The sequence below is a fragment of the Stenotrophomonas sp. AGC87 genome, assembly GCF_057333975.1.
In genome coordinates, this window is sequence record NZ_JBHFHW010000043.1 from 113123 (window position 1) to 155490 (window position 42368).

At 67.5% G+C, this 42368-nt stretch carries 36 protein-coding genes; 28 read left to right on the forward strand and 8 right to left on the reverse strand.

Annotation, left to right across the window (positions count from 1 at the left end; genetic code table 11):
• Nucleotides 1-218: 218 nt before the first annotated feature.
• From ACE026_RS19600 to ACE026_RS19620, 5 genes are all read left to right on the forward strand, one after another.
• Complete coding sequence (locus ACE026_RS19600; protein ID WP_121039448.1) at nt 219-611, forward strand: RidA family protein; 393 nt, start codon at nt 219-221, stop codon at nt 609-611.
• Nucleotide 612: 1 nt separating this feature from the next.
• Nucleotides 613-2724 carry an ATP-dependent DNA helicase RecG gene (recG, locus tag ACE026_RS19605; protein WP_486040503.1) on the forward strand — a complete coding sequence of 704 codons (2112 nt, stop codon included), beginning with the start codon at nt 613-615 and terminating at the stop codon, nt 2722-2724.
• A 312-nt stretch (nt 2725-3036) separates the two neighbouring features.
• Nucleotides 3037-3972 (forward strand): nucleoside hydrolase, encoded by a 936-nt coding sequence (locus ACE026_RS19610; RefSeq protein WP_088432679.1) that lies wholly within the window; start codon nt 3037-3039, stop codon nt 3970-3972.
• 112 nt (nt 3973-4084) lie between these two features.
• On the forward strand, nt 4085-4345 hold the full coding sequence (locus ACE026_RS19615) for a type B 50S ribosomal protein L31 (RefSeq protein ID WP_019183873.1): 261 nt from the start codon (nt 4085-4087) through the stop codon (nt 4343-4345).
• 226 nt (nt 4346-4571) lie between these two features.
• Nucleotides 4572-5939 (forward strand): citrate synthase, encoded by a 1368-nt coding sequence (locus ACE026_RS19620; RefSeq protein WP_486040504.1) that lies wholly within the window; start codon nt 4572-4574, stop codon nt 5937-5939.
• 67 nt (nt 5940-6006) lie between these two features.
• Here ACE026_RS19620 and ACE026_RS19625 read toward each other — a convergent pair whose 3' ends face one another.
• Entirely contained in the window at nt 6007-6792 is a 786-nt protein-coding gene (locus ACE026_RS19625) for an AraC family transcriptional regulator (protein WP_486040505.1), read from the reverse strand.
• A 95-nt stretch (nt 6793-6887) separates the two neighbouring features.
• On the opposite strand from ACE026_RS19625, the gene ACE026_RS19630 reads away from it, so the two are divergent.
• Nucleotides 6888-7652: an alpha/beta fold hydrolase gene (locus tag ACE026_RS19630; protein ID WP_486040506.1), complete on the forward strand. Its 765-nt coding sequence runs from the start codon at nt 6888-6890 to the stop codon at nt 7650-7652.
• Between the two features lie 18 nt (nt 7653-7670).
• Here ACE026_RS19630 and ACE026_RS19635 read toward each other — a convergent pair whose 3' ends face one another.
• Both ACE026_RS19635 and ACE026_RS19640 read right to left on the reverse strand, forming a co-directional pair.
• Nucleotides 7671-8318, reverse strand: coding sequence for a hypothetical protein (locus ACE026_RS19635; RefSeq protein ID WP_486040507.1), 648 nt, complete (start codon nt 8316-8318; stop codon nt 7671-7673).
• 182 nt (nt 8319-8500) lie between these two features.
• Nucleotides 8501-10930, reverse strand: a complete 2430-nt coding sequence (locus ACE026_RS19640; RefSeq protein WP_486040508.1) for a penicillin-binding protein 1A — start codon at nt 10928-10930, stop codon at nt 8501-8503.
• Between the two features lie 223 nt (nt 10931-11153).
• Here ACE026_RS19640 and ACE026_RS19645 point away from each other — a divergent pair, with 223 nt between their 5' ends.
• From ACE026_RS19645 to tkt, 13 genes are all read left to right on the forward strand, one after another.
• Nucleotides 11154-12212, forward strand: a complete 1059-nt coding sequence (locus ACE026_RS19645) for a pilus assembly protein PilM (protein ID WP_019183880.1) — start codon at nt 11154-11156, stop codon at nt 12210-12212.
• On the forward strand, nt 12212-13069 hold the full coding sequence (locus tag ACE026_RS19650) for a PilN domain-containing protein (RefSeq protein WP_486040509.1): 858 nt from the start codon (nt 12212-12214) through the stop codon (nt 13067-13069). The genes ACE026_RS19645 and ACE026_RS19650 overlap by 1 nt, the downstream gene beginning before the upstream one ends.
• The gene (locus ACE026_RS19655; protein WP_486040510.1) at nt 13066-13740 is read left to right on the forward strand and encodes a type IV pilus inner membrane component PilO; all 675 of its coding nucleotides are present in this window, start codon (nt 13066-13068) and stop codon (nt 13738-13740) included. The genes ACE026_RS19650 and ACE026_RS19655 overlap by 4 nt, the downstream gene beginning before the upstream one ends.
• A gap of 38 nt (nt 13741-13778) precedes the next feature.
• Nucleotides 13779-14273, forward strand: coding sequence for a pilus assembly protein PilP (locus tag ACE026_RS19660; RefSeq protein WP_226956626.1), 495 nt, complete (start codon nt 13779-13781; stop codon nt 14271-14273).
• A 20-nt stretch (nt 14274-14293) separates the two neighbouring features.
• Nucleotides 14294-16270, forward strand: coding sequence for a type IV pilus secretin PilQ (locus ACE026_RS19665; RefSeq protein ID WP_486040511.1), 1977 nt, complete (start codon nt 14294-14296; stop codon nt 16268-16270).
• Nucleotides 16271-16409: 139 nt separating this feature from the next.
• Nucleotides 16410-17432: an AAA family ATPase gene (locus ACE026_RS19670; RefSeq protein ID WP_121041204.1), complete on the forward strand. Its 1023-nt coding sequence runs from the start codon at nt 16410-16412 to the stop codon at nt 17430-17432.
• 5 nt (nt 17433-17437) lie between these two features.
• A complete protein-coding gene (locus tag ACE026_RS19675) occupies nt 17438-18361 on the forward strand; it encodes a DUF58 domain-containing protein (protein WP_486040512.1) in 924 nt (307 codons plus the stop codon).
• Nucleotides 18358-18819, forward strand: a complete 462-nt coding sequence (locus tag ACE026_RS19680) for a DUF4381 domain-containing protein (protein ID WP_486040513.1) — start codon at nt 18358-18360, stop codon at nt 18817-18819. The genes ACE026_RS19675 and ACE026_RS19680 overlap by 4 nt, the downstream gene beginning before the upstream one ends.
• A gap of 5 nt (nt 18820-18824) precedes the next feature.
• The gene (locus ACE026_RS19685) at nt 18825-19823 is read left to right on the forward strand and encodes a vWA domain-containing protein (protein WP_486040615.1); all 999 of its coding nucleotides are present in this window, start codon (nt 18825-18827) and stop codon (nt 19821-19823) included.
• The gene (locus ACE026_RS19690) at nt 19820-21568 is read left to right on the forward strand and encodes a VWA domain-containing protein (protein WP_486040515.1); all 1749 of its coding nucleotides are present in this window, start codon (nt 19820-19822) and stop codon (nt 21566-21568) included. The genes ACE026_RS19685 and ACE026_RS19690 overlap by 4 nt, the downstream gene beginning before the upstream one ends.
• On the forward strand, nt 21565-23268 hold the full coding sequence (locus ACE026_RS19695; RefSeq protein WP_486040516.1) for a BatD family protein: 1704 nt from the start codon (nt 21565-21567) through the stop codon (nt 23266-23268). Before ACE026_RS19690 ends, ACE026_RS19695 begins: the two co-directional genes overlap by 4 nt.
• Before the next feature lie 67 nt (nt 23269-23335).
• Entirely contained in the window at nt 23336-24679 is a 1344-nt protein-coding gene (locus ACE026_RS19700) for a dicarboxylate/amino acid:cation symporter (RefSeq protein ID WP_486040517.1), read from the forward strand.
• A 151-nt stretch (nt 24680-24830) separates the two neighbouring features.
• On the forward strand, nt 24831-26840 hold the full coding sequence (gene tkt / locus ACE026_RS19705; protein ID WP_486040518.1) for a transketolase: 2010 nt from the start codon (nt 24831-24833) through the stop codon (nt 26838-26840).
• Nucleotides 26841-27007: 167 nt separating this feature from the next.
• Here tkt and ACE026_RS19710 read toward each other — a convergent pair whose 3' ends face one another.
• Both ACE026_RS19710 and ACE026_RS19715 read right to left on the reverse strand, forming a co-directional pair.
• Complete coding sequence (locus ACE026_RS19710) at nt 27008-28954, reverse strand: acetyl-CoA hydrolase/transferase C-terminal domain-containing protein (protein WP_486040520.1); 1947 nt, start codon at nt 28952-28954, stop codon at nt 27008-27010.
• Nucleotides 28955-28985: 31 nt separating this feature from the next.
• The gene (locus tag ACE026_RS19715) at nt 28986-29543 is read right to left on the reverse strand and encodes a flavin reductase family protein (RefSeq protein ID WP_486040521.1); all 558 of its coding nucleotides are present in this window, start codon (nt 29541-29543) and stop codon (nt 28986-28988) included.
• 117 nt (nt 29544-29660) lie between these two features.
• Between ACE026_RS19715 and ACE026_RS19720 the strand changes: the two genes are divergently transcribed.
• The 3 genes from ACE026_RS19720 to ACE026_RS19730 are packed head-to-tail and all read left to right on the forward strand — an operon-like array spanning nt 29661 to nt 31787.
• Entirely contained in the window at nt 29661-30026 is a 366-nt protein-coding gene (locus tag ACE026_RS19720) for a BlaI/MecI/CopY family transcriptional regulator (protein ID WP_486040522.1), read from the forward strand.
• A complete protein-coding gene (locus ACE026_RS19725) occupies nt 30019-31221 on the forward strand; it encodes a M56 family metallopeptidase (RefSeq protein WP_486040523.1) in 1203 nt (400 codons plus the stop codon). The genes ACE026_RS19720 and ACE026_RS19725 overlap by 8 nt, the downstream gene beginning before the upstream one ends.
• On the forward strand, nt 31218-31787 hold the full coding sequence (locus ACE026_RS19730) for a hypothetical protein (protein ID WP_486040524.1): 570 nt from the start codon (nt 31218-31220) through the stop codon (nt 31785-31787). Before ACE026_RS19725 ends, ACE026_RS19730 begins: the two co-directional genes overlap by 4 nt.
• A 57-nt stretch (nt 31788-31844) precedes the next feature.
• Here the strand turns inward: ACE026_RS19730 and ACE026_RS19735 are convergent, their stop codons facing one another.
• A complete protein-coding gene (locus ACE026_RS19735; RefSeq protein WP_486040525.1) occupies nt 31845-32651 on the reverse strand; it encodes an MBL fold metallo-hydrolase in 807 nt (268 codons plus the stop codon).
• Nucleotides 32652-32661: 10 nt separating this feature from the next.
• Nucleotides 32662-33486, reverse strand: a complete 825-nt coding sequence (locus ACE026_RS19740; protein WP_486040526.1) for a S1/P1 nuclease — start codon at nt 33484-33486, stop codon at nt 32662-32664.
• A gap of 111 nt (nt 33487-33597) precedes the next feature.
• Here ACE026_RS19740 and ACE026_RS19745 point away from each other — a divergent pair, with 111 nt between their 5' ends.
• Nucleotides 33598-34296, forward strand: a complete 699-nt coding sequence (locus ACE026_RS19745) for an aspartate/glutamate racemase family protein (RefSeq protein WP_486040527.1) — start codon at nt 33598-33600, stop codon at nt 34294-34296.
• Nucleotides 34297-34375: 79 nt separating this feature from the next.
• Here ACE026_RS19745 and ACE026_RS19750 read toward each other — a convergent pair whose 3' ends face one another.
• Nucleotides 34376-35005: an OmpW/AlkL family protein gene (locus ACE026_RS19750; RefSeq protein ID WP_265309077.1), complete on the reverse strand. Its 630-nt coding sequence runs from the start codon at nt 35003-35005 to the stop codon at nt 34376-34378.
• A 200-nt stretch (nt 35006-35205) separates the two neighbouring features.
• Between ACE026_RS19750 and gap the strand changes: the two genes are divergently transcribed.
• The 5 genes from gap (at nt 35206) to ACE026_RS19775 (ending at nt 42344) form a co-directional block, all read left to right on the forward strand.
• Nucleotides 35206-36207, forward strand: a complete 1002-nt coding sequence (gap, locus tag ACE026_RS19755; protein WP_019183902.1) for a type I glyceraldehyde-3-phosphate dehydrogenase — start codon at nt 35206-35208, stop codon at nt 36205-36207.
• 177 nt (nt 36208-36384) lie between these two features.
• Nucleotides 36385-39006, forward strand: coding sequence for a DUF2339 domain-containing protein (locus ACE026_RS19760; protein ID WP_486040529.1), 2622 nt, complete (start codon nt 36385-36387; stop codon nt 39004-39006).
• Nucleotides 39006-40382: a DUF3999 domain-containing protein gene (locus tag ACE026_RS19765; protein WP_486040531.1), complete on the forward strand. Its 1377-nt coding sequence runs from the start codon at nt 39006-39008 to the stop codon at nt 40380-40382. Before ACE026_RS19760 ends, ACE026_RS19765 begins: the two co-directional genes overlap by 1 nt.
• A gap of 148 nt (nt 40383-40530) precedes the next feature.
• The gene (locus ACE026_RS19770; protein ID WP_486040532.1) at nt 40531-41706 is read left to right on the forward strand and encodes a phosphoglycerate kinase; all 1176 of its coding nucleotides are present in this window, start codon (nt 40531-40533) and stop codon (nt 41704-41706) included.
• Nucleotides 41703-42344, forward strand: a complete 642-nt coding sequence (locus ACE026_RS19775) for an HAD-IA family hydrolase (RefSeq protein WP_486040534.1) — start codon at nt 41703-41705, stop codon at nt 42342-42344. Before ACE026_RS19770 ends, ACE026_RS19775 begins: the two co-directional genes overlap by 4 nt.
• Nucleotides 42345-42368 lie beyond the last annotated feature (24 nt).

The window sequence follows — 42368 nt, forward strand, 5'->3', positions numbered from 1 at the left end:
CTGTAAGCTCGTGTGTTGCCATCCATGGCAACACACGGTCCCGCCCCGGCCCACCCGTCACCTCCCTGCCAAGGAGTACTGCGAGGCGGTAAGTGGGAGACGTACCCGGGTTTCGGCCAGGACGGTTAATCGCGGCTGTGACGAGGGCGGTGGCTGGCGCCTGCCCGGGGCGCGTGACCGGTACAATCGCGTTCCCCCTTTTGAATCGTGGAGCTTCCATGTCCCGTCAGATCATTACCAGTGCCAAGGCCCCGGCGGCCATCGGTCCGTATTCGCAGGCTGTGCGTGCGGGCAATACCGTGTATTTCTCGGGCCAGATTCCGCTGGATCCGGCCACCGGTGACATCGTGGGTGTGGGCGATATCGAGGCGCAGGCCCGCCGTGCGTTCGACAACCTGAAGGCCGTGGCCGAAGAGGCCGGTGGTTCGCTGGATCAGATCGTGCGTCTGGGCCTGTACCTGACCGATCTGGGCGAGTTCGCCAAGGTCAATGCGGTCATGCAGGATTACTTCAAGGCGCCGTTCCCGGCACGTTCGACCATCGAAGTGGCGGGTCTGCCGAAGGCCGCCAACTTCGAAGTCGATGCGGTGATGGTGCTCGACCAGGCCTGACGTGGCGCGGTCACGGGCTCCTGCACCGGCGCTGGCCGCAGCCGGGGAGGCATCGTTGTCGATGCTCTCCGGTATCGGGCCGGCGGTGGCGATCAAGCTGGCCGCCCGTGGCCTGTCGTCGCTGCAGGATCTGTGGCTGCATCTGCCGCTGCGCTATGAAGACCGTACCCGGCTGACCACCATTGCCCAGTTGCAGCCGGGTGTGGCGGCGCAGGTGGAGGGGCGGGTGAGTGCGGTCGAGCGCGGGTTCCGCTATCGGCCGGTGCTCAAGGTCGCGATCGAGGATGATTCGTACGGCACGCTGGTGCTGCGTTTCTTCCACTTCCGCGCCCAGCAGGTCGCGCAGTTTGCCGTGGGCACGCGCGTCCGCTGCTACGGCACCGCCAAGCCCGGCCATCACGGGCTGGAGATCGTCCACCCCAGTTACCGGGTAATGGGCGGCAATGAAGAGGATGCGCTGGGCGACAGCCTCGATCCGGTCTATCCGGCGGTCGAGGGAGTCGGGCCGGCGACGATGCGTAAATTCATCGGGCTGGCGCTGGACAAGTTGCCGGAAGAATCCACGCTGGAACTGCTGCCAGCCGGTTGGTTGTCGGGGCTGGGGTTGCCCTCGCTGCGCAGTGCGCTGCTGACCGTGCACCGCCCACCGCCGGACGCCGATATGGTGGCGCTGGCCGCGGGCCGGCATCCGGCCCAACGCCGGTTGGCCATCGAAGAACTGCTGGCACACCACCTGAGTCTGCGCCGGCAGCGCATGGCGTTGCAGGCGCATCACGCGCCATCGCTGCGCGGGCAGGGTGCGTTGGTGGCGCAGCTGCGCGACAGCCTGCCGTTCCAGCTGACCGGTGCGCAGCAGCGCGTGTTCGAGCAGATCCGCAAGGACCTCGCCAAGGCGCATCCGATGTTGCGGCTGGTGCAGGGCGATGTCGGCTCGGGCAAGACCGTGGTGGCCGCGTTGGCGGCGATGCTGGCGGTGGAGCGGGGCAAGCAGGTCGCCTTGGCCGCACCCACCGAACTGCTGGCCGAGCAGCATATGAACAATCTGCGCGCCTGGCTGGAGCCGCTGGGCGTGCGCACCGCATGGCTGGCCGGCAAGGTCACCGGCAAGGCGCGCACCAAGGTATTGGCTGAGGTCGCCTCGGGCGAGGCGCAGGTGGTGGTCGGTACACATGCGCTGATGCAGGACAGTGTGGTCTTCAAGGATCTCGCGCTGGCGATCGTCGATGAGCAGCACCGTTTCGGCGTACACCAGCGGCTGGCGCTGCGCGACAAGGGCGCGGACGGGCGCAGCGTGCCGCACCAGCTGGTGATGACCGCGACACCGATTCCGCGCACCCTGGCGATGTCCGAGTACGCCGATCTGGATGTCTCGGCGATCGACGAACTGCCGCCCGGGCGTACGCCGGTGCAGACCGTGGCGCTCAACAATGATCGCCGGCCGGAGCTGATCGAACGCATCGCGGTCGCCTGCCGCGAAGGCCAGCAGGTGTACTGGGTCTGCACGCTGATCGAAGAAAGCGAAGAGCTCGATGCGACCCCCGCCCAGGCCACGTTCGAATCGTTGCAGGCGCTGCTGCCGGGCGTGCGCGTGGGGCTGGTGCACGGGCGGCTGAAGGCGAGTGAGAAGCTCGCCACGATGGTTGCCTTCAAGGCCGGTGAGATCGATCTGCTGGTGGCCACCACGGTGATCGAAGTGGGCGTGGACGTGCCCAATGCCTCGTTGATGATCATCGAGAACGCCGAGCGTCTCGGCCTGGCCCAGTTGCACCAGCTGCGCGGCCGGGTAGGGCGTGGCTCGGCCGTGTCGCGTTGCGTGCTGCTCTACCAGGCGCCGTTGTCGAACATGGCGCGCGAGCGGCTGGAAACGATGCGGCAGACCAACGATGGCTTCCTGATCGCCGAGAAGGATCTGGAGCTGCGTGGCCCGGGCGAATTGCTGGGCACACGACAGACCGGCCTGGCCGGCTTCAGGATGGCCGATCTGGCCCGCGACGCGGATCTGCTGCCGGGCGTGCACGACCTTGCCGAGCGGCTGCTGACCGAAGCGCCTGACGTGGCCGATCAGGTGGTGCGGCGCTGGATCGGCACGGCCGTGCGGTACGCATCGGCGTAGAGCGCGGGCGGTCGGCAGGGGAGCGAGGGCGGGCACACGTCCCTCCACGATCAGAGCCGTTTCGCGGCTGGTAGGCCTGTCGGCAAAATCAAGGAGGAGGTAGCCGCCGCCAGGCGGATACCGGGGGACATTTGCAGACAGGCCTGCCGGCCGCGAAGTGGCCCATCCGATTGCGGTCGAGTAATCGAAGCAGGAGCCACGCACATTCAAGGCCAGTCGGCTTTGTGGCCAACGTGAGGTGTGGGCGGGCACCGCCTTGTATTTGTCATGACGGGGTGCGAAAGTCCCTTGCCGATTATCAAGACGGCAACGATGAGCAAGAAGATTCCGCTGTTGATCGACACCGACCCCGGTGTCGATGATGCCCTGGCCCTGTTGATGGCCTTCGCCGATGAGCGCCACGATATCGTTGGCCTGACCATCGCCGCCGGCAACGTAGGCCTGGACCACACGGTCCGCAATGCCCTGAAACTGTGCGAAGTGGCTGGCCGCGACGATGTGCCGGTCTACGCCGGTACCGCCGACCCGCTGCTGCACCCGTCCGTCGATGCCGCCCATGTGCACGGCGCCGATGGCTTTGGCGATGTGAACCTGCCGGCCGCCAAGCGCCAGGCCGAGGCCGAGCACGCCGCGCTGGCGATCCTGCGCCTGTCGCACGAATACGCCGGTGAGCTGTTCCTGGTCGCACTCGGCCCGCTGACCAACCTGGCTCTGGCCCTCAAGCTCGACCCGACCCTGCCGCAGCGCGTGAAGCGCTTCCTGGTCATGGGCGGGGCGGTGACCTGCCACGGCAACATCACCCCGGCCGCCGAGTTCAACATCGCCTTCGATCCGGAGGCGGCGCACATCGTGTTCACCGGCTTCCCGCATATCGAAGTGGCCGATTGGGAGGCCACCGTCGCCCACGGCCTGCTGCATGCGGACGTCGAGCAGTGGCTGGCGGCCGATAGCGACAAGGCCCGTTTCTACGAGCTGATCTCGCGCCAGACCCGCCTGTGGTCCGAAGACAGCCGTGGCGAGCGCTGGTACGCCGCCGATGCCCTGGCGATGGCCTGGGCGCTGCAGCCGGAAGGCGCGCTGCGGGTCGAATCGCGTCCGCTGAACGTGGAACTGGCCGGTGTGCACAGCCGGGGTGCTACCATTGTCGACTGGAACCGCCAGACCGGGCAGCCTGACAACACTCAGCTGCTGATGGCCTACGACCAGGGTCGCTTCGAGGCCCAGGTGAGGGCGGCACTCGGCGTCTGATGACGCCGCTGCGGCGGACCTTTCGCACGGTTGATGGACCCGGCTTGCCCTTTGCGGCGGCCGGGACTATAATGCCGCTCTTGACCACCAGCCCTTATTACGGTGCGCGCCCATGAAGGCCGATATTCATCCTGCTTACCGCGACGTGGTTTTCCACGACGTTACCTCTGATTTCAAGATCCTGACCCGTTCGACCATGTCCACCAAGGACACGATCAAGTGGGAAGACGGCAACGAGTATCCGCTCGTCAAGGTTGAAATCTCCTCGGCTTCGCATCCGTTCTACACGGGCAAGCACAAGGTGATCGACACCAGCGGCCGTATCGACAAGTTCCAGAAGCGTTTCGGCAAGCCGGCGCCGACCGCGGCCTGATCTGTCGACGCAGCTGCTTGAAAACAACGGTCGCCTTGGCGGCCGTTGTTTTTTGTTGTTTCCGCTTTGCTGAACGCCAGGTGAGGCCTGCATGCCCCGCCGACGGAACGCTGTGTCCGTGCGTTGGCGCGAGCCCTTGTGCGCGCTGGGATAGCGCCTGCGGCGAGGTCTGGAACCTGCGTCTACGACTTCCGTCCTAGGGCGTCGAAAATGTTGCTGTGCGATAATGGCGGGATCCACGATAACGATCGTGGACTTCCTTCACGTGCCTGACCCATGCGCTTGGGCGGGCGCCTTCCCTCGAGGAGCGCACACAGTGTCCGATCTTGATCAGGTCACGCTCAACGCCGGCGAAAAGTCGGTTGTTCTGCCCGTCATCAAACCTACGCTCGGCAACGATTGCGTCGATATCTCGAAGCTGACCAAGGAAACCGGTCTCTTCACGTACGACTCCGGCTTCACCGCCACCGCCAGCTGCAAGTCCGCCATCACCTATATCGACGGTGACAAGGGCGTGCTGCTGTATCGCGGCTATCCCATCGAGCAGCTCTCGGAAAAGTCGAGCTACGTCGAAGTGGCCTACCTGCTGATCAACGGCGAGCGTCCGAGCGCCGAGCAGCTGAAGGCCTTCACCGACGAGCTGGCCGCCGAAGCCGATGTGGATCCGTCGATCAACACGCTGATCGGCAGCTTCGCCAAGGATGCCCATCCGATGGCCATCCTGACCGCCGCCATCGCGCAGCTGTCGGGCATCTACCACGCCTCGCTGGACCTGTCCGACGCCGAACAGCGTCGCCACGCCGCGGTGCGCCTGATTGCCAAGGTGCCGACCCTGTCGGCCCTGATCTACCGCCACGGCAAGGGCCTGCCGGCCAACAAGCCGGACACCTCGCTGGATTACGTCAGCCGCTTCCTGAAGCAGACCTTCGAGTCGGCCGATGGCCAGTACGAGCTGAACCAGGACGTGGTCAAGGCGCTGGATCTGCTGTTCATCCTGCACGCCGATCATGAGCAGAACGCCTCGACCTCGACCGTGCGTCTGGTCGGTTCGACCGGTGCCAACCCGTACGCGTCGGTCGCCGCTGGCGTCACCGCGCTGTGGGGTCCGGCCCACGGCGGTGCCAACGAAGCCGTGCTGAAGATGCTGGAAGAGATCGGTTCGGCCGACAACGTCGAATCGGCCGTGCTCAAGGCCAAGGACAAGACCTCCGGCTTCCGCCTGATGGGCTTCGGCCACCGCGTGTACAAGAACTTCGACCCGCGCGCCAAGGTCATCGGTGTGATGACCGGCAAGGTGCTGGAACAGCTGGGCGTGCAGGATCCGCTGCTGGACGTGGCCGTCAAGCTGGAGCAGGCCGCGCTGCAGGACGACTACTTCGTCGCCCGCAAGCTGTACCCGAACGTCGATTTCTACAGCGGCATCATCTACAAGGCGCTGCAGATCCCGACCGAAATGTTCACCGTCATGTTCGCCCTGGGCCGTACCTCCGGCTGGGTCGCACATTGGCTGGAACAGCAGGTCGATCCGGAAATGAAGATCGGCCGTCCGCGCCAGGTCTACACCGGTAGCGACGTGCGCGACTACCAGGGCTGATCGCTCCGGCAGGTTGTGTTGAAAGCGCCCCGCATTGCGGGGCGTTTTTTTGTCTGTGCGGCTGTGGCTACGTCGTCCGGCGCGTCTCCACATACCGGCTGGGTGCTTCGCCGAGCACGCGGCGGAATGCCGAGGTGAACGCACTTGGGCTGGCGTATCCCAGATCCAGTGCGATCCGGGTGACCGGCTGCCCGGCACCCAGGCGTTCGATGGCGGCGAGCAGGCAGACCTGCTGGCGCCATTCGGCAAACCCCACCCCGGTGTCCGCGCGGAACTGGCGGGTGAACGTGCGTCGGCTCATACCCGCTTCGGCGGCAACCTCATCGAGCGAGGCGGCGATCGAGGGCGCATCGAACAGCGGCTGGCAGGCGCGCACAAGGCGCGGGTCGCGGGGCAGCGGTGCATGCAGTGACAGGCGTGGCATCGCTGCGATCTCGGCGACCAGCAACTGCATCAGCCGGCCGGCACGCCCCTCCAGGTCGTACAGTGCCGGCAGGTCGACCGCATCGTCCATCAGGTGCCGCAGCAGCGCCGATACGGCATACACGCCGCAGCGCGTCGGCAACCGGACCGTTGCCACTTCTTCCGCTGCCACGAACACGTTGAGCATCGTGACCGGACCACGCATCGCCATCGCGTGCGCAACGCCTGCCGGCACCCAGCACGCGCGCTGTGGTGGCACCAGCCAGTGTCCTTCGGGTGTGGTGAGGCTGATGGTGCCGCGCGAGGCAAACGCGAACTGACCGCGCCGATGCGCGTGATCGGGGAAGACGGATCCGGCGGCGTAGTCATTGGCGGTGACCACCACGGCGCGCGGTAGATCTTCAAAGGGATCGAGCAGGGTATTGCGCATGGCCCGGATTCTATAGGTATTGACCTGGTATCGAAGGTGGGCCGCGCGCCGACGCCCTACGATCATCGCCCAGCCTTTTTCCTGACGATGCCGCCATGCCCCCCACCTTTCATCGCGTCGGCACTGGCGCCCATCCTGTCCTGGTCCTGCACGGCTGGTTTGGCGACGCGCACGCGTTCGAACCGATCGAGCCGTGGCTGTCCGGTGAGGAGTTCACCTATGTGTTCATGGACTGCCGCGGCTACGGCGGGATGCGCGATGTGCGTGGCAACTACACCATCGACGAGATCGCCAACGACGCGCTGACCTTGGCCGACACGCTGGGCATCGAGACCTTCAGCCTGATCGGGCATTCGATGGGCGGCATGGCCATCGAGCGCATCGCGGTGCTCGCCCCGGATCGCGTGCGCGCGCTGGTCGCCGTGGCGCCCGTGCCGTGCGGCGGCATCGCCTACGATTCACCCACGCGGCAGTTGCTCGAAGCGGCCGCGGGCAGCGTGAGCATCCGCCGGGGCATCATCGACCGCAGCACCGGTGGACGGTTGCCCGCCGCGTGGCTGGACTGGAAGGCGCAGTACTCAATGGCGCACGCGTCGCCGGAGGCATTCGCGGCGTACTTCCCGGCCTGGGCGGACACGGACTTCCGCACGGAGATCATCGGCCGACATCCGGTGAAGGTGCTGATCGGTGAGCACGATCCGGTGTTCAACGCGGCATTGATGGACAGGACCTACCTGCGCCGCTATCGGCAGGCAACCCTGGAGGTGCTGGAAAATGCGGGTCACTACCCGATGAATGAGACGCCGCTTGCCCTGGTTGCGGCGATCGAGCGCTTTCTGGTCCCGTTCGCCGAGGCCTGAAGGAGGTCGCGCGTAGTCTCACCCACGGCCCAGGTAACCCTCGATCTCGCCGTCGGCCAGCAGCTCACGCAGCTGCGTGGCCCCCCCGCGCCGCATCGGCTTCTCATCGATGGCCGACAGCGGCGGTTGGCGCAGGCCATCGTAAGGCAGCACGGCGATGTCGAAGGTCAGATCCTCGGCACTGAATACCCAGACCGGTGCATCCAGGCTGCGTTCGCGGTCCAGCCGCAGCCGGCGCGTGCGCGATTCGGCCGGGATGCCATGCTCATCGAGGTAGCGTTGCACGGCATCGGCATCATCGCTGTGTACCTGCAACTGCACGGGGCTGTTGGCATCGGCGGTGCCGTCCAGCACCGGGCCGCACAGGCGCGGTGAGAAGGCGTGCAGGAAGTCCATCGCGCGCAGGGCGGCCTCGCGGCGCTGGCGCAGCTGCGCGCCATGGTCGGCACCGGCGAACAGGCGCTGGTACTCGCGCAGGGCGTCTTCGATCTCGGTGTTGCGGGGCAGGGAGGCATCGTCATGGATGCCGAGCCGGGTGGCGGCCTTGAGCTTGGCCTGGTGATAGTCGCGGATGCCGCCCTCGGCCATCAGACGGGCGGCTTCATGCGCCAGTTGGTGGCGACGCTCACGGGTCTGGGTGGCTGCATGCTGACGGGCTCGATGCATGACCGGTACTCCTTGGCGACCTGCACGGCAATGTACACCGGCGATGTGACAGGCAGGTAGAGCCACCCCATGGGTGGCTGTGCCTGCGTTCAAGGATTACGTGCAGCCACCCATGGGGTGGCTCTACCGCGGCGATGGGGCGGACGATACGCGGGGGCGCCGGGCGTACCCGGCGCATGCGGTCAGAAGATATCGAACGCCGCGTCGTCGGCCTGCGGGGTGTGGCTGTTGAAGTCGTACTCCTCCAGCTTCTCCATGTCCTCCACCTTGACCCACTCGGTCGCACCGTTGAGCGTGGCCTGGACCATGCCCGAGGGCGGCTCGTTCTGCGCGATCGGGGTGTCCTTCAGTGCAACGCGCATGTACTCGATCCAGATCGGCAGGGCGGCGCGGCCGCCGTACTCGCGGTAGCCGAGCGAGCGGAAGTCGTCGCGGCCGACCCACACGGTGGTCGCGTAGGGGCCACCGAAACCGGAGAACCACGCATCGCGGTGATCGTTGGTCGAGCCGGTCTTGCCGCCCACGTCTTCGCGGCCGAGCACCTTGGCCGCGGTGCCGGTGCCGCGCTGGACCACGTCGCGCATCATCGAGTTGAGCTGGTATGCGGTACGCGCATCGATCGCGCGCGGGGCGACCTTGGCATCCGGGTTCACCGGCACCGGCGTTTCGGCGGCGGCGGCGGACGTGGCCTGCTGCGGCTTGGCCGGCGCGGCATTGGCCGCCGGTGCGGAGCCGAAGTTGAAGCCATCCACCACCTGGCTGACCGGCACCCCGCTGGTGCCGGCGCAGTCGCGGCAGGCGATGGCCGGGTTTTCCTTGAAGACTTCCACGCCGTCGCGGTCGGTGACGCGGTCGATCAGCCAGGTGTCCACGCGCGAGCCGCCGTTGGCGAACACCGCGTAACCACGTGCCACCGAGAGCGGGGTCAGCGAGGCGGTGCCCAGCGACATCGACAGGTTCGGCGGCAGCTCGGCCTCGGCGAAGCCGAACTCGCTGATGTACTTGCGCGCGTAATCCACGCCCATGCCGTCAAGCAGGCGCACCGAGACCAGGTTGCGCGACTGCACCAGCGCTTCACGCAGGCGCATCGGGCCGCGGAAACCGCCGCCGTCGTTCTGCGGCGACCAGGTCTTGCCGCGGCGGTCGCGGAACACGACCGGGGCATCGAGCACGATCGAGGCCGGGTTGAAGCCCTTGTCGAAGGCGGCCGCGTAGATGAAGGGCTTGAAGCTCGAGCCCGGCTGGCGCCGCGCCTGGGTGGCACGGTTGAACTTGTTGCCGGAGAAGCTGAAGCCGCCCACCAGTGCCTTCAGTGCGCCGTTTTCAGCGTCCAGCGAGACCAGCGCGGCCTGGCCGCGCGGGATCTGGTCGAGCAGCCACTCGCCTTCCTTCTCGCCGGCGCGCACGCGCACGATGTCGCCGCGGGTGACCAGCTTGGCCGGGGTCTTGTTGGTCCAGCGGGCGGCGCTGGCCGGCAGCACCACTTCGCTGCGGTTGCCCAGCACCACGGTCGCGCTGCCATCGGCGGCGGTGGCTGCCACGATCGCCGGCAGCAGGCCGGTCTGCGCCGGAATGCCGGACAGCTTGGTGGCCAGCGCGGCGGCATCGGCGTCGGCCGGCACCTCCACGTGCTGCTCCACGCCATGCCAGCCGTGGCGGTGGTCGTAGGCCAGCAGGCCATCGCGCACCGACAGATTGGCCGCGGTCTGCAGCTCGGCGTTGATCGTGGTGGTCACGTGGTAACCCTTGTTGACCACGTCGCCGCCGAAGCGGGCGATCATTTCCTGGCGCACCAGCTCGGCCACGTAAGGCGCTTCGACCTGCACCGGCGGCTCGTGCGCGGTGGCATGCATCGGCACGGCCTTGGCCGCGTCGGCCTCGGCCTGGGAGACGAAGCCCAGGCTGGCCATGCGCTGCAGCACATAGAAGTCGCGGCGCTCGCGGGCACGCTCGGGGTTGCTGATCGGGTTGCCCGAGGAGGGGAACTTGGGGATGCCGGCCAGCGAGGCCATCTCATCCAGATCCAGCTCGCCCAGCTTCTTGCCGTAATAGAACTCGGCCGCGGCGGCCACGCCATACGCGCGGTTACCGAAGAAGCTCTTGTTGAGGTACAGCTCGAAGATCTCGTCCTTGCTCAGCTCGCTCTCGATCTTGCGTGCCAGCAGGATCTCGGCCAGCTTGCGGGTGTAGCTGTATTCCGAGCTCAGGAAGAACTGGCGGGCGACCTGCTGGGTGATGGTCGAGCCACCGGGCACGCGCCTGTCATTGGTGGTGGCCAGCAGCCAGACCGCGCGGCCGATGCCCTTGTAGTCCACGCCGCCATGCTCGTAGAAGCGGGCATCCTCGGTGGCGAGGAAAGCCTGCTTGAGGCGCTCGGGGACGTCCTTCATGGTGATGGGAGTGCGCCGGGTTTCCCCGAACACCGCCATCAGCTTGCCATCGCTGGCATAGACGTACATGGGCTCCTGCATCTCCACGTCGCGCAGGGTCTGCACGTCCGGGAGCTTGGAGGAGACGGCGTAATACAGGCCACCGGCAACCGCGGCGCCGATCAATGCCAGGACCAGGAACGCGACCAGCATCCAGCGCAGCCAACGGCGAAGACGTGTCATCAGTGACAGATTCCGATTGCGAATTTCGTGGTCGCAGAGTATAGATTACGCAAGGGAACGGCTGGGGGTGTTCCCGGGGAGAGCAGTCGATCACCGTCTGGGGACGCGTGAAATGAGCCGTAGCGCTCGTTTTACAGCTTGACGGTTGCGATTTGCAAAAAAAACGTTATTAATGCGCGGTCGCAGGTTCTGCGTCCAAGTGCCCATCGGCAGGGGAGAAACCGTGGGGCTTATCCCAAAAAGCCAGTCGCCTCTTATCGGCGTCGATATCAGCTCGACTGCAGTAAAGCTGTTGCAGTTATCCCGCAGCGGCAATCGTTTCCGCGTGGAACATTACGCTGTGGAACCACTTCCGCCGAATGCGGTCGTGGAAAAGAACATCGTGGAGGTCGAAGCGGTCGGGGAGGCCATTCGACGTGCCGTGAACCGCTCTGGAACCAAGGCACGGCACGCCGCCGCGGCCGTGGCCGGCTCGGCCGTGATCACCAAGCTGATCCCGATGCCCGCCGATCTGGACGAGAACGACATGGAAGCCCAGGTCGAGCTCGAAGCGGTCAACTACATCCCGTACCCGATCGAGGAAGTGAACCTCGATTTCGAAGTGCTGGGTGCGATTCCGAACAACCCGGAAATGGTCCAGGTGCTGTTGGCCGCCTCGCGTTCAGAGAACGTCGAGCTGCGCCAGTCGGCGCTGGAACTGGGCGGGCTGGTGGCACGGGTCATGGACGTGGAGGCCTTCGCGGTCGAGAACGCCTTTGCCCTGGTCGCCAGCGAGCTGCCGGTGGCCAGTGATGGCGTGGTCGCGCTGGTGGACATCGGCGCCACCATGACCACCCTGAACGTCCTGCGCGGTGGCCGCAGCCTGTACAGCCGCGAGCAGGTATTCGGCGGCAAGCAGCTGACCGACGAAGTGATGCGCCGGTATGGGCTGACCTACGAAGAAGCCGGGCTGGCCAAGCGCCAGGGCGGGTTGCCGGAAAGCTACGAGATGGAAGTGCTCGAGCCGTTCAAGGAAGCCACGGTCCAGCAGATCAGCCGTCTGCTGCAGTTCTTCTATGCGGGCAGCGAGTTCAACCGGGTCGATCACATCGTGCTCGCCGGCGGTTGCGCGGCCCTGACCGGCCTGCCGGACATGGTGGAAGAGCAGCTGGGCGTGGCCACCGTGGTGGCCAACCCGCTGGCACAGATGACGCTCGGCCCGAAGGTACAGGCACACGCCCTGGCCCAGGATGCCCCGGCGCTGATGATCGCCACCGGTCTGGCGCTGAGGAGCTTTGACTGATGGCGCGCATCAATTTATTGCCCTGGCGCGCCGAGCGGCGCAAGCAACGCCAGCGCGACTTCTACGCCATGCTCGGTGCCGCCGCCATCGGTGGGTTGCTGCTCTCGCTGTTGATCTGGTTCTACTACGACCGTCAGGTCAGCGGGCAGAGCGATCGCAACACCTTCCTGCAGGCCGAGATCGAGAAGGTCAAGGAGCAGAACAAGGAGATCGAGCGCCTGGACCGCCAGAAGGACCGCCTGCTGGCGCGCAAGGCCGTGATCGAGGAACTGCAGGCCAAGCGCTCGCAGATGGTGCATCTGTTCGATGCGCTGGTCCGGACCATCCCCGACGGGGTGGTGCTGACCACGCTCAAGCAGGAGGGCGACGTGCTGACCCTGGAAGGCCGCACCCAGTCCAATGCCCGTGTCAGTGCTTACATGCGCAACCTGGAAAGCTCGGGCTGGATGACCAATCCGGAGCTGTCGATCATCGAGGCCAAGGCGCCGGAGCGTGACAAGGCCGGTGCCGCCAGCAGCCCGGTGGCGGACATCAAGTCGCTGCCGTACATGTTCGTGGTCAAGGTGAATCTGCCGGCCCAGAGCAGCGTTACCGAGCTGGCCGCCGATGGCAGCGTGATCGAGCCGACCGCCGATCCGGCACCGCCGGGCGCTACCCCGGTTCCGCCGGTGGCCCCGTTGTCGCCGGCCCCGGCGCCCAACGCACCGGCCTCGCCCGATGCCGCTGATCCGGCCCCGCCGGCCGGCAACAGCCGCATCGTGCCGCCCACGCCCACGCCCACCCCCACGCCCACGCCCTCCGCGCAACCTGCCCAACCGGCGGCGCCGGCCCCGGCCCAGAAGGGGGCCGCCGCATGAGCCAGAAGATCAACCTCAAAGAGCTGGACTTCAACAACATCGGCAATTGGCCGCAGAAGGCCAAGGTGGTGTTCTGCGTGCTGCTGGCGCTGTTCATCATGATCATGGCCTGGTTCCTGCTGATCAGCGGCAAGCGCGATGAGCTCGCGTCGCTGGAAAGCACCGAGACCCAGCTGCGCACCGAGTTCGAGAAAGAGCAGGGCCGCGCGGTCAATCTGGAGCCGCTCAAGCAGCAGCTGACCCAGATGGAGCAGGTGCTGCAGCAGATGCTGCGCCAGCTGCCCAGCAAGACCGAGATGCCCGATCTGATCATCGACATCTCCCAGACCGCGTTGTCCAGTGGCCTGTCCAACGAGTTGTTCCAGCCCGGTGCGGAGCAGCCCAAGGAGTTCTACGCCGAAAAGCCGATCGCCCTGCGCATGGTGGGCAGTTACCACCAGTTCGGCGCGTTCGTCAGCGGTGTGGCCTCGTTGCCGCGCGTGGTCATCCTGACCATGCACGACATCAACCTGAAGCCGAAGGATCCCAAGACCGGCATCACCGCCCGCAGCGGTGCGCTGGAGCTGTCCGGAACGGTCAAGACCTACCGTTACCTGGATGATGTGGAGATGGAAGCCCAGGAGAAGGCCGCCGCCGAGAAAGAAAAGGCTGCGAAGGGAGGCCGGAAATGAGCCCTCTGACGTCGACCGCACGGGTAGGTGGCCTGTTGATGGTCGTGCTGCTGGCCGGCTGCGCACGCGGCGTGACCAGTACGCCCGGCGATGCACCGAACCTGGAGAAGTGGGTGGCCGACGTGCGTGCACGTCCGGCACCGCCGCTTGAGCCGCTGCCGGTGATGCAGCAGTTCGAGACGTTTGAATATTCCGCGCAGGGGATGCGCGACCCGTTCACCGACGCCTGGACCAATCCGCAAGGGGGATCGGGGCTGCGTCCGGATCCGAACCGCCGCAAGGAGCCGCTGGAAGATTTCCCGCTGGACAGCCTGGACATGGTGGGTTCGATCGGCCGTGGGGGCGGACTCGTCGTACTGGTGATGGCACCGGACAAGGTCACCTATCGGGTGCGTCCGGGCGTCTATCTGGGGCAGAGCGACGGGCGGGTGACCGGGGTCTTCGAGGACCGGATTGAGCTGATTGAACTGGTGCCGGATGGCGCGGGTGGCTGGCTGGAACGGCCGGCAACGCTCGCGCTTGAAGATCAATGAATGATTATGGGGATAGCACGATGACCTTTTCCAACGCCATGCGGCTGCGTTCCGTCCGGCGCCAGAAGTTGCTCCACCTGTGCGCGCTGGGAGTCGCGCTCATGGTGGCCAACGGCACGCTGATGGCGGCCACGCCCAGCGGCGCAGTGCCCAAACCGGCGGCCACCACCGCGCCGGCGACCGCGCCGGCCTCGCTGTCGGTGTCCAAGATCGACTTCAAGCGCGGCGACGATGGCGCCGGCCGGCTGATCCTGCAGTTCGATGGCCAGGGCGCGAGCCCGGATCTGCGCAGCCAGGGCAACAGCGTCGTCATCGACGTCGGCAACGCACGCCTGCCGGAAAACCTGCAGAAGTCGATCAACGTGACCGACTTCGCCACGCCCGTGCAGCGCATCGATCCCAAGCCGTATGGCGGCGGCACGCAGCTGGTGCTCAACACCAACACCGCGTTCGAGTCGCTGGCCTACCAGAGCGGCAACGAATACGTGGTCGAGATCAGCCCGCGCCAGGCCGCCCCGGCGACGGGCGCGGTCACCGCCACCTCGGTCAGCCAGGCCGCGGCGGCCCTGGGCCAGCGCGGCTACAGCGGCAAGCCGGTCACCTTCAACTTCCAGGACGTGCCGGTACGTACCGTGCTGCAGCTGGTCGCGGAGGAATCCAACCTCAACGTGGTCGCCTCCGACAGCGTGCAGGGCAACGTAACCCTGCGCCTGATCAACGTGCCGTGGGACCAGGCGCTGGACATCGTGCTGCGGGCCAAGGGTCTGGACAAGCGTCGCGATGGCGGCGTGATCTGGGTGGCACCGCAGCCGGAACTGGCCAAGTTCGAGCAGGACAAGGAAGACGCGCGCATCGCGATCGAGAACCGCGAGGATCTGGTCACCGATTACGTGCAGATCAACTACCACAACGCCGGGGCGATCTTCAAAGCGCTGACCGAAGCCAAGGGGATCGGCGGCAGCAGCGGTGGCAGTGGTGGCAGCTCGCAGGAAGACAGCGGGTTCCTGTCCTCGCGCGGCCGTATCGTGGCCGACGAGCGCACCAACACCCTGATGATCAGCGACATTCCGAAGAAGATCGCGCGCATGCGTGAGCTGATCAGCGTGATCGACCGTCCGGTCGACCAGGTGCTGATCGAGAGCCGGATCGTGATCGCCACCGATACCTTCGCACGTGAACTCGGCGCCAAGTTCGGCATCAGTGGCAGCCGCCAGGACGTGTTCTTCGGGGCCAACACCGATCAGAACCACAACAACATCAACGATCGCGGCACCAAGGACACCGAGTACCAGAAGGCGATCAACGAGTGGGTGGCCGGTGGCCGTACCGGCGCGATCCCGGTGCGTGGTGCGACCAAGTTCGCCGAAGGCCTGAACTGGAACCTGCCGGTGGCGGCGATCAACAACCCCGGTTCGCTGGCGCTGTCGATCCTCAATGCCGGTTACCTGCTGGATGTGGAGCTCTCGGCGATGCAGGCCGAATCGCGCGGCGAAGTCATCTCCAACCCGCGCGTGGTGACCACCAACCAGCGCGAAGCGGTGATCAAGCAGGGTAAGGAAATCGGCTACGTCACCATCAGCGGTGGTGGTGCGGCCGGCGCCGCGGCCCAACCCAACGTCCAGTTCAAGGAAGTGGTGCTGGAGCTGAAGGTCACCCCGACCATCACCAACGACAACCGTGTGTTCCTCAACATGGCGGTCAAGAAGGATGAAGTGGAGAGCTACATCCTGCTGGCAGGCTACGGCCAGGTCCCGACCATCAACCGCCGCGAAGTGAACACCGCGGTGCTGGTGGACGACGGCCAGACCGTGGTGATCGGTGGCGTGTACGAGTTCACCGACCGCACCAGCATCAACAAGGTGCCGTTCCTGGGCGACGTGCCGTTCCTGGGCAATCTGTTCAAGAAGCGCAGCCGCAACAAGGACAAGGCCGAACTGCTGGTGTTCGTGACCCCGAAGGTACTGCGCGTGGCCAAGGCCAATCCGGCCGTCAACTGAGCCGCACCGCTGCTGCAATGACGAAAGGGCCGCCACGTGCGGCCCTTTCTGCGTTCAGCCAATCTTGATGTCGTAACCGGCGCTGTCCTGCCATCATGGCGATGGAACCTCTGCCCACCGTGGAGGTCACATGGATGCCATGAATCTGCCGCCCCCCATGCCCGATACCCCCACGCCCGCTCCGGTGGAGCACGACCGCCTGCATGAGGCCTTCCGCGCGCTGCGCGACGGCCTGTCCTCCGAGATCGTCGGCCAGAGTGCGCTCGTCGAGCGCCTGCTGACTGCCTTGCTGGCCGATGGCCACCTGCTGGTCGAAGGTGCTCCCGGCCTGGCCAAGACCACGGCGATCCGTGCGCTGGCCGCCCGGCTGGATGCGGATTTTTCACGCGTGCAGTTCACCCCGGATCTGCTCCCGGCCGATCTGACCGGTACCGAGATCTGGCGCCCGCAGGAAGGTCGCTTCGAATTCGTGCCCGGCCCGATCTTCCATCCGATCCTGCTTGCCGACGAAATCAACCGTGCCCCGGCCAAAGTGCAGTCCGCGCTGCTTGAAGCGATGGGCGAACGCCAGGTCACCGTCGGCCGCCATACCTATCCGCTGCCGTCGCTGTTCCTGGTGATGGCCACGCAGAACCCGATCGAGCAGGAGGGCACCTTCCCGCTGCCCGAAGCCCAGCTCGACCGTTTCCTGATGCATGTAAGGATCGGATATCCGGATTCGGAGGCGGAAACCGAAATCCTGCGCCTGGCCCGCGAGCGTGCGCGCGAAGCGCTGTCCACCCCGGCCGCCGCGCCCGCCCGCATGCCGTTGAGCGATGTGTTCGCCGCACGCAAGGCCGTGCTGTCGCTGCATGTCGCGCCCGCGCTGGAGCGCTATCTCATCGAGATCGTGCTGGCCTCGCGCGATGCCGCGCGTTACGACCCGGCGCTGGCCCGGCGCATCGCGTGGGGCGCGAGCCCCCGTGGCTCGATCGCGCTGGAGCGCTGCGCCCGCGCCCGGGCCTGGCTGGCCGGCCGCGACTTCGTTACCCCGGAAGATGTGCGCAACGTCGCGCCCGACGTGCTGCGGCACCGCGTGCTGCCCAGCTATGAAGCCACCGCCGAAGGCTGGGATGGCGAGCGCCTGGTCGCCGAGCTGCTGGCCCGCGTGCCGGCGCCCTGAGCGCGATGGATACGCCCGTGCATACGGCTACGCCGCTGGAAGGCGATGGCCTGCGGCCGAGTCTGGCCGAACTGGTGGCGCTGCGCCGCAGCGCGCACCGCGCGCCGCCGGCACGGCGTGGCCGGCTGGGTCACGCCGGCAGTGCGCCGTCGCCCGCGCGCGGGCGGGGGATGGAATACGCCGAGTCCCGCGACTATGTACCGGGCGATGACGCGCGGCATATCGACTGGCGCGTCACCGCGCGTACCGGGCGTGCGCATACCAAACTCTTCCAGGCCGAGCGCGAACGCTTGACGCTGCTGGTCGCCGATACCGATCCGGTGCTGTATTTCGGCACCCGGGTCCGCTTCAAATCCGTGCAGGCCGCGCGCGTCGGTGCGGTTGCGGCGTGGTTGGCGCAGCGCCAGGGAGACCGCCTGGCTGCGGTGCGTGGCAGCACCCAGGAGCCGCCGATCGCACCGGCCGGGGGCACCCGCGGTGTATTGCGCGTGCTTGACGCCCTGACCCGCTGGTATGCCGAACCGCCTGCCGAGGACGCCGGCCTGGATCGTGCGCTGGAGCAGGCGGCACGTCTGCTGCGCCCCGGTGCCCGTGTGGTGGTACTGGCCGATCCAGCGCGTGCCGCCACCATCAGCAGCGCACGCTGGGCGGCATTGGCGATGCACCACGAGGTGGTGGTGATGCTGATGGTCGATCCGCTGGAGCTGGCACCGCCGGCCGATGCGCTGCCATTTCTTTCGCAGGGCCGTCGCGTGCTGCTCGATCTGGGCAGTGCCGCGGTGCGGGAGCACTGGCGCGAACGCTTCGTCGCGCCCCTGGAAGCGTTGCAGACGGCCCTGGCCGCCCGCCGCATCCAGGCGCACGTGGTGGCCACCGACGATGCCAGCGACAGCTGGCTCAGCCCGCTGCCGACCGCGGTGGTGGCATGAGCGCCGCCGCATCGCTGCCGCTGCGCGATGTGCAACTGCCGCCGTCACCGCCGTGGTGGCCGCCCGCGCCGGGCTGGTGGCTGGTGTTCGGCGTGATCGTGCTGGTGGTGGCGGGAATCTGGGTCTGGCACTGGCGCCGGCGACGTGCACGCCAGCGCTGGCTGGATCTGTTCGATGCCCAGGTCGCGCAGGCCGGTTCGCCGGTGCTGGAAGTGGCGGCGATCGCCGAGCTGCTGCGCCGCGCGGCACGTCAGTACCAGCCCGGTGCGGAACGTCTGCAGGGCAACGCGTGGCTGGCGTTCCTGGATGAGAAGAACAGCCGGGCCTTTTCCGAGGGCGATGGTGCGCTGCTGCTCGAGGGTGGCTATCGACCGAGCGTGGATGCCGAGGCGGTACGGCGGCTGCGCGTGCTGGCCCGCCGCCGTTATCTGTCGCTGCTGACGGAGCGGCGCCGATGATCGCGATGACATTGCCGGCGTGGTTGAGCTGGGTGGACAGCCTGGCGTGGCCGTGGATGTTGTGGGGGCTGCCGGTGCCGATCCTGATGCGCTGGTGGCCATCGCGGCCCGGCGCGGGGGCCGCGTTGCGGGTGCCGTATGCGGCCGATCAGCTGCAGTCGCTCGGGGCTGCCTCGGGCGGCACCGGGCCACGACTGGGGCGCGCGCTGTTGTGGCTGGCGTGGGCCTGCCTGTGCGTGGCCGCCGCGCGACCGCAGCAGCTGGGTGAAGCGGTGACGCCGCCACAGCAGGGCCGGCAGATGATGCTGGCGGTGGACGTCTCCGGCAGCATGAGCGAAGCGGACATGATGCTCGGCAATCAGGTGGTCGAGCGGCTGACTGCAGCCAAGGCCGTGCTCGCCGACTTCCTCGACCGCCGCGTCGGCGACCGCGTCGGCCTGCTGATCTTCGGTGAGCGTGCCTATACGCTGACCCCGTTGACGGCCGACCTCACCAGCGTGCGCGACCAGCTGCGCGACAGCGTGGTCGGCCTGGCCGGGCGCGAGACCGCGATCGGCGATGCGATCGCGCTGGCGGTCAAACGCCTGCGCGAACAGCCGCAAGGGCAGCGCGTGCTGATCCTGCTGACCGACGGGGTCAGCAATGCCGGCGTGCTTGAACCGCTGCGCGCGGCCGAGCTGGCCCAGGCCGAAGGCGTGCGCGTGTATACAGTGGCCTTCGGCGGCGACGGGGGCATCAGCCTGTTTGGCGTGCAGATCGCCCCCGGCGAAGACCCGGTCGACGAAGCGACCCTGAACAAAATTGCCGAGCTCACCGGCGGCCGCTCGTTCCGTGCGCGCAACACCGATGAGCTGGCCGGCATCTATGCCGAGCTGGAACGGCTGGAGCCGGTCAAATCGGCCGGCCCGGCGGTGCGCCCGCGGATTGAACGCTACGCCCCGCCGCTGGCACTGGCGTTGCTGCTGGCCGGCTTGGCGTGGTTGTTGCCGAGGCGCTGGACATGAGCGCGAGCTGGAACGCCCTGCACTTTGTCCGCCCCGATGCCTTGTGGGCGCTGCTCGTGCTGCCACTGCTGGTCGCGATCTGGTGGCTGCGTCGCCGTCGCGCCAATGTCTGGCGCCAGACGGTGGATGCGCATCTGCTGCGCCATCTTCTGGTCGGCCGCGACCGTCGCGCCTGGGGCGGGTTGATCCTGCTGCTGCTCGGCACGGCGATCGCCATCGTGGCGCTGGCCGGTCCTTCGTGGCGACAGGTCGCGCAGCCGCTGTGGCAGACGCCGTCGCCGCTGGTGGTCGCGCTGGATCTCTCTTCGCGGGTGACCGCGACCGATCTCCCGCCGTCGCGCCTGCTGCAGGCGCGCGCCAAGCTGGCCACGCTGCTGCGCGAGCGCCAGGGCGGCGAAGTCGCGCTGCTCGTATACGCCGACGATGCCTATGCCGTGGCGCCGCTGACCGACGACATGGCCAATGTCGCGCTGTATCTGGATGCGCTGGCACCGGACGTGATGCCGCGCGATGGCCAGCGTGCCGACCGTGCGCTGGAGACGGCGGTGAAGCTGCTGCAGCAATCCGGCGCACGCGGTGGCGATATTCTCCTGCTGACCGATCGCGCCGATGCAGATGCAGAGCAGGCCGCAGCCTCGGCACGCGCGCAGGGCTTCGTGGTCTCCGTGCTCGGGCTGGGGACGCCGCAGGGCGCGGCCTACCGCAACGGCGAGGGTCAGATCGTGCCGGCGCGGCTGGAGGAGGGCACGCTGCGGGGTGTCGCCAGCCGTGGCGGCGGCCGCTATGCGCGTATCGCCTCCGATGACAAGGATCTCGCGGCGCTCGACGTGTTGACCCCGCGGGTCAGTGCCGATGACAGCCGCGAAGGGCAGGGCCGCACCTGGCGGGATGAGGGGTTCTGGCTGTTGCCACCGCTGATGCTGCTGGCCTTGTTCGCCTTCCGGCGGCGCGGCGCGCTGGCGGTGCTGGTGATGATGGCGGCACTGCCGCTGGCGCTGCCGACGACGGCACACGCCGCCGAGGGAACGTGGTGGCAACGCGCCGACCAGATTGACCAGCAGCGCCTGTCCACCGGTGTGGATGCGTACCGCAAGGGTGATTTCAAGGCGGCGCAGCAGCAGTTCGAGGGCATCGATACCGATGCCGGCTGGTACAACCTGGGCAACGCGCTGGCGCGACAGGGCCAGTACGACGCCGCCATCGAGGCTTACGACCGTGCGCTGAAGCAGCATCCAGGCATGGCCGATGCGGTCGCCAATCGCGCCGCCGTCGAGGCCGCCCGCAAGCGCAAACCGCCACAGAACAACGATCAGAACAACGATCAGAAGGACGGGAAAAAGCCGCCCTCCGATCAGCCCGAACCCGGCAAGAACCCGGGTCAGGGTAAAGACGGTCAGTCCTCGCCGCCGCAGGACAAAGGCGAACAGGGTCAGTCACCGCCGCCCGCATCCGGTGATCCAAAGGATGGCCAATCCGAGGGCGGAAACTCGCCGCAGGCCGCCGACAGCCAGGCGCAGGCCCACGCTGACGCGGCCCAGCGCGAGCGCATGCAGCAGGCGATGCAGCGCCAAGGGCAGAACGACGGCAACGACAAGGCGCAGGGCCAGGTCAGCGGCACCCCGCAGCAGCGTGAGCAGCAGCAGGCGGTCGAGGCCTGGATGCGGCGGGTACCGGATGACCCCGGCAGCCTGCTGCGGGCCAAGTTCCAGCTGGAAAACGAACGCAGGAAACGGGAAGGGCGATGACACATTCCACGATACAGCGCTGGTTGCGCGCCGGGCTTGCCCTGCTGCTGTGCGCGAGCATGGCCGTGCACGCGCAGACCCGCGCCTGGCTCGACCGCGAGCAGATCACCGACAGCGATACCGTCACCCTCAACATCGAATCCGATGCGGGCGGCGGCGCGCCGGATTATGGCCCGCTGCGGACCGACTTCGATCTCAGCAGCCAGACCAGCAGCCGCCAGGTGCAGTGGAGCAACGGCGCGACGACCTCGCGCGCGCTGTATGCCGTCGCGCTCAGCCCGAAGCGCACCGGTACCCTGCAGATTCCCGCCCTGCAGGTGGGCAGCAGCCGCACTCAGCCGCTGACCCTGCAGGTCGGCGCCAGCAGCGCGTCGGCCCCCACGGCGGCCAGGGGGGATGCCGCGGCCTTCCTCGAAACCGAGGTCGACGATCCCACGCCCTATGTGCAGCAGAGTGTCGGCGTGGTGGTGCGCCTGTTCTACGCCGCGCAACTGCTCAGTGGCGAACTGGTGCTCGATACACCGGCCGGCGCCTCGCTGCAGCGGGTGGGCGACGACCGCACCCTGGTGCGCGAGGTCAATGGGCGCCGCTACAACGTGGTGGAGCGGCGCTTCCTGCTGATTCCCGAGCGCAGCGGGCCGCTGGTGCTGCCGGCGGCGCAGTTCAACGGGCGCAGCGCAGGCGGCTTCTTCAACGACATGTTCGGTGGCGATGGTCGCCTGCGTGCCGCATCGGCCGAGCGCACGCTGCAGGTCCAGGCGCAACCGGCCTCTGCACCGCAGCCGTGGCTGCCGCTGCACGGGTTGCGCCTGCGCTACACCGCAGCGCCCACCACCGGCCGTGCCGGTGAGGCGGCCACGATCGTGGTGGAGGCCGTGGCCGATGGCGCGACCAAGGCGCAGTTCCCTGAGCTGCCCGTGCCTGATGTCGGCCCCGGCGCGCAGGTGTTCGCCGAGCCGCCGCAGTTCGATGAAACCTTCAACGGCAACACCCCGCAGCTCAAGCTGACCCGGCGCTTTGCGATCGTGCCGCGTCAGGCCGGACCGCTGACGGTCCCGGGCCTGCGCATGGCGTGGTGGGACGTGGCGGCCGGGCAGCCGCGCAGCGCCAGCCTGCCGGACCTGCCACTGGACATCGCCGCCGGAGTCGCCGGCAGTGCCTCACCCACCCTGCCGGTGGACACCACCTCGGCCCTGCCGGGCGAGCCGGCGGCATCTTCCACCGACCTGCAGCTGGCGCCGGCGCAGGGCGCGTCACGGCCGTGGGGCTGGATCGGGCTGTCGGCCGGCCTGGCCGTGCTGTGGCTGCTGACCCTGGTCTGGGGCTGGCGCCAGCGCGGGCGCCCGGTTGCCGTGCGCGGTGCCGAAGGCGGCGTTCCCGCCGCCGCGGCAGGCAGCGCGTACACCCGCGCCGATCTGCGCCGTGCCATGGAAGCGGGCGGGCTCGATGAGATCGTCGCGGTGCTGGCGGGCATGGGCGGTGTGCAGACCCTGGAGCAGGTGCTGGAGCACCTCGACGATGCCCAGCAGCGCGAGGCGTTGGTCCAGATGCAGCAGGTCCGCTGGGGCGGGCAGGGCGGCGATGTCGGCCAGGCCCGGCAGGACCTGCGGCGCGCCTTCCATGACGGACCACACTGGCGGGTGCGTGCGGCCGCCCAGAACAATGGCCTCGCGCCGTTGTACCCATCTGCGCATTCATAAAAAGGCGTGTCGGTCAGGGCGGCCGCCTTTGCTAAGCTGATTTCATTTTTTCGAGGAACGCCGCTCCATGACTGAGGCCGCAACGACCCGGCAGAAACTGCCTTTGCATTGGAAAATGGGCATTGGCTTCATCATCGGCCTGGTCCTCGGGCTGACCGTCCATGCCCTCGGTGGCAGCATCGACGGCCTGCATACCGGTGCCAAGTGGGTGATGGATTACATCACCACCCCGGCCTCGGGCCTGTTCCTCAATCTGATCTTCATGCTGATCGTGCCGCTGATCTTCTCGGCGCTGATCATGGGTGTGTCGGAGATGGGCGACATCCGCGCCCTCGGCCGCATCGGCTGGAAGACGCTTGCCTACACCATCCTGCTTTCCGGCATCGCCGTGGGCATCGGCCTGGTGCTGGTCAACGTGCTCAAGCCCGGTGCGGGCGTGGACCCGGTCGTGGCCGCGCAGATGCTCACCGAGAACGCCGAGCGCAGCAAGGAAATCGTCGCCGGTATCCATGGCACGCCGAAGGGCATGGACATGCTGCTGTCGATCGTGCCGAGTAACGTAGTCGAGGCCGCGTCGAGCAACGGTGCGATCCTGTCGCTGATGTTCTTCGCGCTGATGTTCGGCATCGGCATGGTGCTTTCGCCTGAAGAGAAGGTGGCCCCGCTGCGTCGTGCCATCGAAGGCATCTTCGAAGTCTCGATGACCCTGATCAACCTGGTCATCCGCCTGGCCCCGTACGCCGTTGCCTGCTTCATGTTCAACCTGGCCGCCCTGTTCGGCTTCGAGCTGATCATCCGCCTGGGCGCCTACGTGGGCGTGGTCGTGCTGGCGCTGGGCCTGCACATGGTGGTGACCTACGGCGTGGCCGTGTGGCTGTCCGGCCGCTCGCCGCTGGCGTTCTTCCGCGACACCCAGGAGGCCACCGTGATGGCCTTCTCCACCGCCTCCAGCAACGCCACCCTGCCGACCGCGCTGCGCGTGGCCGACCAGATGGGCCTGCCGCAGAAGGTCTCGCGCTTCGTGCTGACCGTGGGCGCCACTGCCAACCAGAACGGCACGGCGCTGTTCGAGGGCGTGACGGTGATCTTCCTGGCGCAGTTCTTCGGCGTGGACCTGAGCATCGGCCAGCAGTTCATGGTCATGGCGGTCTGCATCCTGGGCGGCATCGGCACCGCCGGCGTGCCCTCCGGCTCGCTGCCGGTGGTGGCGATGATCTGCGCCATGGTCGGCGTGAACCCGCTGGGCATCGGCCTGATCCTGGGCGTGAACCACTTCCTGGACATGTGCCGTACCGCGCTGAACGTCACCGGCGACTTGGCCCTGACCACCCTGGTGGCCAAGGGCGAGGTGGACGATGGCCCGGTCGTGGCCGCGGTGGCCCCGGCACCCGCCCCGGCCCCGCGCGACTGAGCCTGCGCAGGCCTGCGGGTTCCCGACGCCCCGCCTTGTGCGGGGCGTTGTCGTTAAGGGCCTGGCCTGTCTCCGGCCTGACCCCGCCGATCACCTGTGGGACAATGGGCTGCCCGCAGCTCCGCGGGAGCCTCCCGACTCCGACAGAACCATGACGCAGCCTACCCGCCGCCAGTTGGCCAATGCCATCCGCTTCCTTGCCGCTGATGCGGTCGAAACCGCCAAGTCCGGTCATCCCGGCATGCCGATGGGCATGGCCGACATCGCCGAAGTGCTCTGGAACGACTATCTCCGTCACAACCCGAAGAATCCGAAGTGGTTCAACCGCGACCGCTTCGTGCTGTCCAACGGCCACGGCTCGATGCTGCAGTACGCGCTGCTGCACCTGAGCGGCTACGACCTGCCGATCGAGCAGCTCAAGCAGTTCCGCCAGCTGGGCAGCAAGACCGCCGGCCACCCGGAACACCATGAAACCCCCGGCGTGGAGACGACCACCGGTCCGCTGGGTCAGGGTCTGGCCAACGCCGTGGGCTTCGCCCTGGCCGAGAAGCTGCTGGCACAGCGCTACAACCGCCCGGAACACGAGATCGTCGACCACCGCACCTGGGTGTTCCTGGGCGATGGCTGCCTGATGGAAGGCATCTCGCATGAAGCCGCCTCGCTGGCCGGCACCTGGGGCCTGTCCAAGCTGGTCTGCTTCTGGGACGACAACCACATCTCCATCGACGGCAACACCGATGGCTGGTTCACCGACAACACCCCCGAGCGTTTCGAAGCCTATGGCTGGAACGTGGTGCGCGGCGTCGATGGCCACGATCCGGACAGCATCAAGGCCGCCATCGACGGCGCGCTGTCGCAGTTCGACAAGCCGACCCTGATCTGCTGCCGCACCACCATCGGCTTCGGCTCGCCGAACAAGGCCGGCAAGGAATCCAGCCACGGCGCCCCGCTGGGCAAGGATGAGCTGGACGCGACCCGCAAGCAGCTGGGCTGGCCGTACGGCCCGTTCGAGATTCCGGAAGAAATCTACGCCGGCTGGCGTGCCGGCGGTACCGGCACCCTGCGCCAGGCCGAGTGGGAACAGCAGTTCGACAAGTACGCCGCGCAGTTCCCGGCCGAAGCCGATGAGCTGATCCGTCGTTCGCACGGCGAGCTGCCGGCCGATTTCATCGCCAAGGCCGATGCCTACATCGCCCAGGTCCAGGCCGATGGCCAGACCATCGCCTCGCGCAAGGCCTCGCAGCTGGCGATCGAAGCGTTCGCGCCGCTGCTGCCGGAACTGGTGGGCGGTTCGGCCGATCTGGCGCACTCCAACCTGACCCTGTGGAAGGCCAGCAAGTCGGTCGCCACCGACGACCCGAACGCCAACTACGTGTACTACGGCGTGCGCGAGTTCGGCATGACCGCGATCGCCAACGGCCTGGCCCTGCATGGCGGCTTCATTCCGTTCGACGCCACCTTCCTGGTGTTCAGCGATTACGCCCGCAACGGCGTGCGCATGAGCGCGCTGATCCCGGCCCACGCGATCCACGTGTACACGCACGATTCGATCGGCCTGGGCGAAGACGGCCCGACCCACCAGCCGGTGGAGCATCTGGCCTCGCTGCGCTACATCCCGAACAACGATGTGTGGCGCCCGTGCGATGCGGTTGAATCGGCGGTCAGCTGGAAGGCCGCGATCACCCGCAAGGATGGCCCGAGCTGCCTGGTGTTCAGCCGCCAGAACCTGCCGCACCAGCCGCGCAGCACCGAGCAGGTCGCCCAGATCGCGCGTGGTGGGTATGTGCTGGCCGATGCGGAAGGTGGCGTGCCGGACGTGATCCTGATCGGTACCGGTTCGGAAGTGGGCCTGGCCGTGACCGCCAAGGCGGAACTGGATGCCGCCGGCATCAAGACCCGCGTGGTGTCGATGCCGTCTACCGACGTCTTCGAGCGTCAGGACGCGGCGTACCGTGAGTCCGTGCTGCCCAACGCCGTGCGCAACCGCGTGGCCGTGGAAGCCGGTGTCACCGGTTTCTGGCGCCAGTACGTGGGCCTGGACGGTGCGGTGGTGGGTATCGACACCTTCGGTGCGTCGGCCCCGGCGGAGGCGCTGTACAAGCACTTCGGCATCACCGCCGAGCACGTCGTGGCTGCGGCCAAGGCGCAGCTGGCGAACTGATGACGGCTGGATAGCGTCGAGCCATGCTCGGCGCCATCAAACGGAAGGCCGGCGAAAGCCGGCCTTTTCGTTCTGGATTGATGGACGGCGCGATCATCTGCCGTCTGCCCTGGCCTGGCGCGAGCCGCCCACCGGCCGGCACTACCCGCGTGCCAAGACGGCGCGCATCACGCAGTGCGCGCCAATCCCAACCGCACCAGCCGCGCCTCGATGCGTTCGCCGAACGTCTTCGGTGCCTCCAGCCCCATCCGCTGCAGGTAGGCCTGATCGCCATCGCCGGCCGGTTGCGTCACCGCAGCCAGCACCGTGCGCAGCTTGGCCATCGGCGTCTGCGTGTTCTGCTTCAGCCAGCCCAGCGCCTTGACCAGGTGCTGCTCGACCTCGGTGAAATCACTGCCCAGCGGGTAATCCGGCAGCAGGCCGGACTGGCGGAACGGTGCGAGCGATGTGCTGACCGCCGCGGCCGTGTTGCGCTGGCCATCGCCGGACGGAGTGAAACCGGCCGCCAGTTTCTTCGAGGCCTTTGCCTTGTCCAGCAATGCGGCCTGGAACTGTGCATCGGTGATCGCGGCCATGGCGATCACGCAGTCCTCGTCGGTCATGTTGCGCAGGTCGGCGATGCCGTACTCGTTGATGTAGAGGTCGCGCAGGTGCCGCGGGATCGTGGTGTGTCCGTAGTTCCAGCGCACGTTGGACTGCAACGTGCCCTTGTCCTCGCGGGTGGCGCGGAAGATCAGCGCACTGCGCGCGCCGGGCAGGGCATGCGCCATCGCCACGAAGTTGTACTGGCCGCCCACGCCGGAGACCACGCGGCCGTCTTCCAGCGCATCGGAAACGGCCGCGCCGAGCGCGGTGGCCATCATGCAGGAGTTGAAGAAGCGTGCATCGCGGCGCTGCATCCGCTCCAGCGTTTCATCGCCGCCGTAGAGCTGGTTGATCTCACTGATGCGGCGCATGCCGATTGCGCTGCGTTCCTCATCGGGCAGATCGCGCAGCCACTGGTAGAACTCCGGCGAGCCCAGATAGAACGCGCCGTGCAGGTACTCGCCCTCGGCCTCGAGCGTGGCGTAGTCGGTAGTCCAGGCGGTGCCGTTCTCGATCCGCTGCAGCAACGCCAGATCGTCATGCACCTTGCGCCGGATCACCCCGGTCTGGACCAGCCGGCGGAAGCCTTCGTTGAGCATTTCGCTGCAGCCGTACAGACCGATCTCGAACGGCTCCAGGCCACCGCACTCCAGCACGGTGGGGTGGCTGGCCAGACCGGGATCCAGCGCCTGCAGAATCTGGCGGTAACGCGCGTTGTCGGTATGCCGCAGCACCAGCGCATGGCTGAGCGCATCGGCCAGCGTGCCGATGCCGATCTGCAGCGTGCCGCCATCGCGCACCAGCGTGCTGGCGTACAGGCCGATCGCGTAATCGGCATCGCTGACCGGCTGGCGGGGCAGGCCGAACAGCGCCGGGTAGGGCCCCGGCGGGGTGATCACCAGATCGAAGAACGATACATCCACCGTGGCCGAGCCGGCCAGATAGGGCAGCTGCGGATCGATCTCGGCGATCATCAGCGGGCGTGGCAGCCCGCGCGCGACCATCGCATCCAGCGTGTCCTGGGTGATGTCGTTGTTGCATGACAGCGACAGGCGCCGATCATTCGCGCGCATCGCCACTTTCTGCACGATCGCATGCGGCGCGCGCTGGGCCACCGCATCGGCGGCGTGTGTGTAGTTCAGGCTGGTATAGCTGCGCTGGGCCTGCGAGGAATTCAACAATGCGCCGGACTGCATGTAGAACTCTTCCACCTGCACATGCGCCGGCAGCTGGTCGCGCACCATCGCATCGGCGTAGGCCAGGCGGGGGAAGTCCTCACCGAAATGACGCTCGGCGAACGGCTTCATGAAGCGTGCTTCCAGCCCGGCACCGCCGCGCGGCGGGTTCAGCGATAGTGCGGTGTACAACTGCAGCGGCCGCGAGGTGTCGTTTTCCACACGGGCATACAGCGCGTTGAGCAGCCGGTGCGGCTTGCCCAAAGCGAGCGGGGCACCAATGCGCAGGGGGCCATCGACCCGTTGCAGCAGCCAGTCGACGGCGGCGTCCAGGTCGGTCAGGTGTTCGGTCATGCGGCGCTATCCTGCGAAATCATGCGGGTCATTACAGCATTTCCGGTTTGAACAGACGGCGACGCGAGACTTCATCGCCGGAAAGCATGAACTGGCCATCGCCGCGGTAATGCACCGTGCGCGGCAGTTTCGGCGAGCGTGCGACGTGTGCTTTGACCACCTCCCAGATGAACAGCCCATGCCGTTTGATCTGGCTGCGGTCCGCCAGTCGGCACTCGAAACTGGCATGGCACTGGGCGATCAAGGGGGCCGCAACCTCGCTGGCGGCGACCGCCTCCAGCCCAAAGTGCGCGAACTTGTCGATCTCCGCGCCGCTGCTGTTGCCGATAGCCACCACCGTATCGAGCATCTCCGCGGTGGGTACATTGATGACGCATTCGCCACTGCGGCGGATCAGCTCGACACTGTGGTTGCCGCTGGAAATCATGGTCGCCAGGCGCGAGGGCGTGAACTCCAGCACCATGTGCCAGCCCAGCGTCATGATGTTGCGCTGGCCTTTCCAGGCCGAGCTGATCAGCACGACCGGGCCGGGTTCCAGGAAGCGGCGCACATCGTCCACTGGGTAATCGAATTTTCGGTAGCGTCTCATCGAGGGCTCCGCGGGGCATGCGCCGATGCTGGCAGCGCCTGCATGAACCGGCTGTCGAAGGGTTGACACCCGTGCTGATTACGGGCGTAATCGAATCGTCGATTACGGATGTAAATGATGAGCCAGATCAGTGAAGCCGAAGCCGTGGTGATGGAGGTGCTGTGGCGCAGCCACCCGCTGGGCGCTGATGATGTGGTGGCCGCGCTGGCCAGTCGCGACTGGGCCGAGCCCACCATCAAGACCCTGCTCAACCGGCTGCTGACGAAGGGGGCGGTCAGCGCCAGCCGCGACGGGCGTCGCTATCTGTACTCGCCGGTGCTGCAGCGCCAGGCCTGGGTGGCCGAACAGAGCGAGGGCTTCCTGGAGCGCGTGTTCGACGGCCGCGTCGCGCCGCTGGTGGCGCATTTCAGCCAGCGCGGGGAGCTCAGCGAACAGGACATCGCCGAACTGAAGCAACTGATCCAGGAGCTGGATCATGAGTGAGCTGCTCGATGGACTGCTGCAGGCCAGCGTGTGGTTGACGCTCGCGGCCGTGGTGCTGGCCGCAGTACGGCCGCTGCTACTGCGCCTGGGGGGCGCAGCGCTGGCCTACCGCAGTTGGTGGCTGCTGCCATTGGTGCTGATCGCCGCGTACCTGCCGCTGCCGCGGCTGCCGATCACCGAGACGGTCCCGGTGATGGTGATGGCCTCGGCGCTGCGCGCGCCTGGCGTGCCGACCGATGCCTCGCAGTGGCCGCTGCTGCTGTTGACGGTGTGGCTGCTGGGCGCGGTGGCGATGGCCGGCATCAGCTGGCGCGCGCAGCGCCGCTTCGAGCAGGCCCTGGGCGCGCTGCAGCCGCGCGCGGATGGCAGCTGGCAGGCCAGTGGCGACCCGGGCCTGCCGGCGCTGGTCGGCCTGTGGCGCCCGCGGATCGTGGTCGGCCCCGACTTCGAGCAGCGTTTCAGCCCGGCCGAGCAGGACCTGATCCTGCGTCATGAACACAGCCATCGCCGTCATGGTGATCCCTGGGCAAACGCCGCGTTGGCCCTGCTGCGCTGCGTGTTCTGGTTTCACCCGTTGCTGCCGTGGGCGGCGCGCCGCTTCCTGCGTGACCAGGAGCTGGCCTGCGACGCGCGCACGGTCGACCCGCATCCGGCGCTGCGCCGGCTCTACGCCAACGCGCTGCTCAAGGCGCAGTTGGTCCACCCGGTTGCACCGATGGCCTGCCACTGGCGCAGCCAACCGATGTTGAAGGAGCGTATTGCCATGTTGAAGGAACATAAGCGGAAGGCATTGCCGTGGTTGACCGGCCAGGTGCTGGTGGTCGGGATGTGCGTGGGGCTGGGCACCGTGGCGTGGGCCAGTCAGGGCGCAGCGGGTGAGCGCACTGCCGCGGCGACGCAGGACGTGGACGTGCAGGCGAAGGCGCGGGAGATGGGGCCGCCGAGGTACCCCAAGGCGGCGTTCGAGCAGAGCATCACCGGCAAGGTAGAGCTGCGCGTGGAGGTCGATGCGACGGGCAGGGCCGGTGCGATCCGCGTGCTCAGTTCGACGCCGGCGGGCGTGTTCGATGCGGTGTCGATCGAGGCTGCGCAGAAGTGGACCTTCGAGCCTGCCCTCAAGGATGGCAAGGCGGTCGCCTCGGCGGTGAAGATTCCGCTGACCTTCGCAATGGACGAACCGGGCACCACGCAGTGAAGCAGGCGCTGGTCATCATCGGGCTGGCGGTGGCCGTGGCAGGCTGTGCGGGCCACGACCAGATCACCACGGTGGACACCCGCGCCGAGAACGTGGGCCACCAGCGTCTGGATCCGAACGTCGGCGCTCAGGGGAGCGGAAAGGTGGAGACGTATCAGCTGGGGCCGACCGAGGGCTACCGGATGCCGCAACTCAATGCGGGGCCTGATCCGGTTGTCGGCGATCGCGATCCGCGCCGCGCGCTGGCACCGACGACGGTGTGCCTGCAGCTGGTGATCGATGCGGAAGGCAAGGTCGAACGCAGTCTGCCAGTGATCGATCGCAGCGACTGTGCCGCCGGCAATGCGGCGGAGAACGCGCCGCTCATGCAGGCTGCCCAGGAAGCGGTGGCGATGTGGCGCTTTGTCCCCGCGGCCGTCTGTCATTTCCCTCCGCAGCGCGTGCCGACGGATCGGGGAGACTGCGAAGGCGCCGAGCGCATCGAACCGGTGCCGGTAAGCCTGCTGTACGGCTTCACGTTCGAGATCGTGAAAGGGCAACACGTGGTGCGCCGGCAAGGACGCTGAACAGGTAAGGCGTAGTGTGCCAACCGGGCAACAGGGGGTGCCGGCCAGCGGCCGGCGCTACCTTTCCGGACCGCCCTGGATGTTGGCCTTCACCGAAGGCTCCATCAGTTTCGGCTCGGCCAGCGTGGCATCGCGCGCCTGGCGCGTGGCGACGAACTCGGCTTCGCTGATGCCGTCATGCAGGTGGATGTTGTGCACGCGCTGTTCGCCGATCGTGGTTTGATTGGCGACCTCGCGGCCACCCGGGCCGTAGTCGTGGCAGATGAACACACGCGTCGTATCCGACAATGCCAGCAATCGCTGGATCGAGCGGTACAGCTGCGCCGCGTCACCGCCGGGGAAGTCGCAGCGTGCGGTGCCGCCGTCGGGCATGAACAGCGAATCACCGGTAAACAGCGCATCGCCGATGCGATAGGCGACGCTGTCGCTGGTGTGGCCCGGTACCGCGATCACCTCGGCCGCGATATCCCCTAGCGTGAAGCGCTCGCCATCGGCGAACAGATGATCGAACTGCGAGCCGTCGGTAGGTACATCGAGCGCGTAACGCGGTGCGAAGGTGCGCTGCACCTGCACGATGCCCTGGCCCATCGCCAGGGTCGCGTCCGGCCACTGGGATTTCAGCCAGCGCCCGGCACTGACATGGTCGGCATGCGCGTGGGTATCCAGCAGCCAGCGCACCTGCAGGCCGTGCCGGCGCACATGCGCAAGCAACGGCTGCAGCGGCCCGGCGCCGAGGGCATCGGTGTCCGGGTCGTAATCCAGCACGGGGTCGATCACCGCCGCCTGCAACGTCGCCGGGTCATGCACCACGTAGCTGAAGGTGTGGCTGTCCGGGTGGAAGAAACTGGCAACGTGCAATGACATGGTACTGACCTCAGCGCTTGCCCAGGGTGTCGTTGAGCAGCACCGCCAGGCGTTCACCGGCCAGGCGCAGCTCGCGTTCGGCAACCGGGCGGTAGGTCGCCGCGTAACTCGGGTCCAGCGTACGCTTTGCCGGGTAAACGCCAGGTGCAATGGCGATCCGGCAGCTGGCTTCGGCCCATTGCACGGCATCGACAGTGATGTTGGAGCGCTTGCCGAACGTGGGCTTGGGCAGGGCGAGCAGGCGCTTGAGGTACTGGTCGTCATCCAGCTTCTGCTCGTTCAGCATGCCGCTGTCCCACAGCGCGTGCAGGTTGGTACCGCGGTTGTTGAACTGCACCTGGAAATCGTTGCCGCCCTTGTCGTGGCCGTAGCCGGCATGCATCGGCTGGTGGATGTCGCCGGCGAAATGCACGACGAACTTCAGCGCCTGCGCGCGCTCGGCGTCGGACTTGCTGCGGTCGCCGAGGATCGCGGTCTGCGCCTTCAGCGCCTCGACCACGCAGTTGCCGTTTTTGCAGTGCTTCTGCACTTCATAGCGGCAATCGTCTTCGCCGATGTTGACGTAATGCCAGCCGGCCGAGCGCTTGCCCAGGCCCGGGTCCTTGGCGCGCAGCTGATCGGCCCAGGGGGCGATGGCGTGCAGTGTCGGGTCCGGCTCGGCGGCGAGCAGGCGGTCAACCTCGGCCTGGGTCTGCGGGGTCAGCCGGGTTTCGGCGATCCGCGCCACCAGGCGGTGGCCCTGTGCGCCCCAGGCCAGGGCATCGGTGGAAACAAAGGTGAGGGCCAGCGCGAGGGCGGTGGCCGGGAGCAGGGAAGGCATTTTCATCCGCGGCATTCTAGCGGGCTGGCCGCGCGCGGGCTTGCCGGGATCTGGCCGGCTGCAGCGCTGGTCAGCTTGGGCTAGGCTCGCCGGGTGCCTGGCATCGGGCGGAAACCGGAGGTACCCATGGCCCACATCGTTGGCCTGATCGGCGGCATGAGCTGGGAAAGCTCGGCCCACTATTACCGCCTGATCAACGAGCAGGTGCGCGACACGCTGGGCGGCCTGCACTCGGGCCGGATCCTGTTGTGGTCGTTCGATTTCGCCGAGATCGAGGCACTGCAGCATGCCGGCGACTGGGACACCGCCACCCAGCGGATGATCGATGCCGCCCAGCGCCTGCAGGGCGCCGGCGCCACCGCCATCGTGATCTGCACCAACACGATGCACCGCATGGCGGATGCGGTGCAGGCGGCGATCGCCATTCCGCTGCTGCACATCGCCGACCCGACCGCCGAGGCGATCAAGGCCGCCGGGCTGCAGCGGGTGGGCTTGCTGGGCACGGCGTTCACGATGGAGCACGATTTCTACAAGGGCCGGCTCATCCAAGCGCACGGCCTGGAGGTACTGGTTCCCGAGGCCGATGACCGCGCGGCGGTGCACCGGATCATCTATGAGGAACTGGTGCAGGGGCAGGTGCTGCCGGCGTCGCGCGAGACCTACCGGGCGGTGATGCAGCGACTGGTGGACCGCGGCGCGCAAGGCATCATCCTGGGCTGCACGGAGATCATGCTGCTGGTCGGCGCGCAGGATGCAACGGTGCCGGTGTTCGATACGACCACCCTGCATGCGCAGGCGGCGGCGCGGCATCTGTTGGCCGAATGAGCCCAAAAAAGACCCCGGCCGAAGCCGGGGAAACTGTCTTGCTGCGAGGGTGTTGCCTTGGTGGGTTCTGATCCGCCGATCAGAACTTGAACACGTACGACACGCCGTAGGCGAGCGGGTCGATGTTGACGGTGCCGATCTTTTCGCCGTCGAGCTTGACCTTGCTGTCGATGTCCATCCAGCGCACATCAACGCGCAGCGAGCCCTTGTCGTTGATCGCGAAATCCAGGCCGGCATGGGCGGCCAGACCCCAGGAGTCTTCCATCTTCAGCTTGCTGCCAGCCAACGCGCCGCCGGTCTTCTCGCTGAAGAACGTGGTGTAGTTGATGCCGGCGCCCAGGAACGGGGAGACCTTGCCCTTGCTGTTGAAGTGATACTGCAGCGACACCACCGGCGGCAGGTGCTTGGTGCTGCCCACGTTGCCCAGGCCGGCGATGTTGATGTCGTGCTTGAACGGCAGCGCGGCCAGGAGCTCGATGCCCAGGTTGTCGGCGATGAAGTACTCACCGGTGATGGTCGGCTTGATGTCGTTGTCGACATCGACCTTCAGCGTGCCGCCGGCCAGCGAGCCGTTGTTGGACTTCGGGGCGACCTGGTGCACGCCGGCACCGATCGTCCAGTCGCCCTTGGACTGGGCCATGGCGGGGGCGGCGGCAAGCGCCAGGGCGGCGGCCAGGCTGGAGAGCAGGAGGGGGGAGGTCTTGCGCATGAGACGGTCTCGTGGCGGGTTGGAATGGCGCCAGTTTTCCCGTCCATGCGCCTGCGCGCCTTGATTCGGATCAATCCGGGTATTTACCGTTGTAACCGGTTCCCATTCGTCTTCCCCGGGCCGGGCCGGTTCCGGCCCTGCTAGAATGAACACCCCTTTCCATCGGCGCCGCACCGTCGCGGCTGCAGGAGCTTGTGAACATGGCAATCAAGGTTGGCATCAACGGTTTCGGTCGCATCGGGCGCAACGTGCTGCGCTCGGCCGTGCTGAACTTCGGCAACGACATCGAAATCGTCGCCATCAACGATCTGCTGGAGCCGGACTACCTGGCGTACATGCTGAAGTACGACTCCGTGCATGGCCGCTTCAAGGCCGACGTGGAAGTGTCCGGCAACGACCTGCTGGTCAACGGCAAGAAGATCCGTCTGACCCAGGAACGCGATCCGGCCAACCTGAAGTGGGACGAGGTCGGCGTGGACGTCGTCATCGAATCCACCGGCCTGTTCCTGACCAAGGAAACCGCGCAGAAGCACATCGATGCGGGCGCCAAGAAGGTGATCCTGTCGGCGCCGTCGAAGGACGACACCCCGATGTTCGTGTTCGGCGTGAACGACAAGACCTACGCCGGTCAGGCGATCGTCTCGAATGCCTCGTGCACCACCAACTGCCTGGCGCCGCTGGCCAAGGTCATCAACGACAAGTGGGGCATCAAGCGTGGCCTGATGACCACCGTGCACGCCGCGACCGCCACCCAGAAGACCGTCGATGGCCCGTCCAACAAGGACTGGCGCGGTGGCCGTGGCATCCTGGAAAACATCATTCCGTCCTCCACCGGTGCGGCCAAGGCCGTCGGCGTGGTGATCCCGGAATTGAACAAGAAGCTGACCGGCATGAGCTTCCGCGTGCCGACCTCGGACGTGTCGGTGGTCGATCTGACCGTCGAGCTGGAGAAGGAAGCCACCTACGCCGAGATCTGCGCCGAAGTGAAGGCACAGAGCGAAGGCGCGCTGAAGGGCATCCTGGGCTACACCGAAGACAAGGTCGTGGCGACCGACTTCCGCGGTGAGACCCACACCTCGGTGTTCGACGCCGATGCCGGCATCGCGCTGGATGGCACCTTCGTCAAGCTGGTGTCGTGGTACGACAACGAATGGGGCTACTCCAACAAGTGCCTGGAAATGGTCAAGGTCGTCGCTGCGTAAACCAGCGCTGCCCCTGCGTCATTCCACAGACCCCGGCCCCGTGCCGGGGTCTGTCGTTTCAGGGGTGCCCGCCAGGCCTTGATCCCGCGTGTGCCGCCGATCCATTAGCATGGCCCGCGTGCCCCGGCACTGCGCCTGCCGGGTGCAGCCGGGGCGACCTCTTGAGGATGGCCTGGAATGGAAGCTCTGATTGTCCTGCTGGTGCTGGTACTGCTGGCGATCCCGCTGCTGCTGATCGTGGCCCTGGTGATGATCGCCGGCCTGCGCCGTCGCGGGGCCGCGCTGGAGCAACGCGCGGCAGGTTCAGCCTGGGACGCCGTGCCGGCCACCGCCGCGCCGGAACGGCCACTGCGCTGGGCCGACATTGCGTCGGTCGACACTGTGTCCCCGCCGTTGGACGCCGCGCCGCGCACACCGGACGAACCGGCACAGCCGCCCCCGCTGCCGCCCCGGCCTGCACCGCCGCCGGCACCTGCCACACCGCAGGGGCCCGGCTTCGGCGAGCGCATCATCGGCACCCTCAAACAGTGGTTCACCGAAGGCAACGTGCCGGTCAAGATCGGCATGCTGGTGCTGCTGGCCGGTGTGGCCGCGCTGCTCAAGTACGCCAGCGACCAGGGCTGGTTGAACGCCCCGATCGAGCTGCGTCTGGCAGCCATCGCGCTGGCGGCGCTGGCCGGGCTGGTGTTCGGCTGGGTGCAGCGCGATACCCGGCGCCTGTTCGCGCTGGCGCTGCAGGGCGGGGCGATCGGCATCCTGCTGCTGACCATTTTCGCCGCGTTCAAGCGCTACGACCTGATTCCCGCCGCACCGGCGTTTGCGCTCAGCGTGCTGCTGATCGCCGGCATGGGTGTGCTGGCGGTGGTGCAGAATTCGCGCACGCTGGCCGTGCTCGGCATCCTGGCCGGCTTCATGGCGCCGATCTGGCTGTCCACCGGCAGCGGCAACCACGTCGCGCTGTTCTCGTATTACGCGGTGCTCAATGCGGCGATCCTGGCCATTGCCTGGTGGCGACCGTGGCGCGCGCTGAACCTGCTCGGCTTTGCCTTCACCTTCGGCATCGGTACGGCCTGGGGCGTGCTCCAGTACAGCGCGGACAAGTTCGCCAGCACCGAGCCGTTCCTGCTGCTGTTCTTCGCCTTCTACCTGCTGATTCCGATCCTCTATGCGCGCCGGCAGAGTGCGGAGAAACGCGATCTGATCGATGGCAGCCTGGTGTTTGGTACGCCGCTGATTGCGTTCTCGCTGCAGGCCGGCCTGCTGCATGACGATCGCCTGCTGCTGGCCTTGTGCTCGCTGGCACTGGCCGCGTTGTATGCGGGGTTGGCGTGGGCGTTGATCAAGCGCGAGCGCTATGCCGCGCTGGGGCAGTCGCATGCGGTACTCGCGGTGGGCTTTGCGACGCTGGCGGTGCCGCTGGCGCTGTCTGCACGGGCCACCGCCAGCGTGTTCGCGCTGGAAGGGGCTGCCTTGGCCTGGCTGGGTCTGCGCCAGCAGCGCTGGCTGCCGCAGATCACCGGTGCGTTGCTCACCCTGGGGGCCGCGTTCGGCTTCGTGGTCGGCGCGGACTACTGGCATCTGGACGCCACGGCCATCGCCAACCCGACCTTCATGAGCGGTCTGCTGCTGGCGCTGGCCGGTTTTGCCGCGGCCTTCAGCTATCGCCGTGCGCAGCGCGATGCACCGGCCATCGTCTATTACTTGTGGGGCCTGCTGTGGTGGCTGGGCAGTGTCAGCCACGAGATCCTGCGCTTCGTCGCGCACCGCAGCGAGCCCGATGCGCTGCTGATCGCTGCGGCCGTCACCGGTTGGCTGGCCGCCGAGATGCATCGGCGCTGGCCGGCACGCGCACTGGTGCTCACTACGCTGGCGATGGTGCTGGCCGCGTTCCCGTTGGCGCTGTGGCAGGCCGATGTGCACGACCAGCCGTTCGCCGGGTATGGCGCGCTGGCCTGGGCGGTGTTCGCGCTGCTGGGGGTACGCAGCCTGTGGTGTCTGCGCGCAGGCGACGACCGCACGTCGCTGGCGGCGCAGTTCCTGTGGTGGTTGCTGTGGCCGTCGGTGGTGTCGCTGGCCTGCCTGTGGCTGGCCGATCGTGTTGCGCTGGCACAGGGGTGGGGCCTGGCCCTGATGCTGCTGCCGTGGCTGCTCGTCACCGCGGTGGCGCTGTTGCGCTGGCGCTGGCTGACGGTGCCGCTTGGGGAACGCTTCGATCCGATGCGCACGCCGCTGCAGTGCACCTTGTTCGCGGTGCTTGGCGTGAGCTGGGCGGGCCTGTTGCTGGTCCCGGCCGGCGCTGCACCGCTGCCGTGGCTGCCGCTGCTCAACCCGGTGGAACTGGCGCAGCTCGCCGTTCTGGTGCTCGCCGCGCGCTGGCTGTGGTCCGCGCAGGCGCCGGACGGCCTGCGTGCGATGCGCATACCGGTGCTGGCGATTGCCGGGTTCGTCGCCCTGACCAGCATCACCCTGCACGCCGTGCATCACTGGGGCGGAGTGCCGTGGAACGAGCGCTTGTGGTCTTCGACCCTCGCCCAGACCAGCCTGACCGTGGTGTGGAGCGTGCTCGGCGTGATCAGCTGGGTGTGGGGCTCGCGCCGCGGGCAACGCGTGCTGTGGCTGGTCGGCGCGGTGCTGATGGGCGTGGTGCTGGCCAAGCTGGTGCTGATCGACCGCCAGCACCTGGGCAACCTGCTGGGCATTTCTTCTTTCATCGCCTACGGCCTGCTGTGCACGGTCGTGGGCTATCTGGCACCGGCGCCGCCGCGCGCGCCGGACCCCGCCGTGGAGCCGCAGTCTTGATGATCTTTCGCCCGCTGATCCTCCTCACCGCGCTGGCGCTTCCGGCGCTGGCGCAGGCCCAGTCCCAGGCCGCCGATGACCGCCAGGCCTATCGCCAGCAGTGGCTGCTGCAGCTCGCGCAGCCACAGGCCGGTGCCTACCGGCTGACGCTGGACGATGGCGTCTACCGCACCGCGGTGTCGCCACGCCTGGCCGATGTGCAGGTGTTCAACGCACAAGGCCAGGCACTGCCCTCGGCGCTGCTGGCCGCCGACCAGCCGCTGGCCCAGGCGCCGCAGTGGCAGACGCTGTCCTGGTTCCCGCTGCCGCCGATGGCCGGCACCTCCGGCGATGACCTGCAGCTGCTGACCGAGCGCAATACCGACGGCAGCGTGCGCCGGGTGGAAGCGCGGCTGGGGCGCGGTGGCGCGGCGGGGCAACCGGCCGGCTGGTTGATCGATGCCAGCGCGCTGAAGACCGGCGTGCAGGCGCTGCGCCTGGACTGGCAGACACAGTCGCCACTGCAGGCGCGCGTGCGCGTGGAGATGAGCAACGATCTGCGCGATTGGCTGCGCATCGCCGACGACGTGCCGCTGGTGGACCTGCAGCACGAAGGTCGCCGCCTGCAGCAGCGCCGCATCGAGATCGCGCGCCAGGCCAAGTACTTCCGCGTCCTGCCGATCGGCGCCGATGCCTTGCCGGCGCTGTCCACGGTGCAGGCCGAGCTGGCGCCGGCCGCGCAAGCGATCGCCTGGCGTTGGCAGTCGCTGAGCGGCACGGCGGGCAAGCCCGGTGAATTCGAGTATCAGCTGGACGGGCGCTTCCCGATCGCGCAGGCCGATATCGCCACCGCCGACAACAGCGTGGTGCAGTGGACACTGTTGAGCCGCGACGATGCCGATCAACCGTGGCAGGTGCGCGCCGGCCCGTGGGTGGCCTATCAGCTGCAGGACGCCGCCGACCGCCGCCAATCGCAGACCCAGCCGCTGGCACGCAGCACGCGCGACCGCTACTGGAAGCTGGTGGCCGGCCAGCCGCAGTCGATGCCGGCCCCGACGCTCAAGCTCGGTTACCAGCCCGAAGCGCTGGTGTTCCTCAGCCAGGGCGAGCCGCCGTTTGCGGTGGCCGCTGGCAGCCTCCGTGCCGAGCGCCAGGATGCCCCGGTGGCCACGGTGATCGCGCAGCTGCGCGAGCAGCATGGTGCGCAGTGGCAACCGGCGCAGGCAACCGTGCAGGGCGCAGCGGAGGTACTCGCCGGCGATGCCGCAGTGGCCCCGCAGCGCGACTGGAAACAGTGGCTGCTGTGGGCGCTGCTGGTGATCGGCGTGCTGATCGTCGGTGGCTTCGCGGTCAGCCTGCTGCGCCAGCCGCGTCTTAACGGGGACGGGGGTAGTTAAGCGCGCTTAACTACCTCCGTCCCCGTTAAGTAGCATCCGCTTAACTACCTCCGTCCCTGTTATGGATTTGCGATGCACCCGCGCAGCCGGGACAATGATCGTCTGCGCCGCACGGCGCCCTTCCTTCTTCAGAGCCAAAGAGTTGCTTATGTCCATCGTTCGCATGACCGACCTCGATCTCTCCGGCAAGCGCGTGCTGATCCGCCAGGATCTGAACGTGCCGATCGACAACGGCCAGATCACCTCCGAGCAACGCATCACCGCGTCGCTGTCGACGCTGAAGCTGGCGCTGGAGAAGGGCGCCGCCGTGATGGTGACCTCGCACCTGGGGCGGCCGAAGGAAGGCGTGTGGAGCGAGGCCGAATCGCTGGCCCCGGTGGCGCTGCGCCTGTCGCAGCTGCTGGGTGTCCAGGTGCCGCTGGTGCGCGATTGGGTAGATGGCGTGGACGTCGCACCGGGTTCCATCGTGCTGCTGGAAAACTGCCGCATGAATGTCGGCGAAGGCAAGGACGATGAAGCGCTGGCGAAGAAGTACGCCGCGCTGTGCGATGTGTTCGTCATGGATGCCTTCGGCACTGCGCACCGCGCGCAGGCCTCCACCCATGGCGTGATCCGCTTCGCGCCGGTCGCCGCGGGCGGTCCGCTGTTGATGGCCGAACTGGACGCACTGGCCAAGGCGCTGCTCGCCCCGGCCCCGCCGCTGCTGGCGATCGTGGCCGGCAGCAAGGTCAGCACCAAGCTCGAACTGCTCTCCAGCCTGGTCGGCAAGGTCGACCAGCTGATCGTCGGCGGTGGCATCGCCAACACCTTCATCGCGGCCGCCGGTTACTCGGTCGGCAAATCGCTGTATGAGCCGGACCTGCTGGACACCGCCAAGAAGATCGTGGCCGATGCCAAGGCGCGCGGCGCCGACATCCCGCTGCCGACCGACGTGGTCGTGGCCAAGCAGTTCCTGCCGGACGCCGAAGCCACGGTGAAGGCTGTCGCCGACGTGGCCGAGGATGACCTGATCCTGGATATCGGCCCGGATACGGCCCAGCATTACGCTGGCCTGATCGCCAAGGCCGGCACCGTGGTCTGGAACGGCCCGGTCGGCGTGTTCGAATTCGAAGCCTTCAGCCATGGCACCGAAGCGCTGGCCCGTGCCATCGCGGCCTCGCCGGCGTTCTCGATCGCCGGCGGTGGCGACACCCTGGCCGCGGTGGACAAGTACGACATCGCCGGCGAGGTGAGCTACATCTCCACCGGTGGCGGCGCGTTCCTGGAGTTCCTGGAAGGCAAGACCCTGCCGGCCGTCGCCGCGCTGGAGGCCCGCGGCTCGTGAGCCGCGATGTGCTGTTCTTCGATCTCGACGGCACGCTGATCGATTCAGCCGTCGGGATCACCGGGTGCGTGGCGCATGCGCTCACCCAGATGGGCCAACCGGTCCCGCCGCAGGCGGACCTGCGGCGCTGGATCGGACCGTCGCTGCGCACCAGCTTCGCGCCGTTGTTCAACGATCCGGCCCAGGTCGAGCAGGCGGTGACGTATTACCGCGAGCGCTTCGACGTGGTTGGCTGGCGCGAACACGAGGTCTACCCGCGGATCGGCCAGGTCGTGCAGGCCTTGAAGGAACGCGGCCATCGGCTGGCGATCGTCACTGCCAAGAACGAGCCGCACGCGCGTCGCATCGTCGAGCACCTCCCGTTCGGCGACTGCTTCGAGGACGTGATCGGGGCCACCCCGGATGGCAGCCGCAGTGAGAAGCCGCAGCTGGTGGCCGAGGCCCTGCGCCGGCTGTCGCTGACCCCGGCGCAGTGCTGGATGATCGGCGACCGGCGGATGGATATCGAAGGCGCGCGCCATCACGGGCTGCGCAATATCGGCGTGTTGTGGGGCTTCGGCGGTGCCGAAGAGCTCACGGCGGCCGGGGCGGCGCACCTCGCGCAGGCACCGGACGACCTGCTCACCCTGATCGATTGAGGGCCGCGGGGGGGGGGGGGACGC

Coding starts and splice junctions, on each gene's coding strand:
- ACE026_RS19600 (WP_121039448.1), top strand. CDS start 219: ATGTCCCGTCAGATCATTACCAGTGCCAAGGCCCCGGCGGCCATCGGT.
- ACE026_RS19610 (WP_088432679.1), top strand. CDS start 3,037: ATGAGCAAGAAGATTCCGCTGTTGATCGACACCGACCCCGGTGTCGAT.
- ACE026_RS19615 (WP_019183873.1), top strand. CDS start 4,085: ATGAAGGCCGATATTCATCCTGCTTACCGCGACGTGGTTTTCCACGAC.
- ACE026_RS19620 (WP_486040504.1), top strand. CDS start 4,572: ATGGCGGGATCCACGATAACGATCGTGGACTTCCTTCACGTGCCTGAC.
- ACE026_RS19625 (WP_486040505.1), bottom strand. CDS start 6,792: ATGCGCAATACCCTGCTCGATCCCTTTGAAGATCTACCGCGCGCCGTG.
- ACE026_RS19630 (WP_486040506.1), top strand. CDS start 6,888: ATGCCCCCCACCTTTCATCGCGTCGGCACTGGCGCCCATCCTGTCCTG.
- ACE026_RS19635 (WP_486040507.1), bottom strand. CDS start 8,318: ATGCATCGAGCCCGTCAGCATGCAGCCACCCAGACCCGTGAGCGTCGC.
- ACE026_RS19640 (WP_486040508.1), bottom strand. CDS start 10,930: ATGACACGTCTTCGCCGTTGGCTGCGCTGGATGCTGGTCGCGTTCCTG.
- ACE026_RS19650 (WP_486040509.1), top strand. CDS start 12,212: ATGGCGCGCATCAATTTATTGCCCTGGCGCGCCGAGCGGCGCAAGCAA.
- ACE026_RS19655 (WP_486040510.1), top strand. CDS start 13,066: ATGAGCCAGAAGATCAACCTCAAAGAGCTGGACTTCAACAACATCGGC.
- ACE026_RS19660 (WP_226956626.1), top strand. CDS start 13,779: ATGGTCGTGCTGCTGGCCGGCTGCGCACGCGGCGTGACCAGTACGCCC.
- ACE026_RS19665 (WP_486040511.1), top strand. CDS start 14,294: ATGACCTTTTCCAACGCCATGCGGCTGCGTTCCGTCCGGCGCCAGAAG.
- ACE026_RS19670 (WP_121041204.1), top strand. CDS start 16,410: ATGAATCTGCCGCCCCCCATGCCCGATACCCCCACGCCCGCTCCGGTG.
- ACE026_RS19675 (WP_486040512.1), top strand. CDS start 17,438: ATGGATACGCCCGTGCATACGGCTACGCCGCTGGAAGGCGATGGCCTG.
- ACE026_RS19680 (WP_486040513.1), top strand. CDS start 18,358: ATGAGCGCCGCCGCATCGCTGCCGCTGCGCGATGTGCAACTGCCGCCG.
- ACE026_RS19685 (WP_486040615.1), top strand. CDS start 18,825: ATGACATTGCCGGCGTGGTTGAGCTGGGTGGACAGCCTGGCGTGGCCG.
- ACE026_RS19690 (WP_486040515.1), top strand. CDS start 19,820: ATGAGCGCGAGCTGGAACGCCCTGCACTTTGTCCGCCCCGATGCCTTG.
- ACE026_RS19695 (WP_486040516.1), top strand. CDS start 21,565: ATGACACATTCCACGATACAGCGCTGGTTGCGCGCCGGGCTTGCCCTG.
- ACE026_RS19700 (WP_486040517.1), top strand. CDS start 23,336: ATGACTGAGGCCGCAACGACCCGGCAGAAACTGCCTTTGCATTGGAAA.
- tkt (WP_486040518.1), top strand. CDS start 24,831: ATGACGCAGCCTACCCGCCGCCAGTTGGCCAATGCCATCCGCTTCCTT.
- ACE026_RS19710 (WP_486040520.1), bottom strand. CDS start 28,954: ATGACCGAACACCTGACCGACCTGGACGCCGCCGTCGACTGGCTGCTG.
- ACE026_RS19715 (WP_486040521.1), bottom strand. CDS start 29,543: ATGAGACGCTACCGAAAATTCGATTACCCAGTGGACGATGTGCGCCGC.
- ACE026_RS19720 (WP_486040522.1), top strand. CDS start 29,661: ATGAGCCAGATCAGTGAAGCCGAAGCCGTGGTGATGGAGGTGCTGTGG.
- ACE026_RS19725 (WP_486040523.1), top strand. CDS start 30,019: ATGAGTGAGCTGCTCGATGGACTGCTGCAGGCCAGCGTGTGGTTGACG.
- ACE026_RS19735 (WP_486040525.1), bottom strand. CDS start 32,651: ATGTCATTGCACGTTGCCAGTTTCTTCCACCCGGACAGCCACACCTTC.
- ACE026_RS19740 (WP_486040526.1), bottom strand. CDS start 33,486: ATGCCGCGGATGAAAATGCCTTCCCTGCTCCCGGCCACCGCCCTCGCG.
- ACE026_RS19745 (WP_486040527.1), top strand. CDS start 33,598: ATGGCCCACATCGTTGGCCTGATCGGCGGCATGAGCTGGGAAAGCTCG.
- ACE026_RS19750 (WP_265309077.1), bottom strand. CDS start 35,005: ATGCGCAAGACCTCCCCCCTCCTGCTCTCCAGCCTGGCCGCCGCCCTG.
- gap (WP_019183902.1), top strand. CDS start 35,206: ATGGCAATCAAGGTTGGCATCAACGGTTTCGGTCGCATCGGGCGCAAC.
- ACE026_RS19760 (WP_486040529.1), top strand. CDS start 36,385: ATGGAAGCTCTGATTGTCCTGCTGGTGCTGGTACTGCTGGCGATCCCG.
- ACE026_RS19765 (WP_486040531.1), top strand. CDS start 39,006: ATGATCTTTCGCCCGCTGATCCTCCTCACCGCGCTGGCGCTTCCGGCG.
- ACE026_RS19770 (WP_486040532.1), top strand. CDS start 40,531: ATGTCCATCGTTCGCATGACCGACCTCGATCTCTCCGGCAAGCGCGTG.